Source organism: Arthrobacter sp. 10T425, from assembly GCF_056393985.1.
In genome coordinates this window covers 223,140-280,046 of record NZ_JBFTGZ010000001.1, presented here as the reverse complement: position 1 = coordinate 280,046, position 56,907 = coordinate 223,140, and the positions used below count along the sequence as shown (strand labels likewise).

The following is a 56,907-nucleotide window of genomic DNA, read 5'->3' as shown; positions in this document are numbered from 1 at the left end:
CGTGGGCATGTGGATGACCTTCACGCCGCGCAGCCAGGTCGCGGCGACAAAGCCGGCCAGGTCGGTAACAGCGCCGCCGCCGACGGCGACGATGGCATCGGAGCGGGTGAAGTCGTTCTGCCCCAGCACCTGCCAGCAGAACGAGGCGACCTCGATGTGTTTGCCCTCTTCGGCGTCAGGGATTTCTGCGGTCAGCGCGGTGAACCCGGCGGCGGCCAGCTCTTCCCGGACGGTGTCCCCGGTCAACCGCAGCGCACGGGGGTGGATGACCAGGACGCGCTTGACGCGCTCACCCAGCAGGCCCGGCAGGCTTGCCAGGAGGCCGCGGCCCACTACGACGTCGTAGTTCTCACCCGGCGTTTGTCCGGTGACTTTCATGACGGTTGATTCGGTACTCACTATTCAACTTCCTTTGTCGACGCCGGAGTGGGCACCGCCGCGGCCTTAGCCGCGGCGCGCTCCCCCAGCGCATCTTCCAGCCGGTGAGCCAGCTCCGGAACGCTGCCGCGCCGGACATCGAGGACGAGGTCGGCGAGCCGTTCGTAGACCGGCTGCCGGGTGGCGAACAAGGTCCGCCACCGGCCCATGGCGTCGCCGGCCAGGAGCGGCCGGCCCGAATTTCTGGCGATGCGTTCCGCCACAGTCTCGGCGTCGCATTCGAGGTAAACAACGGTACAGCGGCCCAGGAGCTGCTGCGTACCGGAATCAAGGACGGCCCCGCCGCCGAGCGAAATGACGGCGGTGCCGCCCTGTGCCTCTTCGATGGCCTGGGCCACGGCCCGGGCCTCCATCTCGCGGAAGGCGTGCTCGCCACGGCTGGCGAAGATCTCGGCGATCGTCCCGTGCTGGGCCACCACGAGGGCGTCGGTGTCCATGAAGGCGCACCCCAAGTGCTCGGCGAGCTGCTGTCCGATCGCCGATTTGCCCACGGCCATCGGTCCGATCAGGACCACCGGCCCAACGTTATTTGCCGCGGGCGCCGCCGCGGCGGAGGGCCCGTCGGTTTTCCCGGCCGGCACTAGTGGCCGATCGAGTCCAGGGACGCCGGAATGCTGTCCAGGTAACCCTTGATGTTGCGCGCGGTCTCCTGCACGGAGTCACCGCCGAATTTTTCCGCGACCGCTTCGGCGATCACGAGGGCCACCATAGCCTCGGCCACCACACCGGCGGCCGGCACGGCACAGACGTCGGAGCGCTGGTGGTGGGCCTTGGCGGCCTCCCCCGTGCTGACGTCGACCGTCCTGAGCGCGCGGGGTACGGTGGCGATCGGTTTCATGGCGGCACGGACGCGCAGGACATCGCCGATGCTCATGCCGCCCTCGATCCCGCCTGCGCGGTTGGAGGTACGGATGATCTTGCCGTCCGCGTCCTTGACGATCTCGTCGTGGGCGGCGGAGCCGCGGCGCGCGGCGGTAAGGAAGCCGTCGCCGACTTCAACGCCCTTGATGGCCTGGATGCCCATGAGGGCCGCCGCCAGACGCGAGTCGAGGCGCCGGTCCCAGTGCACGTAGCTGCCGAGTCCCGGCGGGAGGCCGTAGGCAAGCACTTCGACGACGCCGCCGAGGGTTTCGCCTTCCTTGTGCGCGATGTCGACCTCGGCCACCATGGCGTCCGAGGTTTCGCGGTCGAAGCAGCGCAGCGGGTCCGCGTCCAGGGCGATCACGTTCCCCGGCACCGGCAGCGGCCGGCCCTCCGGCACGGCGACGCTGGCGATGGATACGGTGTGGGAGACGAGCTCGATGCCGAGCTGCTTGAGGAAGGCCGCGGCGACCGTGCCGAGCGCCACCCTCGTGGCCGTCTCGCGGGCGCTGGCGCGCTCCAGGACCGGGCGGGCCTCGTCGAAGCCGTATTTCTGCATGCCGGTGAAGTCTGCGTGGCCGGGCCGCGGGCGCGTCAGCGGGGCGTTCCGGGCCTGGTCGGCCAGGATTTCGGGCTCCACGGGATCGGAGGACATGATCTGTTCCCACTTGGGCCATTCGGTGTTGCCGACCTGGATGGCGACGGGGCCGCCCTGGGTCAGGCCGTGGCGGACTCCGCCGAGGATCGTGACCACGTCCTGCTCGAATTTCATCCGGGCGCCGCGGCCATAGCCGAGCCGGCGGCGGGCCAGCGCCTCGCTGATGTGGGCGCTGGTGAGTTCCACACCGGCGGGCACGCCTTCAATTATTCCGACCAGTGCCGGGCCATGGGATTCTCCGGCAGTCAACCAACGCAACATACATTCCATCCTGCCATGTCGGGCGGTTAGAACACTCGTCGGGGCGCCCCGACTGCGTCACACATCACATCTGTGACTCCGGCAGGGAGGGCCTCGCCCAGCCCGGTGAAGTGCCGTACCTGCTCCACGGCCTGGTAGATCAGCATTTCCAGTCCGGGGACCACCGTGCCACCGGCTTCCTGCCAGACCGCGGCGATCCGGCTGGGCCATGGATCATAGGCGACGTCCAGGAGGACGCCCGGGCTGCCATGCGGAGGCAGTTCTCCTGGACGTTTCGCCGCCAGCTCTTCGGCTAGTTCCGCGGCCAGTGCGTCTGCCGCGCGGGGCGGCAGCGTGGAGATGACGACGTCGGCCGCGGCGACGGCGGCTGCCGCCCCGGCGAGGGGAAGCACCCGGATGGGGACGCCGACGGCGGCGGAGGCCGCGCGGGCCTCTGCCACACGGCTGACATCGCGGACGAACACTTCGGCGGACACCGACCCCAATTCCTTGAGCGCCGCGATGGCTGCTGCCGCGGTCCCGCCCCCGCCGAGGATCACGGCGGTGGGCGCCGAGGCTGCCCCCGCGTGCCGGAGCGCGTTGACGATCCCGGTGACGTCGGTGTTGTACGCGACCAATCGCGTGTGGCCAGCACTGCCGCCGTCGGATTCGAACGCAACCGTGTTGACGACCCCAAGGGCGCGCCCCACGCCACGGACCTCGTCCACTTCCGCCACCATGGCCGATTTGAGCGGCATGGTGACCGACAGGCCGCGCCAGGAACCCTCAGCGCGCACCTCGTCCCTGACCTGCCTCATAAAATCGGGCAGGGCGGCCTCGGTCACGTCAATGGCGGAGTAGGCGATATCCACGCCCAGGTGGGCGTACGCGGCCCGGTGCAGCGCGGGCGACTTCGAATGGCTGATGGGATGCCCGAGGACGGCCGCCCGCAGCGTCATACGCAGCGTCCCGGGTTGGCCTCGCACCAGGCGTTGTACTGCGCCACGTAGCCGTTGTGTTCCGCCAGCGTCTTGGAGAACTTGGTCTCCTTGGTGTCCAGGTTGATGGTGACCCAGTAGAGGAAGCTGTTGGACTTGGGCTTGGCGGCGGCGTCAATGGCCGTCTTGCCGGGGGAACCGATGGGTCCGGCGGGCAGCCCCTGGTTGGCGTAGGTGTTGTAAGGGTTCGACTTGTCAGCCTTCTGGACCTCGTCGATGTGGAAGCTGCGGATGCCCAGGCCGTAGGTGACGGTGGCATCGGACTGGATGAGCCCGTTGGTCTCGGTGTTGTTGGGCTTGAGGCGGTTGTAGATGGCGCCGGCGACGTCACCATATTCGGCCTGGCCACCTTCGGCCTGGACGATGCTGGCCACCGTCACGACGTCGTACTGTTTCGCGGGATCGGTAACGCCCTGGGCCTTGAGTTCATCCTGGGTGCTGCCGACGAGCTTCTGCAAAATATCCTTGGCGGAGGAGCCCAACGGGAAGCGGTACTCCCCCGGCGCCAGGTAGCCCTCGAGGTTCTTGGCTTTGGCCGGGACGCCGAACTGCGCGGGCGCATCGCTGAGCGCTTTCAGGTCTTGAACAGGAATCCCGGTGCCCTCGGAAATCGCCTGCAGGGATTCGCCGATCCGCAGCCCGGCGCTGAGCGCAAAGTACATGACCTTGCTCTGGCCCTTGTTGAGCAGGACATCCACGGCATCGGAGTTCTTCATTTCCTGGCGCATCGAGAACGTGCCGGGGTTCAGGGCACCGCCGGAAGCGGTGAACTCCTTGAGGAAGGTGTCCGCGTTGGCCACGACCTTTTTCGACTGAAGTTCGGTGGCCACGGACCGCGTTCCGGCGCCGGGTTCGATCGTGATGGTGACTTCACCGGTTCCGGGGCCGGGGTAGTCGGCCATGGTGTCTCCGCCGAGGAGGGGCTTGAGGAACTGTGCGCCGACGGCGATTGCGACGACGAAGACCGTCAGGGTCAGCACCAGTGCCAGGAAGCGGCGCCGCCTGCGGACCTTCTTGGACGGTCCCTTGTCGTAGCGGGCTGCTCCGGCCATCAGCTCCTCGCCCGGGTCGCCGTGGTACTCGGCCTCCGGGTGCGGCTGTGCCTGGGGGTCACCGGAGTTGCCGTAGAGATGGTGGGCCTCGTCGTGGGGGTGCGGAGCGTAGCCATCGTGGACGCCGGCGTCATGGGCAGCCGCATCGTGGCTGGAGCCGTAGCCGAGCCCGCCCGCTGACGCATAGACGACGTCCTCGTGGCCAGCGTCTTCGCGGACGGGCTCCTCGCGGGAAGGTACTTCGTGGACAGGTACATCGCGGACAGGGATCAGCTGCGTGAAGTCTTCGTGCACCGGCTCTTCGTGCACGGGCTCTTCGCGCACGGCTTCTTCGCGCACGGGCTCTTCGCGCACCGGCTCTTCACGAACGGCTTCTTCGTGCACGGTCGGTGCCGCGTCGGGAAGTTCCGGTCCGGACTGCGGCAGGCTGTCCTCTGCCGGTGCCGGCGTTGGTGCCGGTGCCGGCGTCGGAACGTCCGGTCCCGCCTCAAAAGCCTGCGGCGGGATCACGTTGTGGCCCTGGGTGGCCAGAAGCTTCTCCCGGGCCCGGATTTCTTTGCGCGTCAGCGGTCGGCCGGCGCCACCAAGGGCGTCACCGGAGGAGTCATCACTGTTGACCGGGCTCACTGTAGCCTTCCATGTTCTGAAGAGTGCGTCTGTACTGCCGGGCCGGTCTGTGCGCCGCCTCCGGTCGGCCCCGGCGCAGACTCCGCGTACACGCGGTTTCCGACCTCCGTTCCCCTGGCCTTTTGCATATCAATCGCATGTTGCAGAATACCTGCCGCCGCAACCTGATCAACAACTGTACGGTGATTCCTGCTGCTCATGCCAGCTTCGTGCAGGTTGCGGTGGGCGCTCACGGTGCTGAGCCGTTCGTCAACCAGGCGCACGGGCACCTCGGATCCGGCGTCCTGCAGGGCCAGTACCAGCAGCTGTGCGTACTCGGTCGCCATCCTGGCGGAGGCGTGCTCTTCGCCTTTCATGGTGCGCGGCAGTCCCACGAAAATCTCCACGGCGCCCAGTTCCGCGGCCAGGGCGGCCAGGATTCGCACGTCGGTGTTCTTTTTCACGTTCCGCGCCAGAGTGCGCAGCGGCGTCGCCAGGATTCCGTCGGGGTCGCAGACGGCCACGCCCACACGGACGGTGCCGACGTCCACCCCGAGCTTCACGCCCCGGGGATAGACGCCGGCCACAGCAGCTTCAGACACGTGGGATCCGCTATCGCCTGGTAATGGCGTCCACGACAGCGCCGAGGGCAGCACCGACCTTGGCGGCGTCGGTCCCGCCGCCCTGGGCGACGTCGTCCTTGCCGCCACCACCGCCGCCGAGGATGCCTGCGGCGAGGCGCACCAGGGCACCGGCCTTGACTCCGGCTGCCCGGGCGGCTTCGTTGGTGGCGATCAGGATCACGGGACGGTCGTTGCTGACACCGGCTACCGCGACGGCGGCGGGCTCGGACCCGAGACGCGTCCGCAGGTCCAGGGCCAGGCCGCGCAGGTCGTCCGCGCCGCTGACCTGGCCGGCGTCGTGCGCGATGACCTTGACGCCGGCGGCATCCTGGGCGGTGCCGACCAGCTGGGCTGCGGCGGCCGTGAGCTGCTCCTTGCGCAGCCGCTCGAGTTCCTTCTCGGCCGTCTTGAGCTTGGTCAGGGTGCTGGAAATCCGGTCCGCGAGCAGCCCGGAGGGAACCTTCAGCATTTCCGTGAGCTCGGTGACGAGCGCCCGCTCCGCGGCCAGGTGCCGGAACGCGTCCATGCCCACGAAGGCTTCGACACGGCGGTTTCCTGAGCCGACCGACTGTTCGCCGAGCAGTGACAGGCTGCCGATCAGCGAGGTGTTCTCGACGTGGGTGCCGCCGCAGAGTTCCCGGGACCAGGCGCCGTCGATTTCCACGACGCGGACCTCGTTGCCGTAGTTCTCGCCGAACAGTGCCATGGCGCCGAGCGCCTTGGCCTCGGCGAGCCCCATGATCCTGGTTTCCACCTGGAAGTTGTTGCGGATGGCGATGTTGGAGACTTCCTCGATCTCGGACCGGGTGGCGGCGCTCAGGCCCTCACCCCAGGCGAAGTCGAAGCGCAGGTAGCCGGCCTTGTTGAAGGAGCCGCGCTGCAGGGCCTCCGGGCCGAGGATCTGGTGCAGGGCAGCGTGCACAATGTGCGTGCCGGTGTGGGCCTGCTCAGCGGCGTGGCGGCGTTCCCGGTCCACGGCGGCCTGAACCAGCGAGTCGGCACCGATTTCGCCTTCGCGGACGATTGCCTTGTGGACGCTGAGGCCCTTGACGGGGCGCTGGACATCCAGGACCTCGACGACGAAGCCGTCGCCGGTGATCAGCCCGGTGTCGGCAGCCTGGCCGCCGGCTTCGGCGTAGAACGGCGTCTCGGCCAGGACCAGTTCGATTTCATCGCCGGTCGAGGCCTGGGCGACCTTCCGGCCGCCGGAGAGGATGCCGCGGACCTTGGACTCGCCCTGGAGCTCGGTGTAGCCGGTGAAGACTGTCTCGCCGGCGGACAGCAGCTCCTGGAACGCGCTGAGGTCAGCGTGCGACCCCTTCTTGCCCTTGGCGTCGGCCTGGGCGCGCTGGCGCTGCTCGAGCATGAGCTTGCGGAACTCGGGCTCGTCGACTTTCAGCCCGGCCTCTTCGGCCATTTCCAAGGTGAGGTCGATCGGGAAGCCGTAGGTGTCATGCAGGGCAAAGGCGTCGGCGCCGGAGAGCGGCTGGTTGGCGGCCTTGGATTCCTTGACGGCGTCCTCGAGGCGGGCGGTGCCGGAGGCGATGGTGCGCAGGAACGCCTTCTCTTCGGCGTAGGCAATCCGGCTGATGCGTTCGAAGTCGGTCTCGACGATCGGGTAGACACCCTTCATGGCGTCCCGCGAGGCCGGCAGCAGTTCCGGCAGGCAGGCTTTTTCGACGCCGAGCAGGCGCATGGAGCGGACGGCCCGGCGGATCAGGCGGCGCAGCACGTAGCCGCGGCCCTCGTTGGAGGGGGTCACGCCGTCGGCGATCAGCATGAGGGCCGAGCGGATGTGGTCGGCAACGACGCGCATGCGGACGTCGTCAGTGTGGTGCGGGTCCTCGGCGGACTCCGCGGAGGTGTATTCCCGGCCGGAGAGGGCCGCGGCCCGGTCGATCACGGGGCGGACCTGGTCCGTCTCGTACATGTTCTCGACGTCCTGGAGGATCATCGCGAGGCGCTCCATGCCCAGGCCCGTGTCGATGTTCTTCTTGGGCAGTTCTCCGGTGATGTCGAAATCCACCTTGGAGCGGACGTTGTCGATCTGGTACTGCATGAACACGAGGTTCCAGATCTCGACGTAGCGGTTTTCATCGGCGATGGGGCCGCCCTCGACGCCGTAGGACGGGCCGCGGTCGTAGTAGATCTCCGAGCAGGGACCGGCGGGGCCGGGCTGGCCGGTGGACCAGTAGTTGTCGGACTTGCCCATGCGCTGGATCCGCTCGGCCGGCATGCCGGTGTTCTTCAGCCACAGCTGCTCGGCCTCGTCGTCCTCTTCATAGACGGTGACCCAGAGCCGCTCCGGCGGCAGTCCGTACCCGCCGTCGTCCACGCTGGTGGTCAGGAGCTCCCACGCGAACTTGATGGCGTCTTCCTTGAAGTAGTCGCCAAAGGAGAAGTTGCCGCACATCTGGAAGAACGTGCCGTGGCGGGCGGTTTTGCCCACTTCCTCGATGTCACCGGTCCGGATGCACTTCTGCACACTGGTGGCCCGCTGGTAGGGGGCCTCCTCACGGGCGGTCAGGTACGGGATGAACGGGACCATGCCGGCGACCGTAAACAGCAGGGACGGGTCGCTGGAGACCAGGGAGGCGGAGGGGACGGCGGTGTGCCCCTTGCTGACAAAAAAGTCGATCCAGCGCTTGGTGATCTCCTGCGACTTCATGAGCTGTTTTCTTACCCTTCAATATTCACTGCGTTATGTGGCCCGCGTCTGTGCTGCGCGGGACAAGCTGAGGACCGGCACTGATCCGGGCCCGTCAATCTGGTACCCGTCACCGGGGGCGTCGGCGCGCCGTCACCCCCGGTGACGGGCACCTTACTTACTAATTCTCTCCCGGCTAGCGCCGGACCGCATCCCGGCGGGCGACAGTGCCGCCGGCGGCGAGGTCCGTTGCCGTCTCGATCCCGAGGGCCGTGCGGAGTTCTGACTCCCGCTCGCCCATGCCATCGCGGACCGCATCGGCGAAGTCGAGCAGGCCGTCCGTCAGCCGTCCGACGGCCCGGTTCAGGCCTTCGGGGCCGAGGGCGGACTGCGCTTCGGTGACTTTGCGGAAGGCGATAACGCCGATCGCGACGCCGATTCCCATCCAGATGATTCTGTTCATGTCAGGTGCTCCCGGAGGGTTTAGCGGCTGCGGCGGCCGGTGGCGGGCTTTTTGCGGGTGCTGAAGGCGGAGCGCACGCCGTAGCTGAAGGCTGCCACCTTGATCAGCGGCGAGCCCACGGTGGCGGCCATGAGCGAGGACAGCGCCGAGATGTTGGCGGAGGCGTCCGAGACGTTCGAGGAGATGCCGTCAACCTTCTTCAGCTGCTCGTTGGTGGTGGTCACCGTCGCGGTGACCTCGTCCATGAGCGGGGTGGCGCCGTCGCTGATGGAGCGGATGGTGGTCCGCATTTCGTCGAACACTCCCCCGAGCTTCAGGATCGGCACGGCGAGCAGCAGGACCAGCAGTGCAAACACTCCAGCCGCGATCAGGCCGGCAATATCGCCACCAGACATAGACACTCATCTCCTTGAACTGCAGTGGATACCTGCTTGTTGCGTCGGGTTCCGACGGTTTCGCCGACAGTTAAATCCGGCAAGCCGAACCGGCTCCCGGGGAACTCCCCCAAGTACCTTACATACAAAGAAGCCCGCGGCGCTTGCCACGGGCTTCTTTGTAGGTGATGCCTTTTGAATTAGCGTGCGTAGAATTCCACGACGAGCTGCTCTTCGCAGGTCACGGGGATCTCGGAGCGCTTGGGGCGACGCACCAGGCGGGCCTGCAGGGCGTCAAGCTTGACGTCCAGGTAAGCCGGAACGATCGGCAGGACGTCGCGGTGAGCGCCGGCTGCTGCAACCTGGAACGGAGGCATGGTCTCGCTGCGGCTGTGAACGTGGACCAGCTGGCCCTCGCCGACGCGGAAAGACGGGCGGTCAACGCGGATGCCGTCAACGAGGATGTGGCGGTGCACAACCAGCTGGCGGGCCTGGGCGATGGTGCGGGCGAAGCCAGCACGCAGCACGAGGGCGTCGAGACGCATTTCGAGCAGTTCGATCAGGTTTTCACCGGTCAGGCCCTTGGTGCGGCGTGCTTCTTCGAAGGCACGGGTCATCTGGGCTTCGCGGATGCCGTACTGGGCGCGCAGACGCTGCTTTTCGCGCAGACGTACGGCGTAGTCGGAGTCCTGCTTCTTGCGGGCACGGCCATGCTCACCGGGGCCGTACGGGCGGCGCTCCATGTACTTGGCGGCCTTGGGGGTCAGAGCGATGCCGAGTGCACGCGAAAGGCGTGCGGTACGGCGAGCACGAGTGTTGTTAGCCACTTGTGTCCTTCCAATATCTGCGGTGTGTCAGTGTTACTGGCCTCCACGATGGAGAGCATCGGCCAACCGCTGCCTTTTGCTACTGGGCACAGGGCAACCCTCATCGAACCGAAGTTTCCATGGATTGTGCGTCCGTGCCTTGCCAGACAACGGTCCAGCCTACCAGATCCGGCCGGCGGACCGAAGTCAGATTCTGGCGTGCGCTCCCCGGACACCGCTGCGCCCGAAAGACGCCGCGCCCAGGAATTCCACGGCCACGAACGGTTTCGGGCCCACCACCCATTCGTCGTGTCCCGGCGGAATCGCGTAGGTGTCGTTGGCGTGGATCGTGGAGCGCAGCCCTTCGGCCGTTTCGACTTCCATTTCACCGGAGATGCAGAAGCCGAGATGGTGGTGCAGGCAGACGTCGGTCCGCTCGTAGGGTCTGGTGTTCTCCGACCACCGCCAGCCCGGGCCCAGGATCAGCCGGGCCACCGAGTAGTCGTTCACTGTGCAGAGGTCGAATTCGGCCTTGTCCGGGCACCGTTTCTTGTCCGGCACATCGAAGGACTTCACTGCCATGGCTGTAACGAAGTTGATACTCATGGGACACCTGCCGGGGACGGGACGGGAACGCTCGCGCTGGATGAGCTGGGTTCGAGCGAAGCCAGCTGCCGTTCCGGGGTCCGGAACGAGGGAGCCAGCGATGTGACTGCGCTGTCCCCTGCGCCGCACGGACGGTCAGCAGATCCATGCCGCCGTAATTCCACGTTAGACCTCTTGGCCCCTATGTCAACGGCGGATTCCGGCGCCACGGGCCGCCGCCGACCAGCCGCAGGTCACGGGCGTTCACTTGCCGCCCACGTGCCTTTCAGGTGCCGCGGATGATCCTCCGAAGCCGCTCGAGCCGGGTGGCGATGTCGCGTTCGGCCCCGTTGCCGGTGGGTTCGTAGTAGTTGCGCCCGACGAGGTCGTCCGGCGGGTACTGCTGCGTGGCGACGGCGTGCGGGGCATCGTGGGCGTACTTGTAGCCCTTGCCGTGGCCGAGCTGTTTCGAGCCCGGGTAGTGGGCATCGCGAAGGTGGGCGGGGATGCCGTTCCCGAGCCCGGCGCGGACGTCGGCGATGGCCTGGTTAATGCCCATGTACGCGGCGTTGGACTTCGGCGCGGTGGCCAGATGCACCACGGCCTCGGCGAGGATGATGCGGCCTTCCGGCATGCCGATCAGCTGTACGGCCTGGGCCGCCGCGACGGCGGTCTGCAGCGCAGTCGGGTCAGCCATGCCGACGTCCTCGGCCGCCGAGATCACGATCCTGCGGGCCACGAACCGGGGGTCCTCACCCGCCTCCAGCATCCGGGCAAGGTAGTGCAGCGCGGCGTCGACGTCGGAACCCCGGATCGACTTGATGAACGCGCTGGCGACGTCGTAATGCTGGTCCCCGGCCCGGTCGTAGCGGACGGAGGCGACATCCAGGGCGCGCTCCGTGTGCTTGAGCTCGATCTTCACCGGGGCCGCCTCGGGCGCCCCGCTGGCTGTGCCGGCTACGACTGCGTCAGTGTCGTCCGCGTCCCCGAACGCGACGCCGGCCGCCGCCTCGAGCGCGGTCAGCGCACGCCGGGCGTCCCCGCCGGAGAGCCGGACGAGGTGTGCCAGGGCCTCGTCGCTGAGTTCCACTTTGCCGCCGAGCCCGCGGTCATCCGTTGCGGCCCGCAGGAGAAGGCCCTCGACGTCGGCGTCGGTGAGCGGTTTCAGGGTCAGCAGCAGCGAGCGGGACAGCAGTGGGGAAACGACGGAGAAGGAGGGGTTTTCGGTGGTCGCGGCGACCAGGACCACCCAGCGGTTCTCGACGCCGGGCAACAGGGCGTCCTGCTGGGCCTTGTTGAAGCGGTGGATCTCATCCAGGAACAGCACAGTGGTGGTCTTGAACAGGTCACGGGCGGTCAGGGCTTCGTCCATCACTCGGCGGACGTCCTTGACGCCGGCGGTGATGGCGGAGAGCTCGACGAACTTCCGCCCTGGGCCCTTGGCAATCACATGGGCGAGGGTGGTCTTGCCGGTACCCGGAGGACCCCAGAGGATCAGTGAACTGGGACCCGCGGGGCCGGTGGCGTCCGTGCCGGCGGCGAGCTGGCGCAGCGGCGAGCCTTGGCCGAGGAGGTGCTGCTGGCCCACGACATCATCGAGGGTGCGGGGCCGCATCCGGACGGCGAGGGGGCTCCGCGGGGAGACTCGGCGGCTCTCGCCGGTCTGGTCAGCGTCGCCGTCATCCTCGGTAGCGGCGCCGCCGTCCCGCCCTGCGCCAAAGAGATCATCCACATAGATAGGCTACTTCTAGTTCCCGCTTGCCCAGACACCCTCATAACGGAGACCCGCGCCATGACAACCCCCGACACCCGTGTGGCCTTCGTCTCCGGCGACCGGCTGCCGGGCTGGGTGGACCGCTTCGCCGCGAGCCACGGCGCACTGGTGGAGGAGGAGCTCGACGACGGTCTGCAGCTGCGCGCCGCCGACGGGGCCGTGGCTCTGCTCCGGGCGCCGTGGCCGGCGGACGGCCGTCCTGGGCGCGGCGGCGACGCCGTCGCCCGCCTCGCTTCCCTGGCGTCCCAGTCGCGGGGCATCGGGGCGGTACTGGTCCGCCGCGGCGGTTACTCGGTGGCGGTGGTCAGCGGCGGCGCCGTGCTCGCGTCGAAGACCGGTACACGGCATGTCCAGTCCCGGACGGCTGCGGGCGGCTGGTCGCAGCAGCGCTTTGCCCGGCGCCGGGCGAACCAGGCCGATGCGCTGGTGGAGGCCGTTGCGGAGCATGCCGGGCGGATTTTCGCGGGGCACCCGATCGAGTATCTGGCTCCCGGCGGCGACCGGACCCTTGCCGAGCAGGTCCTCGCCGAACCGGTGCTGAAGCAATACGCGGCACGGCCGAGGCTGGCGTTCCTCGACGTCCCGGATCCGCGCGCCGCAGTGCTGAAGAAGGCGGCCAAGGACCTGTGCGCGGTTCGGATCCTGGTGACGGATCCACCGGAGTAGGGACGACTTGAGCAACGGCCCTGCCGGCCCCTGTTACGGACTGTCCGGCAGCGCGCGCAGGAATCAGCCGTGGTGTCGGCGGGACTGCCAGGCCGAGTAGCCCAGCCACCCCAACCAGATGCCCGATGAACGATCCGTTTACGGAACCCACTACGGGACCTTTTTGGCCCGCTCTGTGACTTAGAGCCGCGGTGAAGGGAAATTGCGTCTGCAGCAAGGTCTCCAGGTGGGCCGTTCCGAACCCTCTGGGCACGGTCAGCTAGGCTCCGGACTATGCCTTCCTCCTGGACCGTTCTGATCTCACTTCACGCAATCGCCGCCAGCTACTCACTGATTTTCGGAGCCATGAACCTGCTGCGCAGGACCAAAGGCGGCCGCGTTCATCGGATCGTGGGCCGAATCTGGGCTGCTTCCATGTATGTCGTGGTGCTGACCTCGTTTGGAATCAGAACCATCGACGGCGGGTTCAATTGGCTCCACGCACTCTCAGTGCTGACGTTCTTCACACTAACAGCGGGACTGTGGGCCATCTGGAAGAGAAACATCAGGGCCCACCGCAGTTTCATGACGGGCAGCTACTTCGGTCTGATCGGCGCCTTTGTGGGCGTTCTGGCAGTGCCCTCGCGCCGCATTCCCCAGCTCGCCATCCACGAGCTCCCGCTGTTGGGTTTGTTGATCCTGGTCCTGCTGGGCACAGCCGCACTCACTCTCATCGGCATCGCCCAGCTCCGCAAAACACAGACGGTCCCCATCACCTAGTCCGGCCGGATACTCGCGGTGTGGGGACCAAGAGCCGGAACAGGAAATTGCCTTACTCGTGGAGCTGGCAGCGAGTTCCTGGCGCCTCGAAGTTTCGTAAGCAGATTGGCTCCCGTACCTAGAACACTGGCGTCCCTGAACTAAATCGTAAGGATAAGAAAACCATGCAGCGAGACCAACCAGTTGTCAGTTGGGAAAGTGCCCTGATGCGCACTGTAGAAGGTTCGTTCTACCGTGCTGTGGATCCTGCCTACCGTGACGCGGCTCTTGCGGGATCTCGGTCTGCCGGCCGGTATTCGCCGCCAGAGGTCCCAACGCTGTACCTAAGTTCGTCACCTGAAGGTGTCGCCGCTGCAATGATGGCCCACACTGACGAACGCACTCCCGGTCGTGAGGTGTTGCAGTTCAATGTAGAGGCCAACCGTATTGTTGATCTTCGTGATCACGAAGCTCTGAAGTCCGTTGGAATCAGTCCCGCGGACGCCGCGGCGGACTGGCAACGAGCTGTTGCTGCGGGTGGAACGCCTCCGTCGTGGAAAGTTCGAGAGGCTCTGCAGAGTTTGGGCGCCAATGGACTAATCGACCCTTCACGCAAACGGCCGCAGCTCTGGCACCTAACGCTCTTCAATTGGAACGCTGATGGCGCTCCAAGTGTTCGGGTAGTTTCTCTCCGGTAGCGGATCCGTTTGCTCGTGGCCTACGCGCCATTCGGAGACTGTCTGGTAACCCTCGCCTTCGTCGATCGCGTGAGCTGCATCGACGGTGCCGAGGGGCACGACGCGAACCTCGGCAACTTCTGTGATGCAAACGGGCCGCCCTAACGAGTCAACGACCACACCGCGTTCACCGACGACCGGCAACTGCTCGGTCAGACACAATCGGTCAGGCACATTGGAGCAGGAGCCATTCCGAATAGGGGTCGGCCGGGGTTGCTGCCCAGTACGGATCATCTGTGTCCGCCTCGGGCAGTGGATGCCCGGCGGTGAATTGGTGCCAGTCCGGGAAGGGGTCCGGGGGCAGGCCTGGGCCCGGATCCGCGGGCTGGCCTTGATCGGGGCCCGTGTCGGGGTCGGGTTCCGGGTTGGGTTCGTCCGTGGCCGGGATGTGGGGCAGCCAGTCTTCGGGCCAGTGGGGTGGGTCCCAGTCCTGGTGTTCGCTGGGGTAGTGCCGTCCGGACGGTGAGGTCCAGCCGGGCGGGTGGTCTTTGCTGGCCCGGTCCGGTGTCCAGGCGGAGGCGTGTTTAAGCCCGTGGTGTTTCGGGCAGGGCTGGCCGAGGTTCGAGATACCGGTGGTGCCGCCGTCGGCCCAGGCCAGGAGGTGGTCTGCCTCGTTGTCCAGGGAGTGGTTGCCGCAGCCGGGGAAGGGGCACCGGCCGTCGCGGAGCCGGAGCCAGTGGCGCTGGGCCGTCGTGAGCCGGTAGCTGGTCCGGCCGATTTCCAGCGGAGCACCGTCCCGGGGGTCGGTCAGGACCCGGTGGAAGGAACCGGCGCCCTCGGCGATGAGGCGGCGGGCCATCGAGGGCGGGATCGGCCCGTAGCCATCCAGGACGGCCGGTTCGTCGGTGGCGCCGAGCAGGGCCAGGACCGGGACGGTGACCAGGACCTGCGCCCGCGGGACCGGAACAAGCCCACCCGCCCCCGCACGAGCTTCCGCCCCCGTGCCGGTGCCGTTGCCGCCGTCGGCCGTTCCACCGTTTGTTCCGCCGCCGGGCGTGCCGGTGGTGAGGAGCCAGATGGCGGTGATGTCGGCGCGGAGCTGGGTCAGGGTCCGGGACTCGTCCGGGCCCTGAAGGGCGCGGGCCGCCGCGGTGGCCCGGTCCCAGATCCCCGCGGCGGTATCGGCCGGAAGGTGGGCGGAAAGCCAGGCCATGCCGTCCCGGTCCGGGGTGTACTCGACCCGCCGGTCCGCGGCGCTCGTGGTGTGGCGTTCCTCGATGCCGGCCGGGTGGTGGCGTTCGCGCCAGGCGCGGGCCTTGGCCCGGAACCGGGACGGAACGAGGTCCCCGGCCGGGCAGCCGCGGGCCGGGTTCGGTGCTTCGGGGTCCAGGAAGTGCGCTTCGAGCCCGGCCGCCCCGGCCGCATCCAGGCTGCTGGTTTCGTCCACGAGGATCCGGGCGTGGGCCCAGGAGATCGTGCCGGACTCAAGGGCGGCCAGGGTCAGCGGCAGCGCCGTCGTCAGGGCGTGGGCTTCGGCGAGGAGGGCCGCTGCGGTGCGTTCGCTGACGGTCAGGACACAGGCAACCTCAGCCACCAGTGCCATCTCCTGAACGGCGCGGTCCCGCGGTGACGGCGCCGGCGGCGCCAGGAACCTGGTTGCCTGCGCGTAGTCGGCGGCCAGCCGCACCCTCAACGCCGCGGTCCGGGCCTCCATCCGGGCGACCTCCGCCAGCCCGTCCAGGCAACCCTCCGCCAGTTGCCGCAACGGATCGCCGTCTCCCACCGGGTCGGCAGCAGGCGCACCGGCGTCGTCAGCGCCGGCGCCGGCGCCGGCGCCGGCCAAGGCAGCCAGCGCGGCAACAGAGGCGGCGACGGCTTCTATCGCCGCACCGCTCTCCGCGCTCAACGCTGTCCTGCTCTCCACACTCAGATCATCTCAGGAGGCACCGACAGAAATAGCGACATAGGCTGTCCTCGAGCGTGAGCATTGAGCCGAGGGACATCCCGCGACACCGGAGAGCCCTTAACGGCGGGAGCCGGAATCCTTAGCAGCCGGTCAGGTGCCGCTTGGGCCTGTCCTGACGGTAGAGGTAGCGGCCGGTTTCGCGGAACCCTGCCCGCGCGTACAGCTCACGGGCACCGGCGTTGGAGGCCATGACCAGCAGCCAGTACCCCGCCAGGCCGCGGGCCCCGCCCTCGTGCAGCAGCGCCCGGACCACCCGGCCGCCATAGCCCCGACGCCGTGCATCCGGACGCGTTGCCATGCAGTACAGCCCGCCCCACCCGGGCCCGGACGGGCCGGTGTTGGGCAAGGCGAGGCGTGCGACGGCGGCTGGCGCGCCGCCGTCGTCCCGCACCAGAGCGTACAGCGAGGGGCACCCTTCGAGAATGCCGCGGGCCACGGCGAGCTCGTCCGCTCCCCCGCGGCCGTCGACGCTCCACCACAGCTCCAGCCATTCCGCCGACGGCCCGGCCGAAATTTCCACGGGAGGTTCGGGGGCGCCGGGCCCGACGCCGGACTCCACGCCGGACTCAGCACCGGGAACATGGACCAGCACCAAGGTTTCGGACTGCCGCGTGAACCCTTCGGCGTCGAGTACCGCGTTGAGCGCCGCGTGGCGTGGGCCGTCAAAAATTTGGAGGATGAGCGGAAGCCGCCGGCTGCGGTACCAAAGCCGGGCGTCACGGACTGCGGCGAGCTGCCGGTGCGGATCCTCGCCGGGATCCATCAGCCAGACCGAGTTCGCCCGCTGGGTCACCCCTGACGCCGCCCGCAGCACCCACCCGCCGAATTCCTCGCGCTCCGCGGCAGGCCACGCTGCATCCATCAGCGTCTCCAGCCCGGGGCGCGGGTCCAGGTTCATCGGGCTACTCCGTCCGGGACGAATGCGGGCAACTAATGACAGACGGCAGGGACTCCCCGGTTGCCCGGGGAGCCCCTGCCGCTGAAGCTCGAAGGCTAGTCCCTGCCGTCCTCAGGCTTCTTGGGCTGCGGCTTGAAGTCGACGCCGGCTTCCTTGCGCTGCTGCGCCGTGATGGGAGCGGGAGCCTGGGTCAGCGGGTCGAAGCCGCCGCCGGACTTCGGGAACGCGATGACGTCGCGGATGGACTCCACACCGGCCAACAGGGCAACCACGCGGTCCCAGCCGAAGGCGATGCCGCCGTGCGGAGGGGCTCCGAACTTGAAGCCCTCCAGCAGGAAGCCGAACTTGGTCTGGGCGTCTTCCTTGTCCAGGCCCATGAGCTCGAAGACGCGTTCCTGGACGTCGCGCTCGTGGATACGGATCGAGCCGCCGCCAATTTCGTTGCCGTTGCAGACGATGTCGTAGGCGTAGGACAGCGCCGATTCGGGATCGGCGTCGAAGGAGTCCATGAACTCGGGCTTGGGCGAGGTGAACGCGTGGTGGACGGCGGTCCACTTGCCTGCGCCGACGGCGACGTCGCCGGAGGCGACCGCAGCGGCGGCCGGCTCGAACATCGGCGCGTCCACGACCCAGCAGAAGGCCCAGTCAGCAGGGTTGATGAGCCCGGTGCGGTGGCCGATCTCGACGCGGGCAGCGCCGAGGAGCGCGCGGGACGGGGTCTTCTCGCCGGCTGCGAAGAAGATGCAGTCACCGGGCTTGGCGCCGACAGCGTCGGCGAGGCCCGCCCGCTCGGTCTCTGTGAGGTTCTTGGCGACGGGACCGGCGAGTTCGCCATCCTCCTTGTATAGGACGTACGCCAGGCCCTTGGCGCCGCGCTGCTTGGCCCACTCCTGCCAGGCGTCGAGGGCCCGGCGGGCCTGGGAGGCGCCGCCGGGCATGACGACGGCGCCGACGTAGGGCGCCTTGAAGACACCAAAGTTGGTGTCCTTGAAGAATTCGGTCAGCTCGGTGAGTTCCTGGCCGAAGCGCAGGTCCGGCTTGTCCGAGCCGTAGCGGGCCATGGCGTCGTGGTAGGTGATGCGCTGGATCGGCGTCGGGATCTCAACGTCGATCAGCTTCCACAGGGCCTTGACGATGTTCTCGCCCAGACGGATGATGTCGTCCTGCTCCACGAAGCTGGCCTCGATGTCCAGCTGGGTGAATTCCGGCTGGCGGTCCGCGCGGAAGTCTTCATCGCGGTAGCAACGGGCGATCTGGTAGTACTTTTCGAAGCCGCCCACCTGAAGGAGCTGCTTGAACAGCTGCGGGGACTGCGGCAGCGCGTACCAGGAACCCGGCGCCAGGCGGGCGGGAACCACAAAGTCGCGGGCGCCTTCCGGCGTCGAACGGGTCAGCGTGGGGGTTTCGATCTCCACGTAGCCGTCCTGGTGGAGCAGTTCGCGGGCCACCCGGTTGGCTTCCGAACGCAGGCGCAGGTTACGGGCGGGGCCGGGGCGGCGCAGGTCCAGGTAGCGGTGCTTCAGGCGTGCTTCCTCGCCCACCTCAACGTGTTCGTCGATCTGGAACGGCAGCGGATCCGAGGTGTTGAGGATCGTGACCTTCTCGGCCATGACCTCGATCTCGCCGGTGGGAAGCGCCGGGTTCTCGTTGCCGTCGGGACGCTGGGAGACGGTGCCGACGATCTGCAGCACATACTCGTTGCGCAGTCCGTGGAAGACCTCTTCTTCACGGACCACAACCTGGGCGACGCCGGACGCGTCGCGCAGGTCAACGAATGCGACACCACCGTGGTCACGACGCCGGCCGACCCAGCCGGCGAGGGTTACGGTTTGTCCAATGTGCTCGGAGCGAAGTGATCCGAGGTCATGTGTGCGCAGCACAGCACGCCTTTCTGAAGAAGACAGAGGGAAAATCAAAAGCGATAACAAAACAATGACGTTCTAATATGATCGCTACGGGAACGATCCCGTTCGAGTTTACCCGTTGGAAAGGCCCCTTTTGCCATGGCAACCCGGCGCAACGGAACCCAGCCCGGTGACCAGCCCCCCGGTCAGCACCGCGATCAGCCCGGCGGCCGGCCTGGTCCGCAGCGGCCACCCCAGCGGCTGCAGCGCCGCCTCGGCGTGTTCGATTCCACGGCAATCGGCCTGGGTTCGATGCTGGGCGCCGGCGTGTTCGTCGTGTTCTCCCCCGCCGCAGCCCTGGCCGGGCCGCTGCTGACACTTGCCGTGGCCGTGGCCGGCGTCATCGCCTACTGCAATGCCGTCGCGTCGGCGCAGTTGGCGGCGAGGTACCCCGACAGCGGGGGAACTTACGTGTACGGGCGCCGGCAGCTCGGCCAGTGGCCGGGCTTCATTGCGGGCTGGGGCTTCATCACGGGTAAGACGGCGTCCTGCGCGGCGATGGCGCTGACGTTCGGGCACTACGTGGCGCCGGCCTATGCCACGCCGCTGGCGGTCGCCGGCGTCGTCGTCCTCACGGGAGTTAATCTGCTCGGCATCACGCGGACCGCGCTGCTGACCAGGATCCTGCTGGCCGTCGTGTTGGCCACGCTCGTCTTCGTCGCCGTGGCCTCCCTGCTCGGTCCGCACCCGGCGGGCGCCCCCGCCGTGTCGGCGGCGCCGGCCTATCCCGCGCCGCCCTCCGGCGGCTGGGGCGTCCTTCCCGCGGCGGGGCTGATGTTCTTCGCCTTCGCGGGTTATGCGCGGATCGCCACCCTCGGCGAGGAGGTCAAGGATCCCGCCCGTACGATCCCGCGGGCCATCCTGGCCGCACTGGCCGGGGCCTTCGTGATCTACCTTGGCCTGGCCGCGCTGCTGCAGTGGCACCTGCCCCCGCAGCAGCTGGCGGGTTCGACGGCGCCGCTGCTGGACGCGGTGGCGGTCTCCCGCCTCGGCGCCGGCGTCCCGTTCGTCCAGGCCGGAGCGGCGGCGGCCGGCCTCGGCGCGCTGCTGGCCCTGATCACCGGGGTCGGCCGGACCACGTTGGCGATGGCGCGGGAACGGGACCTGCCCGCCCCGCTGGCCAGGGTGGGCCGCGCCCGCACCGTCCCGTTCACGGCGGAACTGGCCGTCGCCGCCGCCGTCGTGGTCCTGCTGCTGAGCACCGACGTGATGACCGTGGTCGGCTTTTCCAGCTTCGGCGTGCTGGTCTATTACGCCGTGACCAACGCCGCGGCTTTCACGCTGGCCGGCCGCCCCTGGCATGCGCCGCGCTGGCTCAATGTGCTGGGCTTCCTCGGCTGCCTGGTCCTGGCCGTCACCCTGCCGCCGGCCTCCGTGCTGTTCATGGCGGCGGTGCTGGCGGCAGGGGTGGCCGGGCGGTTCCTCGTCCTGCTGGTGCGCAGGACGCGGGACACTAACGGGCCTGCCCGGAAGTCCTAGCCCGCGGCGACTACGCGCACGTGCAGGTCCTCCTCGGAGGGCGTCCACGAGTCCGGGTCGGCGTCGTACTGCTCGCCCGTGCGGATGTCTTTGACCTGGTGCTTGCCGTCGTCGTCAGTGAACCAGACAAACGGAATGCCGCGACGGTCGGCGAACTTGATCTGCTTGCCGAACTTCTCGGCCTTCGCGGCGACCTCCGTGGCGATGCCCCGGCTGCGCAGCTGCGCGGCGACATCCTGTGCGGCGGCCCAGCTGTCGTCGTTGTTGAGCGTCACCAGCACGGCGGTCGGCACGGAGCGGGTGGCTTTGGCCAGGTCCTGGCTCAGTATCCGCGACACCAGCCGGGTCACGCCGATCGAGAGGCCGACGCCGGGGAACTTGCGGTTGCCCTTGCTCGCCAGGGCGTCGTAGCGGCCGCCGGAGCAGATCGAGCCCAGCTGCTCGTGCCCCACCAAGACGGTTTCCACCACGGTGCCGGTGTAGTAATCGAGGCCGCGGGCGATGCTGAGATCGGCGACGACCCGTCCCGGCGCGTGCTGGACGGCGGCCGCAATGACCTGCTCCAGCTCGTTCAGGCCTTCCTCCAACAGCTCGCTGGTGACGCCGAGCGCCCGGACCTGCTCCACAAAGGACGTGTCCGTGGTGCGGATGCCCGCGAGCTTCAGGGCAGCCTGCGCCTGATCGTCAGTGGCGCCGAGTTCCTCCTTGAGCAACTCGGCCACCTTCGCCGGCCCGACCTTCTCGAGTTTGTCGATGCTGCGCAGGACGCCCGCGGTGTCCGTGAGGCCGATCCCGGTGTAGAAGCCCTCGGCCAGCTTGCGGTTGTTGATCCGCAGCAGGAAGTCGGGGATGGGCAGCGCGTTGAGCGCCTCGGCAATCACCAGCGCGATTTCAACGTCGTACCGGAACGGCAGTTCGCCGTCGCCGACGACGTCGATGTCCGCCTGGGTGAACTCGCGGGCCCGTCCCTCCTGGGGACGTTCGCCGCGCCAGACCTTCTGGATCTGGTAACGGCGGAACGGGAACGCCAGGTAGCCGGCGTTTTCCACGACATACCGGGCGAAGGGCACGGTGAGGTCGAAGTGCAGGGCAAGGGCATGCGGGTCAACCTTGGCCGCGGAGTCCTCATCGTCCTGGAGCCGGCTCAGGCCGTAGACCTCTTTATCGATTTCCCCCTTGCGCAGCAACTGGCCCACCGTCTCCACGGCGCGGGTCTCGATCGAGGAGAAACCATGGAGCTCGAAGGTCCGGCGCAGCGTGTCCAGCACATGGAGTTCCACCAGCCGCTCCTCGGGAAGCCACTCGGGGAATCCTGACAGGGAGGCTGTGCGTGCCATGGTGAAATTTTCTCCTCTGGTTACCACTGCGGTATCGCGTTGCTACTGCAGTATCTTCGGGCGCGGGCGTCAGGCGGCATTCTCTCTGTCGAAACGTAACGAAGATAAGCGGCAGACCGGCCAGTCGTGCATAAACTGTGTGCGGCAGTCAGTTTATGCGTTCGGCGCCCGCTTCTTCCAACGGAGCCGGACCCTGCGGGACTGCCGGCAGCTTGCTGCTGCTACCGCGACGGCGCCTACGGCCCCGTCATGGTGGCGGCCATACAACCAGGAGGACCTTTGGCGGCCAGTTCACGCAGCGCACGCGAGGCGAAGCGGCGCGTCCAGCAGATGGAGGCCAGGCGCGGCCTGCGCCGGGACCAGGACAAGCGCCGCAAGCGCGACAACGTCTTCGCCATCAGCGCCGGCACGGCCGCAATTGGCCTGGCCTTGGTGCTTCAGCTGACCGCCTTCGCCTCAAACCCGACCGAAGAGGAATTCGCGGCCGCGCAGGAGGGACTGAACAGCCCGTCGGCATCCGCCTCACCCACAGCGGCCCCGACGAACGGCGCGAACATCCCCAAGCCGGAGACTGCCGCGGGCAAGACGTTCACGGGCGAGCTCAAGCTGAACCGCGGCACGCTCGGCGTCGAACTCGACGGCACGAAGGCCCCCCAGGCCGCGGCGGTCTTCAAATCCCTTGCCGACCAAAAGTTCTACGACGGCGTCAGCTGCCACCGGCTGACCACGGCGGAGAACTTCGGCGTACTCCAGTGCGGTTCCAAGGCCGGTGACGGCAGCAGCGACCCGAGCTACACCTGGGGCCCGCTGGAAAACACCCCGGCGGACAACAAGTACCCCGCCGGAACCATCGCAGTGGCCCGGACCGGCGGGAACGCCAACGGTAACGGCACCCAATTCTTCATTGTGTACAAGGACACCGTCATTCCAGCGGATGCCGCCGGGGGCTATACGGTGGTGGGCAAGGTGACCTCTGGACTCGACGTGGTGGGCGGTATTGCCGTTGCCGGACTGAAGCCCGGCGACAACGCCACCGACGGCGCACCTGCGGAACCAGTCACGATAGACTCGTTCTCACTGAAGTAACCAGCCGCGGCCCCCAAGGCCCTGGTCCCGGTATTTCCCTCCAAGCGAAAGACTTCTAGCGGTGACAGACAGTCAGAAATCCGACGAAACATTGGCAACAGCAGCTGCCAACGAAACCGAAACCGAGGCGACCCCCGCCGAGAGTGCAGGCGCTGCCGTAGACTCCGACGGCGAGACTGCGGCACCCGAGGCCCCAGCCGCGACCAGCGAGGAACCCGCCGAGGCCACTGTGCCCACCGTTCCGGCAGAACCTGCCGAGCCCACTGTGCCGCCCGTTCCGGCAGAACCTGCCGAGCCGGCGGAGACGGCCGAGCCTGTTGACCAAGCTGAAGCCACCGCCGCCCCGGTTTCGACGCCGGGTCCCGCGCCGGCCGCGCGTCCCGCGCCGAGCCCGGCAGCGTTTGCCGGCCGGCCGAAGGCCAAGCCGTCCGCGGCCGCACCGGCCCCGGCCCCGGCGGCCGTGTCCTCCGCAGCTTCACTGGCCGAAGCGGCCCGCTGGGGCCGCGTTGAAGGCGACGGCCACGTCTTCCTGACCGTTGACGGCACGGAATACCCCGTAGGCCAGTACCCGGGTGTCAGCGAGGACGAGGCCCTGGGCTACTTCGCCCGGAAGTTCGAGGACGTCGTGGCCCAGATCGTCCTGCTGGAACAGCGGGTGAGCTCCAAGGCGCCCACCGCGGACATGCAGAAGACCGTCACGCACCTGCGCGAGCAGCTCGCCGAGCGGAACATGGTGGGCGACATCCGCTCCGCCGAGGCCCGGCTGGACGCTCTGGTGACACAGATCGGCGAGCTGGAAAAGGCTGAGAAGGCCGAGCACGACGCTGTCCGCGCCGCTGAGCTTGCCGCCCGCGAGGCCATCGTGGCCGAGGCCGAGGAAATTGCCGGCCACGATCCCGCGCAGATCCAGTGGAAGACCTCCAGCGCGCGGATGAACGAACTCTTCGAGAGCTGGAAGACCGCCCAGAAGAGCGGCGTCCGGCTCGGCCGCAGCAACGAGGACGCACTGTGGAAGCGGTTCCGCGCCGCCCGCACGGTGTTTGACCGGCACCGCCGCGCGTACTTCTCCCAGCTGGACAGCAACAACTCGGCGGCCAAGGCCGCAAAGGAGAAGCTGATCAACGAGGCCGAGGCCCTTTCCTCCTCGACCGACTGGGGTTTTGCCGCCGGCGAGTACCGCCGCCTGATGGATGAGTGGAAAGCCTCACCCCGCGCCAGCCGCAAGGACGACGACGCGCTGTGGGCCCGCTTCCGCGCCGCCCAGGACGTCTTCTTCACCAACCGCCAGGCAGCCAACGACGAGATCGACCAGGAGTACGGTGCGAACCTGGTGGTAAAGGAAGCGCTCCTGGTGGAAGCCAACGAGCTCCTGCCGATCAAGGATCTCGCGGCAGCCAAGAAGTCGCTGCAGTCCATCCGGGACCGCTGGGAAGAGGCCGGCAAGGTGCCGCGCGCCGACATGGGCCGCATCGAAGCCGGTCTGCGGAAGGTGGAGGACGCTGTCCGCCACGCCGAGGACGAAAACTGGAAGCGTTCCAACCCGGAGACGAAGGCGCGCACCAACAGCGCCCTCACCCAGCTTGAGGCCGCTATTGCCGGCCTCAAGGAAGATCTGGCCAAGGCGGAGAAGGCCGGCGACGAGCGCAAGATCAAGGCCGCCCGGGAAGCCCTTGAGGCACGCCAGGCCTGGCTGGAGCAGCTCGAACGCTCAGCGAGCGAACTCTCCTAGGCACGCGGCACCCCAGTACGAAGTACACCAGCAGGTCAGTCCAGGCCCCGTTTCGGTTATCCACATGACCGGTACGGGGCCTGTTCTATGTCCGGGGAACCGGGAACGATGGCGGAATGGTAATCATGCCCCGCGCTCCCACCGCTCCACCGGATCCGGGCCGGCACGCCCTGGTGCCGGGAGCTCCGGTGCCGGGGACTCCAAGTCCAGGTCCGGGGCCGGAACACTGCGAGCTCTACTCCCCCGGCGCGCTGTTCTCCTGGCCGGAGCTGCAGGCCATGGCCGCCGACGGCGTGCTGACGCAGCTGTATCAGCGCGGCTACCTGCCGCCCGGGTCCCATGCCAGTCCGCAGCTTCGCGCGCGGGCCGCGGCCCTGGTGGTGGCGCCGGCGATCCGGCAGCGGGTCGTGGCGGGCCGGATGACCGCGGCATGGATCTATGGGTGTGCCACGGAACCGGACCGCCTGGCGCTGCTGGTTGACGCCAACCGGCGGATTTCCAGTCTGCGGTCCGTGCGCGGCTGCACCTTCCACGAAGTTCGGCTGGGGCCGTTCGACGTCGTGAGCATGGGAGGCCTGATGGTGTCCAGCCCGCTGCGCACGGCGGTGGACGTGGCGATGCACGTGGACGCGGAGCGGGCCGTGCCGGCCCTCAGGGCGCTGTTGGCTCGTCCCGAGCTGGGCGTCCGCCTGCGGCTGCTCAGGCTCGCCGTGGAGGCGAGTCCGCGCGTTCCGCACAAGCGGGCGGCCCTGGCGAAGCTCGCCGCCCTCGAGGCAGAGCCGGCGGCGCCAGATTGATCCCGTCCAGTAAGCCTGGACCGAGGCCTGAACTGCCGGGTCAGCTGCGGCGGCGGTTTCCGGTGGTGCGGTACACGTCGAAGACGCCGTCGATCCTGCGGACCGCGCTGAGCACGTGGCTGAGGTACTTCGGGTCGCCCATCTCGAAGGCAAACTTGGAGATTGCCACCCGGTCCGTGGACGTGTGCACGCTCGCCGCCAGGATGTTGACGTGGTTTTCCGAGAGCACCCGGGTGACGTCGGAGAGCAGCGATTTGCGGTCCAGCGCCTCGACCTGGATCTCCACCAGGAACACGCTGGACTGTGTGGGGGCCCAGTCCACCTCCACGATCCTGTCCGGCTGGTCCATCAGGCCGCTCACGTTGGTGCAGTCGGTCCGGTGCACTGAGACCCCGGAGCCACGGGTGACGAAGCCCAGGATCGGATCCGGCGGGACTGGAGTGCAGCACCGGGCGAGCTTGACCCAGACGTCGTCCACGCCGCGGACAACGACGCCGGAATCGGAGAACCGGGCCTTGCTGACCTGGGTGGGGATGGAGACCTCGGTGAGTGCATCATCCGGGTGCTCATTCCCGCCCAGGCTCTCCACCAGGCGTTCCATCACGGACTGGGCGGAGGTATGGCCGTCGCCCACGCCGGCGTAGAGCCCGGAGATGTCAGCGTATTTGAAGTCCTCTGCGATCGCAGCGAGGGCGTCGTGGGTCATGAGCCGCTGCAGTGGGAGGTTTTGCTTTCGCATCGCTTTGGTCAGGAGGTCCTTGCCGCGGTCAATCGCTTCCTCGCGGCGTTCCTTGCTGAACCATTGCCTGATCTTGTTCCGGGCCCGGGCACTCTTGACGAAGTGCTGCCAGTCCTGGCTGGGGCCGGCGCCTTCGGCCTTCGAGGTGAAGATCTCGACCCAGTCGCCGTGGTTCAGTTCGCTGTTGAGCGGAACGAGCTTGCCGTTGACGCGTGCGCCGATAGTCCGGTGGCCCACCTCGGTGTGCACGGCGTACGCGAAGTCGACGGGCGTGGACCCGGCGGGGAGTGCCATGACCTCGCCCTTGGGGGTGAAGACGAACACTTCCCGGGCGTTGATTTCAAAGCGCAGGGAGTCAAGGAATTCGCCGGGGTCCGACGTTTCCTGCTGCCAGTCCACGAGGGAACGCAGCCAGCCCATGTCGCCGTCGCGCGGGCTGCCGGGGCCGGCCGCCGTCCGGTTCGGCTGGTCCTTGTACTTCCAGTGCGCGGCGACGCCGTACTCGGCCCGCCGGTGCATCTCGTGGGTGCGGATCTGGATTTCCACCGGCTTGCCGCCGGGACCGATCACCGTGGTGTGCAGCGACTGGTACATGTTGAACTTGGGCATCGCGATGTAGTCCTTGAACCGCCCGGGCAGGGGGTTCCAGCGCGAGTGCATCGCGCCCAGGGCCGCGTAACAGTCCCGGACAGAATCAACCAGGACGCGCACGCCCATGAGGTCGTTGATGTCGTCGAAGTCTTTGTCGCGGACGATCATCTTCTGATAGATCGAGTAGTAGTGCTTTGGCCGCCCGGTGATCGTGGCCTTGATCTTCGCGGCCCTGAGGTCCTCGGTGATTTGGTTGCGGATGACAGCCAGGTTCTTTTCGCGTTCCGGGGTCCGGTCCCCCACCATGCGCACGATTTCCTCGTACACCTTGGGATAGAGGGCAGCGAAGGACAGATCCTCCAGCTCCCACTTGATGGTATTCATGCCAAGCCGGTGGGCCAGCGGCGCGAAGATTTCCAGCGTTTCCCGGGCCTTGCGGGCCGAGGACTCAGCCGAGACAAAACGCCACGTGCGGGCATTGTGGAGCCGGTCGGCGAGTTTGATCATCAGGACGCGGATGTCCTTGGCCATCGCGACGACCATCTTGCGCACGGTCTCGGACTGGGCCGCCTCACCGAAGCTGACCTTGTCCAGCTTCGTGACGCCGTCCACCAGCATGGCCACTTCCGGACCGAACTCGGTCTTGAGGTCGGCGAGGGTGTAGGACGTGTCTTCGACGGTGTCGTGCAGCAGGGCCGCGGCCAGCGTGGTGCCGCTGAGGCCGAGTTCGGCGAGGATGGTGGCCACCGCGACGGGGTGGGTGATGTACGGGTCGCCGCTCTTGCGCTTCTGGCCCCGGTGGCAGCGCTCGGCGACCACGAAGGCACGCTGGATGAGATCGAAATCCTCTTTGGGGTTGTTGGCGCGCACAGTGCGCAGCAACGGCTCCAAAATCGGCGAGTAGGCCGGAGTGCCACGGCCCGTCAGCCGGGCAAGGCGGGACCTCGTGCGCTCGCGCCGGCCGGGAAAAGTGGGCCGGGCACCGGAGTTGTCCACCGGCACGGGAACATCGGGGCGTCCGGGAACCACCAGGCCAGTCTGTGAACCCTGGCCTTGGCCCTTGTCCGCAGGTGCCTCCGGCACCGGCGTCAAACGTTCTTCCAATGGAGCACCTCTCGCGACCGGTTAATTATTCAAGTGTATTCCCGCAGCAGGATACTTCGATAACCGGCGGGGATACGGCGACGGGCCGGAGGCCGTCGAAAACGACGGTCTCCGGCCCGTTTGTGGCCGCTGGGGACGGTTCAGGCCGTGGCGGGCGACGCCGGCGACTCGGCCTTGGCTGCCGCGTCAGCACGCCTCTGTTCCACCCGTTTGGCCTGCTTGACCAGGTCGGGTTCGCCCTGCCGCAGCGCGGCGTAAAGCGGAGCCGCGATGAAGATCGTGGCGGCAGTGCCCACCAGGATGCCCACGAACAGCGCCAGGGACAGGTCCCGCAGCGTTCCGGCACCGAGCAGCCCGGCCCCGATGAAGAGGATCGCACCGACCGGCAGGATGGCCACCACCATGGTGTTGATGGACCGGACCAGGGTCTGGTTGATGGCGAGGTTGACCTCTTCGGCGAAGGTCCGCCGGGTGGAGGCCTGCATGTCCGAGGTGTTCTCCCGGATCTTGTCGAACACCACCACGGTGTCGTACAGCGAGTAGCTGAGCACCGTGAGGAAGCCGATGATGGCCGACGGCGTTACTTCGAAGTCGCTGAGGCCGTAAACACCGGCGGTCACGAACATCGTGACCGCCATGCCGACAAGTGCCGAGAGCGACATCTTCCAGGTCCGGAAGTAGAGCGCCATCAGGACGGCGGCCAGGCCCACAAAGATTGCCAGGCCCATCAGCGCCTGCTTCGTGACGTCCGCACCCCAGGTGGGGCCGACGAAGGTCGAGGTGACTTCGTTATCGGTCACGCCGTAGGCCTTGGTGAGGCCTTCCTTAATCTGCAGCGTCTCGTCGTCGGAGAGCTTGTCCGTCTGGATGCGCATGGTGGTACCCGCGACGTTAGCCACGCGCGGCACGGATCCCGACACGACGTCCTTGACGGCCTTCTCGCCGAGGGAGGCCTCGGTGGTCTTGACGTTGGAGACCGTGAACTCGGAGCCGCCGCGGAACTCGATGCCGAGGTTGAACCCACCCTTGGCGACCGGGATCAGGATGGAGAGGGCGACGGCGATCCCGGCAATCAGGAACCACAGCTTCCTGTAGCCGACGAAGTCGTACGAGCGCTTGCCCGTGTACAGCTCATTGCCGAATGTTGAGAAGTTGACCATTTACTTGCCCTCCTTGGACGCGCTCTTGGAGGTACCGGCGAGCTGTGCCTGTTGTGCCTGATCCTGCTTTTCGGCGAGGCGGCGTTCTGCAATGGTCATCCGGCGTTCTGCCTCGGCGGCGGCGCCGGTGTTCTTCGCGCGCACCACTGCCACGGGCTTGTCCTCCGGGGTACGGACCCGGCCGGCACCGCGGTACAGCGGGACGGCGCCGAGGCGCTTCGGGTCCAGGCCCGAGAACCGGTGGCCTTCGCCGAAGAACTTGGTCCGCGCCAGCAGCTGCAGGGTGGGGTGGGTGAACATGAAGACGACGATGAGGTCGGCGATCGCGGTGAGGCCGAGGGTGAACGCGAAGCCGCGGACGTTGCCCACTGCCACGAAGAACAGCACGACGGCGGCGAGAAGGTTCACGGCCTTGGACGCGAGGATGGTGCGCTTGGCCCGCTTCCAGCCGTTTTCGACGGCCGAGACCAGGCCGCGGCCTTCGCGGAGCTCATCGCGGATGCGTTCGAAGTAGACGATGAACGAGTCGGCTGTCTGGCCGATGGCCACGATCAGGCCCGCGACGCCGGCGAGCGAAAGCCGGTAGTTTTCGGTCCAGCCGAGGATGGCGATGGCCAGGAACGTCAGCACCCCGGCGATCACGAGGGATGCCACGGTCACGAGGCCAAGGGCCCGGTACTGGAACAGCGAGTAGACAAACACCAACAGGAGGCCGATCACGCCGGCGAGCATACCCATGCGGAGCTGCTCACCGCCGAGGGTTGCCGAGATCTGCTGTTCGCTCTGGATTTCGAAGCTGATCGGCAGGGCACCGAAACGGAGCTGGTCGGAGAGGGCCTTGGCCGACTCCTCGGTGAATCCGCCGGTGATCTGCGGCCGGCCGTCGGTGATGACGGCGAGGGAGCGCGGGGCGGAGATGACCTGGTCGTCCAGGACGATTGCGAACTGGGATTTCGGATCCGAGCCGGTCTGGCCGCCGCCGGCGGCGTAGAACTGGTACAGGCGCTCGGTGATTTCCTTGAACTTGGTGGTGCCCGCGTCATCGAACTGGATGTTGACGGCCCATTCATTGGTCACGGCACCCTGGGCGCCGCGCTGCAGCTGGAACGAGGAGGACTTGATGTTCGAGCCCTTCACCTCCACCGGACCGAGGATGTACTTGATGGCCGGCGACTTGGCCGAGGCCGGCTCGCAGGTCACCAGCGGCTTGGTCGGGTCGGAGCGCTGCTGCTTGTCCTGGGAGGGGTTGTCGCAGTCGAGGGCCTCGAACTGCTTGTAGACCTCGGGGGTAATCCAGTTCTCGTCGCTGCTGTTGGCGGGCGCGGCTGTCGGCTTCGGCAGCTGGGCATCCGGGGTCCTGGAGGCGGCGGGGACCGCTGCGCCGGGGCCGGTCTGGATGACCGGGCGGAAGTTCATGTCGGCGGAAGCCTGGATCAGCGCACGGGTTTCCTTGGCAGGGGTTCCCGGGAGGCTGACGACGACGTTGCGGCCGGACTGCGTGCTGATTTCCGCTTCCGCAACGCCCGAGCCGTCCACGCGCTGGCGAATGATCGCCACGGCTTGGTTGAGCTGGTCTTCGGTGATACCCGAACCGCCCTCAACCTTGGGCGCCAGGATCATCTGGGTGCCACCTTCAAGGTCCAGTGCGAGCTTTGGAGCCCAGCCCGCCTGGCCGGCCATCGTGCCGCCCGCCAGGACAGCCGTCATGGCGGCGATGATTACGCCAAGCCAGACCAGCATCCTGATGGCTGAGTTTTTGGGGCCAGTTCGTGCCATTGTCGATCTTTCTATTATTTACGGCGGATCCGCCGGCGCGGGCTCTGGGCCCCGCCGACGGATGCCCGCAACCGTTGCTTCGCGGGATAGCTCAGGTAGGCAGACTAGCTGTCTTTTTTGCCTTCGTCGTTGAGGCGGCGCAGGGTTTCCTCGGGCGTTTCGGTGCGCGGCGCGTCGTGGACGGGGGCGCTGGCGTCGGTCCCCTCAGCACCCAGCTTCTCGGTGGTCAGCGAGGACGCGTCGTCGGGAACGACCGTGGGCTCCTCGGCGGCGACAACCGGCTCCACAATTTTGGTGACGGCCTGGCGGTGCACCGTGGCCGTGTTGCCCGGGGAAAGCTCAAGCGTGACCTTGTTCTCCGCTTCGTCAATGTCGACGATCCGGCCGAACAGCCCGAAACTCGTCATGACCTCGACGCCCGGGCCGAACTTCGACTGGAGCTGCGCCTGCTGCTGCTGCGTTTTCTTGTTGCGGCGGAACATCATGAAGACGAACACGCCAAGCATCACGAACAGGAGAATTGTCATTAGATCCAAGGGGAAAGTTCCGTTCTGTACTTGCATAGCTGTTTTTCAGCAACGTCCGTTTGCTCCTGACGGCGCGGGCAGGGGTCTGCGCAACAAACTGGCCGCGAGACCGTCCCCCAGACCGCCGGCGGCTACCTGCTCTCCGCCCACGGAAACAAAACCCGGACGTGCCGAGCGTCATACCAGTCTAAAGGGAAAAGCTGAAAGAACGGTGCTAGCGGCTGTTTCGGATCCACTGAGGATCGGTTTCTTCGCCGAGATCCCCAGCGGACCCGCCGATCGGGCTCTCGCCCGGCTCGTCGGCCTGGAACAGTTCCAGCGGGTCCTGGCCGAAGGCGCCGGCCGGAATGGCGAAGCCCAGGTGCGTCCATGCCGGCGCCAGGGCTATCCGGCCGCGCGGCGTCCGGCCCAGGAGTCCTTCGCGCACCAGATAGGGCTCGGCGACCGTTTCCACGGTCTCCGTTTCCTCGCCGACGGCGATCGCGAGCGTGGACAGGCCTACCGGGCCGCCGCCGAACTTGGTGATGAGGGCCTCGAGAACGGCACGGTCCAGCCGGTCCAGGCCCCGCTTGTCCACCTCATACATGTCCAGGGCCGCGGAGGCCGCCCGCGCGTCGATTTGCTCGATGCCGTGCACGAGCGCCCAGTCCCGGACCCGGCGCAGGAGCCGGTTGGCGATGCGCGGCGTGCCCCGGGACCGGCCGGCAATCTCGCTGAATCCGGCGGAGTTGACCTTCAGGTCCAGCAGGCCGGCGGAGCGGCGCAGGACCAGTTCCAGCTCCTCGACGGAGTAAAACTCGAGGTGGCCGGTGAAACCGAACCGGTCCCGCAGCGGGCCGGGAAGGAGGCCGGCCCGCGTGGTGGCGCCGACGAGCGTGAAGGGCGGCAGCTCCAGCGGAATGGCCGTGGCGCCGGCGCCCTTGCCGACGACGATATCGACGCGGAAATCTTCCATCGCCATGTACAGCATTTCCTCGGCCGGCCGGGACATGCGGTGGATTTCATCCAGGAACAGGACCTCGCCCTCAGAGAGTGAGGACAGGATGGCCGCAAGGTCGCCCGCGTGTTGGATGGCCGGGCCGCTGCTGATCCGCAGCGGAACGTTCATTTCGGCGGCGATGATCATGGACAGTGTGGTCTTGCCCAGGCCGGGAGGGCCCGAGAGCAGCACGTGGTCCGCGCTGCGCCCACGCATGCGCGAGGCCTCCAACACGAGGGAGAGCTGCTTGCGGACCCGGTGCTGGCCCACGAAGTCGTGCAGGTTCTTGGGCCGCAGGGCGGCTTCGATGACCCGCTCCTCCGGTTCCTCTCCCCCGGCGACGATCGACGGCTCAGCCACGCGCGCCTACCCGGTTCCCGGCGCGGGCGCCGTCCTGGCCCAGCCAGCGCAGCGTCGCGCGGAGAATCTCCGCCACATTGCCGTTCGCCGCGAGGTCCGGGGAATCGGCAAGGGACTTGTCGATGCTGGCCGTGGCATCCTTTTCGGACCAGCCCAGGCTGGTCATCGCGGCCACCACCTGCGGCTTCCAGACGGATTCGGCGGACACGGCCGCGACAGGCGCGCCGGCGGTGCCGTGCGGCACAAGCTTGCCGGCTAGTTCGAGCACGATCCGGCCGGCCACCTTCGGTCCGATGCCGGGGACCTTCGTGAAGGCCTTGCCGTCGCCGGAGTGGGCGGCCACCCGGATGGCTTCGGGCTCGTGGACGGCCAGCACCGCCAGTGCGAGGCGGGGACCGACTCCGCTGACGCTGAGGAGCACATCAAACACCTCGCGTTCGTCATCGCTGGCGAAGCCGAACAGGGTCAGCGAGTCTTCCCGCACGATCAGGGACGTGAATAGCTTTACCTCCTCACCCACCCGGAGGCCGCTGAGGGTCTGCGGTGTGGCGTTGACGCTCATGCCGGCGCCGTTGAGGTCGATCACGGCGGAGGACAGGCCAACATGCGCAACGGTTCCACGAAGAAAACTGATCAAGGCCGGGCTCCTGGTCTAACTGGCGTCTACAACTGGGTGATGAAAGAACGTACAGCCGGGCACGCCGGCTATCCGAACATATCTACGAATACCCTACCAAGCCCCGCGGCGTCACAGCCGGACATTCAGCGCGCACGGCGCGCTTTTGCCTCCGCGTCCGCCCACGCCCGCTGCGCCGGAGTGAGGGACTGGCTGCCCGGCCCAGTCGTGGCTACGGCGGCCCCGCTGCCGGCCCGCCAAGCGTGGGTGATGGCCAACGCAAGGGCGTCGGCGGCGTCGGCAGGGCGCGGAGGCGCGTCCAGCCGGAGGATCTTGGTCACCAGCTTGGTGACCGCATCCTTGTTCGAGGTCCCGCTTCCCGTCACGGCTGCCTTGACCTCGGACGGGGTGTGCAGAGCCACCGGGATGCCACGGCGCGCGGCGGCCGCAATGACCACACCGGAGGCCTGCGCCACCCCCATGACCGTGCTGACGTTGAGCTGGGAAAAGACCCGCTCCACGGCGAGGACCTGGGGTTCGTAGCGGTCCAGCCACTCGTCGATGGACGTGGCGATGACCAGCAGCCGCTGGTCCAGGCTCTCCTCGGGTGAGGTGCCCACAACGCCGAAGGCCACCAAAGTGGCCCGCCGGTTCCGCTCGACGTCGACAACGCCGATCCCGCAACGGGTGAGGCCCGGGTCGACCCCCAACACGCGCAGCGTCACGGTTGGGCCGTCAAGACCGGGCCCCAAAAGTCACGTTTGGGTGAGCGGGTCACTCGGCTTCCAGTGCGGCCTGCACTTCGTCGCTGAGGTCGGCGTTGCTGTACACGTTCTGGACGTCGTCGAGCTCTTCCAGGGCGTCCACCAGCTTCATGAACTTCTTGGCGGCATCAAGGTCCAGCGGCACCTGCATGGACGGCACAAACTCGGCCTCGTCGGTGTCGTACTCAATGCCGGCTTCCGTGAGGGCATCGCGGATGGCCTGGAGGTCGGTCGGCTCGGAGTGGATCTCGAAGCTGTCGCCGTTGTCCTTGACTTCCTCGGCCCCGGCATCCAGCACGGCCATCAGGACGTCGTCCTCGGCCAGGCCGTTCTTCGGCAGCGAGACGACGCCCTTGCGGGAGAAGAGGTAGCTGACGGAGCCGGGATCGGCGATCGTGCCGCCGTTGCGGGAGATGGCGAGCCGGACCTCGGAGGCGGCACGGTTCTTGTTGTCCGTGAGGCACTCGATCAGCAGCGCGGAACCCTGCGGGCCGCGGCACTCGTACATGATTTCGGTGTAATCGACGACCTCGCCGGTGAGCCCGGCGCCGCGCTTGATGGCGCGGTCGATATTGTCAGCGGGCACCGACGTCTTTTTCGCCTTGGTGACGGCCAGTTCCAAGCTGGGGTTGCCGGAGAGGTCGGGGCCGCCCATGCGCGCGGCGACTTCGATGTTCTTGATCAGCTTGGCGAACGACTTGGCCCGGCGGCTGTCAAGGATGGCCTTCTTATGCTTGGTCGTCGCCCATTTGGAGTGGCCTGACATGCTTTACGCTTCTCCTCTGATCATTCGAATAAACAGTTCATGCACGCGCTTCTCCCCCGTCACTTCCGGGTGGAAGGAGGTGGCCAGCAGCTTGCCGGAACGCACTGCAACAATTCTAGCCGTCCCGTCCAGGGATTCGGGGTGGCCGGCTTTGGACGGTTCCACCTGGGCAAGGACTTCGACGCCGTCGCCGACGCGCTCCACCCAGGGCCCGCGGATAAAGACGGCGTGGACCGGGGCCACTGCCCCGCCCGCGGCGCTGAACCCTAACCCCATGAAGTCCAGGTCCGTCTCGAAGGACTCGCGCTGCCGGCCGAAGGCGTTGCGGCGCACGGTGATGTCGAGTCCGCCGAACGTCTGCTGCGGGTTTCCGGCCAGGTCCTTCGCCGGGTCCGCGATCTCGTCCGCCAGCAGGATCATCCCGGCGCACGAGCCGTAAACGGGCAGGCCGGCCTGGATGCGTTCGCGCAGCGGATCCCGGAGCCCGAAGATCCGGGAGAGCTTGTCGATCGTGGTCGATTCGCCGCCGGGGACGATGAGCCCGTCCAGGCCGTCGAGTTCGGCGGGACGCCGGATCCCGACGCCGGCGGCGCCGGCGGCTTCCACGGCATGCAGATGCTCCCGGAAATCGCCCTGCAGCGCCAGGACGCCGATCCGGAGCCCCGTTCCCACGCGGGATTCAGGGGAAAAAGAGGGGGTGGTCATCCCCACAGCATAATGCTCTGCGCCTGCACGGCACGCATGGAAGACGCATGCAGCGGCACCGGGCGTCCGGGTTCCATGCCGCTGCTGGGATATATTACAGAGCATGCTTTACTTCAGCGTTCCGCTCGGCAAGTTCGTCCGCCGGGTCTCCCGGCTCAGGGGCGGAGGCTCGGCCCTCCCCGGGCTTGTGGTCGAAAAAATCGACCCCGATTTCATGCGGCGGACGCTGTCCACGCTGCCGCTGGGGGTCGCCGTCGTCAGTGGCACGAACGGGAAGACCACCACCACCAAGATGGTCGTGGAACTGCTCGAGAGCCAGGGACTGAAAGTCTTCACCAACCGCACCGGCAGCAACTTCACCCGCGGCGTGGCCGCGGCGCTCCTGGGCGAAGTCGACTGGCGGGGCCGGCTCGATGCCGACGTCGCGGTCCTGGAACTGGATGAGGCGCATGCCGTCCACTTCGTCAACAAGGTCCCGCCGCGGTACAGCCTCCTGCTCAATGTCCTCCGCGACCAGCTGGACCGGTTCGGCGAGATCGACAAGACCGCCGAACTGCTCCAGCACATCGCGTCCAAGACCACCGGGACCGTGGTCCTGAACCGGGAAGACCCGCGCGTCGCCCGGATCGCCCAGACCCTGGACGGGCCGGAGGTGCTCTACTTCGGGCTCGACGATTCGCTGCTGAGCACCTTCCCCAACGACGACGACATGCGCGCGGCCCCGGGCAGCCCGGTGCCGGCCGCCCCCGCCCGGCCCGCCGCCGACGTCGTGTTGCGCCGCGTGGGCGCCGACGACGCCGATTTCGAGTACGACGGCGCGACGGTCACCACGGGGATGAAACTGCGCGGCGTCTACAACATCTTCAATGCCGCCGCCGCGCTGACCCTGGCCCGCGGCGTCTCCGGCGCCCGCGGCACCGGGACCGACCAGGCCGGCCTGCTCACGGCGCTGTCCAAGGTGGCGCCGGCGTTCGGCCGCGGCGAAAGCCTCGTGGTCGATGGCCTGCCGCTGGAACTGGTCCTGGTCAAGAACCCCAGCGGTTTCCGGCTCGGCCTCAAATCGTTCCCCGCCGCCGGGTACGCCACGATGATCGCGATCAACGACAACTACGCCGACGGCCGGGACATGTCCTGGCTGTGGGACGTCGAATTCGACACGCTCCGCGACGGCGGCGTGGACCAGCTCACGGGCTCCCGCGCGTATGACATGGCGCTGCGGCTGCAGTACGACGACGTCGCGATCGGCGCCGTCGACACGGACATTGCGCCGGCACTGGCAGCGTTCATCCGCGGCGGCGAGGGCAAGCCGAAGAGGATCTTCTGCACCTACACGGCCATGCTGGCCATCCGCCGCGAGCTGTCCAAAATCACCACAGTGGAGGTGGTCTCATGACCCCCGCGTCCCCCGCATCCCCCGAAACCCCGCACGAGCTGTCCTTCGGGCACGAACTTCCGCCCGAAGATTCCGCGGCCCCCAGCAAGGGAACCATCCGGGTCCTGCAGCTCTACCCGCGGGACATGAACATTTACGGCGACTGGGGCAACGCCCTGGTCCTCGCGCAGCGCCTGCGCTGGCACGGCTACACGCCGGAACTGCTCGAGTACAACGTTGGTGACCCGTTCCCGGCAGATGTGGACCTGATTGTCGGTGGCGGCGGACAGGACAGCGGACAGCTCGTCATCCAGGACGACCTCCTCTCGCGCGAGTCCACCCTGAAGCAGATGGCCGACGAGGGCACCCCGATGCTCGTGATCTGCGGGCTGTACCAGCTCTTCGGGAAATTCTTCAAGACCCGGCTCGGGTCGGTCCTTCCGGGCATCGGCATCCTGGACGTGGAAACCCACGGCACCGACGAGCGCCTGATCGGCAACGTCACGGTCTCCTCCCCCGAATTCGGCAACATCCTCGGCTACGAAAACCACAGCGGCCAGACCACACTGGGACCGGGCGTCGAACCGCTCGGGACGACGGCCAAAGGTACCGGCAACAACAGCACGGACGGCCAGGAGGGAGCCCGCTACCGCAACATCGTTGCGAGCTACCTGCACGGCTCGCTGCTGCCCAAGAACCCGGCTCTCGCGGATTTCCTGATCCGGACCGCCGTCGAACGCAAATACGGCAGCTTCACCCCGGGCACGCCGGATGACTCCTACGCGGTGCTGGCGCGGGAACACGCCGCCCGCCGGCCCCGCTGACCCAGGTGGCAGGCGCCGAGGGCGGCACGGTCCGGATTGGGCGCGACACCCCGGAGCGCGAGGACGTCCTGCGGCTCCTGGGCGAACACCTCGCCGACATGTACGCGACCTCCCCGCCGGAAAGCGTCCACGCCCTTGATCCTGCCGCCCTGGCCGGACCCGGCATCAGCTTCTGGACCGCCCGGCAGGACTCCCGGCTCCTGGGCTGCGCGGCGCTGAAACACCTGGCTCCCGGCGACGCCGAGATCAAGTCAATGCGCACCGCGAATGCAGCCCGCGGGCGCGGCGTTGCGTCGGCGCTGCTCCGCCACCTCCTGGCCGAGGCCCGGCACAGCGGCTACGAACGCTTGTTCCTGGAGACGGGGAGCCAGGAGTTCTTCGCCCCCGCGCGGCGGCTGTACGAGCGGCACGGCTTCACGGACTGCCCGCCGTTTGCCGGCTACGAAGCCGACCCCAACAGCGTCTTCATGTCCCTGCTCCTGGACGCCGGGTAGCTGCCCGGCAGCCTTCCATGGGCCCCGCCTGCCGTCATCGGCTCCGGACGAAAGCCAGGACATCGCGCGGCACCCGCCGGCTCGATCCTGCCCGGATATGCCCCCATCGCTCGTAGACGATCAGGGTGCAGTCTGGAATCAATTGCGCGGTCTCCTCCGCAACCGTCCTCGGGAAGAACGCGTCCCGGCCGCCGCAGAGCAGCAGGACGGGCGGACGAATGAGCGGCAGTACCGCCCGCGCATCAAACGCGAACTCGGCCCGCGCCTCCGTCAGGACGTCCGCGGCGGGGCATCCGGAGGGGTCCAGCACGCGCCGGCCGACGACAGGTCCCAGCAGTTCCCGCAGCCAGCGGGTCCGCGGCCCCGGTAAGAGGTACTCGGCCAGGACCGTCCCGGCGCGGCCTGGGTCTCCGGCAGCGACGGCGGCGGCCATCCGCTCGTCCACGTCCTTGCCCCACGCGCTCAGTTCGGCCGCCGTGACCACCATCGCGATGTGCCCGAAGGACTCGGGATGGCGGGCGGCCAGGTACTGCCCGATCATCCCGCCGAATGACTCGGCCACCACCAGGCCGACCCGGCCGCCGAACTCCTCGGCGATCAGCTGGGCGTAGTCGTCGGCCATGTCGGCGCTGGTGTGCGACGCCGGCATGTTCCGCCGGCGGGTGACAACCCAGATGGCGTACCCGGCCTCCTGATAGGCGGCAAACTCCCGCCGGAACAGTCCGCGCAGCACCCCCTGGGGCACGAAGCTCCCCGGTCCGCCCTGGACGAACAAGAGCGTCTTCGGGCCCCGGCCCCACGTCAGGTATTCCATCCCGTTGCTGAACGTACCGCTCCGGGATTCCCGATCCCGCCGGTTTACCCGGGCCATGGCGCCGGCCTACGGTGTTATCTGCGGCGTCGGCTGTGGCTGCCGCAGCAGCTCCGCGAACTCCGCCGGCCGGGATGCCGGCCACCAGTGGCCGCTGTCCACCCGGATCACCGTGAGGTCATCCACCCAAGAATCCAGTCCGTCCACGAGGCCCGGCGACAGGAAGGAATCCTTCAGCGGCACCACCACCTGGACGGGCAGCGTCACGCGGCCGCCGGCCGGCCAGTTCACCGCCGAGAAGAAATTTGCGCGGTAAAGGGCCAGGCCGCGGATGGGATCATCGCCGACGTCGCGCTTGGCCATCTGCCCGTAGCGTTTCGTGAGGAAGAGGCGCCAGGCGGCCTCCGGCAGCTTCGGCACAAGGAACGCGGCGATGTACCAGCTGCGGGCCAATTGTCCGGCCAGCTGCGGCCACGCCCGGGGACGTGCATACCGGCTCCGCACCCAGCGGGCGAAGTGCCGCAGGTCCGGGCCCGAGATGGACGTGTACCGGCCGATCAGGCCCACGGCCCTGGGGTCCTGGACGGCGGCCCAGCCCTGGATCGAGCCCCAGTCATGGCCCACAAGATGGACGTCCGCGGCGCCGACGGCGGCCAGCACGGCGGACATGTCATCCACGAGCGTCTTCAGGGTGAAGTCCCCGGGGAGGCCGACGACGGCGGACGCGCCCGCGTTCCGGGTGTCGTAGGCGACCACGTGGTGGCTTCGGGCCAGATCACGGATGGCCGGCAGGAAGACCTGATGATCGTCCGGATAGCCGTGTACCAGCAGCAGCGTCGGCACTTCCGGTCCCGGCTCCCTGCCATACTCGAACACTGCAAGCTCAGCCCCGCTGGACGCGACGGTGCTCCGCCGTTCGTTGATAATCTCCATGCTGCCCAAGCTTAGGACCCCGGGGTGAGAATAAGCTCATGGGCGCCCGCCGCCGCGGCGCCCATCGACTCCAGCACGGCCGCGGTGCGCCGGCGCGTGGCTGCGTCCGCCGCCGTTCCGGCGCAACGGCCCTGCGGCGCGTCGGCCGCCACCGAACACCAGCGGTAGGGTCCGCGGACCATCACCGACGGCGCCCAGGCCAGGTCCGAGGCGGCCCAGGACCCGGACGCGTCCTGGCTGAACTGCACCCGGACCAACAGGCCCTCGTTGTTGACCACGAACGACGGCGAGAGCTCGGTGATGCCGTTGCCGAGCCCGTACACAATCCAGGTTCCCTTGTACTTTTCGATCGGCAGCACCGAATGGCTGTGGTGGCCGTAGATCAGGCTGAACAGGCCGCTGTCCACGAGCGCATGGGCGACGTCGCGCTGCTGGGTGTTGGGCTCGGCTGAGTACTCCTCCCCGGCGTGCATGACCCCCAGCACAATGTCCGCGCCCAAAGCCCTGGCCTTGCGTGCTTTGGAAATCATGGCGTCGGGATCGAGCAGGTCGACCTGCCAGGGCTGCTCGGCGCGCAGCCCGTTGAGGCCATATGCGGCATCAATGACGGCGATTTTGGCCGCGGCGGTCTGCAGGATCAGGATGCCCTGGGACTCTGCCTCGGTCCGGTACGAGCCCGTGTGCCGGAGTCCGGCGGCGTCGAGGGCGTCCAGGGTACGGACGAGTCCCGCGGTGCCGCGGTCAACGGTGTGATTGCTGGCGGTCGTGCAGGCCTGATAGCCCACGCCGCGCACGGCGGTGATGATCTGCGGCGGAACGTTGAAGGAGGGATACCCGGAGAATGGTCCGTCCGGGCCGGCCACCGGGGTCTCCAGATGGCAAATCGCCACGTCGCTCTGCTCGATGTAGCGCCGCTGGCCCTCCAGCAGCGGCCCGAAGTCCAGCCCCGTCGCGCCGGCGGCGCGGGCGTCCTCGCGGGCCTGCTGCCAGAGCTGGGGGTGGACCAGCATGTCCCCGGTGACGAGGACGGAGGCGCACCGGGCGGCCGCACAGCCTGGCCCCTTCCCGGGCGTCGGCGTCGGCGTCGGCGTCGGCGTCGGCGTCGGCGGCGGGGTCGGAGTCGGGGTGCCCGACGGCGGCTGGGTAACGTCGGACGTTCCCCCGGTGCCGCCGGCCGTGGGACCCGGGGGGTTATCCGGCCCGGCGAGGAGTCCGCAGGATGCCAGCATCGACCCGAGAACAACGGCCGTTGCTGCGGTCAGGATCCGGCCCCGCGGCCTCGCGGTCGTGTTCTCCATGCCGCTCATCCTATGGTGGGCGGCATCACAACACACGGAGCCGATCGTTGAGAAGCGGCCGCCTGCATGAAAGAGTCATTTCATGACCAATCCCCTCCTGAGCCCCAGCACCCTGCCCTATGGACTGCCACCGTTTGCGGATATCGACGACGCGCACTACGCCGAGGCCGTCGAGGCCGGCCTGGCCGAGCACCTTGCCGAAATCCAGGCCATCGTGGACACCCCGGCGGCCCCGACCTTCGAAAACACGGCCCTCGCCATGGAACGCTCCGGCCGGCTCCTGGACCGGGCCGCCGCGTCCTTCTTCACGCTGGTGTCCGCAGACGCCTCAGACACCATCCGCGACCTCGAGACCCGCCTGTCCCCGCTCTTCGCCGCCCACCAGGACGCCGTCTACCTCAACCGCGGGCTCTACGAACGCTTCGCGGCGCTGGACGCAACGGTCCTGGACGCGGAGTCCGCCCGGCTCGTGGAGGAATACCTCAAGGAGTTCCGGGCCTCCGGCATCCAGCTCGACGACGCCGGCCAGGAGCGCCTCAGGGACGTCAACGCCGAGCTTTCCCGGCTCGGCACCGAGTTCGGCCAGCGCGTCAAGGAGGGCATGAAGTCCGCTGCCCTGCTGCTGGATGACGCCGCCGACCTCGCGGGCCTGCCCGCCGACGACGTCGCCAGCGCCGCCGAGGCCGCCCGGACCGCCGGGCACGAGGGAAAGTTCCTGCTGACCCTGATCCAGCCGAGCAACCAGCCTGCCATGGCCGCGCTGGCGAACCGGGAAATCCGCCGTCGCCTCTACGAGGCCTCCATCGGCCGCGGCAGCGACGGCGGAAGCTTCGATGTGCTCGACCTGGTCAAGGACATGGTCCGGCTCCGCGCCGAGAAGGCCAGCCTTCTCGGGTTCGCGAACTTCGCCGAACTCAGCGTGGACCGGCAGACTGCACCGGACTTCCAGGCCGTCCAGGCAATGATGAGCCGGCTGGCCCCCGCAGCCGTCCGCAATGCCGACGCAGAGGCCGAGGCGCTGGCCGGGGCCGCCGGCCACCCCCTCGAGGCCTGGGACTGGGCGTATTACTCGGCCAAGGTCAAGCGGGAGCGGTATGCCGTGGACGAACAGGCCCTGCGCCCCTACTTCGAGCTGGACCGGGTTTTGAATGATGGCGTGTTCTTCGCGGCAAACGCCCTGTACGGCGTCACCTTCCACGAACGCGCCGACCTCGCCGGCTACCACCCGGACGTGCGCATCTGGGAGGTTAAGAATTCCGACGGCACGGACCTGGGCCTTTTCCTGGGCGACTACTACACACGGGAGACGAAGCGCGGGGGCGCGTGGATGAATTCCCTCGTGGAGCAGTCAGGGCTCTTGAACACCCGACCTGTGGTGATCAACAACCTCAACATCTCCAAGCCGCCGGCCGGCGAGCCCACCCTGCTGACGCTGGACGAGCTCCGCACCACCTTCCACGAGTTCGGCCACGCCCTGCACGGCCTGTTTTCCGCCGTCACCTATCCTCGGTTCTCCGGCACGAACGTGCCGCGGGACTTCGTGGAATACCCTTCGCAGGTCAACGAAATGTGGATCATGTGGCCCGAAGTCCTGGCCAACTATGCCCGGCACCACGCCACCGGCGAACCCCTGCCGCAGGAGACCGTGGACAAGCTCAACGCCGCCCAGCTCTGGGGCGAAGGCTTCGGCACCACGGAATACCTCGGCGCTGCCCTGCTGGACCTGGCGTGGCATGTCCTGGATGGGTCCGACATCCCGGATGACGCCGTCGAGTTTGAAGCGAAGGCGCTGGCCGCGGCCGGCGTGGCGCACAACCTGATCCCGCCGCGCTACCGGACCGGCTACTTCCAGCACATCTTCGCGGGAGGCTGGTATGCCGCCGGCTACTACTCCTACATCTGGAGCGAGGTCCTGGACGCTGACACCGTGGAATGGTTCAAGGAAAACGGCGGCCTCAGCCGCGCGAACGGCAATTTCTTCCGCGCCGAACTGCTTTCCCGCGGCAACAGCCGGGACCCGCTGGAGTCCTTCCGCGCCTTCCGCGGCCGGGACTCGGATCTCGGGCCGCTGCTGAAGCGCCGCGGCCTCGACTAACCCCCGCAGAACGCAAACGACGCCGGGCGGTCACCTAGGAAGGTGACCGCCCGGCGTCGTCGTTCAATCAGAAGCGCAAGGCGAAGGGCGGCGTGATCCGGCAGCGTGCGTAAAAGGGGCCCCGCGCCCCGGGCAGCCGCTCAGCTGCCAACAGGGCGCGGGGAATAGCACGCAGAGGATCAGCGCCGTCCGGCGCCGCCAAAGGCGCGAACGTTACCAGCCGCGCTCGGCGAGGCGGTGCGGCTGCGGGATCTCGTCGACGTTGATGCCGACCATGGCCTCGCCCAGGCCGCGGGAGGCCTTTGCGATCTCGTCCGGGTCGTCGTAGAACGTGGTGGCCTTCACGACGGCGGCGGCACGCTGGGCCGGGTTGCCGGACTTGAAGATGCCGGAGCCGACAAACACGCCGTCGGCGCCGAGCTGCATCATCATCGCGGCGTCGGCCGGGGTGGCGATGCCGCCGGCGGTGAACAGCACCACCGGGAGCTTGCCGGTCGCGGCAACTTCCTTGACCAGTTCGTACGGGGCCTGCAGCTCCTTGGCCGCGACGTAGAGCTCGTCCTCGGCCATGCCGGCGAGCTTCTTGATCTCGGCACGGATCTGGCGCATGTGCGTGGTGGCGTTGGAGACGTCCCCGGTGCCGGCCTCGCCCTTGGACCGGATCATCGCCGCGCCCTCGTTGATCCGGCGCAGGGCCTCGCCCAGGTTGGTCGCACCGCAGACGAACGGAACGGTGAAGTTCCACTTGTCGATGTGGTTGGTGTAGTCCGCCGGGGTCAGGACCTCGGACTCGTCAATGTAGTCCACGCCGAGGGACTGCAGCACCTGCGCCTCGACGAAGTGCCCGATCCGGGCCTTGGCCATAACGGGCACGGACACGGCCGCAATGATCTTGTCGATCATGTCGGGATCGGACATGCGGGACACGCCGCCCTGGGCGCGGATATCGGCCGGAACACGTTCCAGCGCCATCACGGCCACGGCACCGGCGTCTTCGGCGATGCGGGCCTGCTCGGCGTTGACGACGTCCATGATGACGCCGCCCTTGAGCATCTCAGCCATGCCGCGCTTGACGCGGCTGCTGCCCGTGACGTTCTTCGCGGACGCGCCGGCTTCGCTGCTTACATCAGGTGTAGACACAAAAACCCCTATGGGTAGATAGATGACCTCGCCGGGGCGCGGACGGCACGTTCATGCCGTGTCTCGCACACACCGGATTACCGGATCCATTGGCCGGTAAAGCTAATACTATCCCCCGGCCGGGGCGCGGCAGAATTCGGGTTACAGCAGTCGAATCTCGCGCGGGGACAGGGATTCGGCGCGGCCGCCGGGGTGCCGCCTGGCGCTGTCAGGCGGGACGTTCCGTGGCGGTACCTTCGGGTTCCGCCAGCGACTGGCGGTGCACTGTCACGATGCGCTGGATCACCGTCACCAGGCTCGCTGTCGCGAGAAGGCACAGCGTCACGAAGAGCACCACAGGGGTCAGGCCCAGTCCGGTGAGCCCCGTGACCACCAGCACGGACACGAGGCGCTCGGCGCGCTCGGCGATGCCCACGTTGGCGTGGAAGCCCAGGGCCTCGGCCTTGGCCCGCGCATAGGAGACCACCATGCCGAGCACCAGGCAGAGAATCGCGGCGACGGCGACGGCCGGGTTGGCGCCGCCGGTGAAAAACCAGACGGCGACGCCGGCGAACAGGGCGCCGTCGGCCACGCGGTCAAGGGTGGAGTCCAGGAAATTGCCCCACCGGCCGCCGCGGTGCTGCATCCGGGCCATGATGCCGTCAATAACGTCGGAGAAAATGAACGCCGTGATGAACACGGTCCCCCAGAAGAGCTGCCCGAGCGGGTAGAACACGAGAGCGCCGATCACGACGCCGAGCGTGCCGACCACGGTCACGGCGTCGGGAGAGACCCCGATCCTCAGCAGCCAGCGGGCAACCGGGGAAAACAGGGCGGTGAAGAAGCCCCGGGCGTGCCTGTTAAGCATCCTTCTCCCCCGCTGTGTCCTGCGGCGCGGGCATTTCCTGCGGCCATGCGTCGGCGACCTGCTGACGGACCTCTCCGAGGGTCTGCGTGACCGCCTTGGTCTGGGCAATGATGGGGAAGAAATTTCCGTCACCGCCCCAGCGCGGCACCACGTGCTGGTGCAGGTGGCCGGCGATGCCCGCCCCGCCGGTGACGCCCTGGTTCATGCCCAGGTTGAAACCGGAAGGGTTGGCGACTTTGCGCAGCACCCGCATGGCCGTCTGGGTCAGTTCGGCAAATTCTGCCGTTTCCTCGACCGTGAGGTCCGTGTAGTCCGGGATGTGCCGGTAGGGGCAGACCAGCAGGTGGCCCGGGTTGTACGGAAAGAGGTTCAGCACCACGTAGCTCGTCCTTCCCCGGTAGACGATCAGGGAGTCCTCATCGCCCCGCTCGGGCGCGGCGCAGAACGGGCAGTCGTCCGGGTTCTTGAACTGGTGCTGGCCGCCCTTGATGTACGCCATCCGGTGCGGGGTCCACAGGCGCTGGAAAGCGTCCGGGACCCCGGCCAGGCTGAAGTCGTCCGTCACGGCGTGGTCGCCCGGATACTCCGGCCCGGCCCCTGTGGTTTCCTGCACGCGCTGCCCTTCCGTCTGCCTAGCTGGTCCGGTTTCGGACAGCGTCGACGATCCGCTGTACGGCCTCGGACACGGGCACGCCGTTGTCCTGACTGCCGTCGCGGAAGCGGAAGGACACGGCACCCGCCTCGGCATCGTCCCCGCCGGCGATCAGCACGAACGGGATCTTGTCCTTGCTGGCCGTGCGGATCTTCTTCGGGAAACGGTCCGAGGAGATGTCCACCTCGGCGCGGATACCGGCCGCCTTGAGCTGGTCCACGACGTCGAACATGTAGTCGTTGAAGGCTTCCGCCACCGGGATGCCCACCACCTGCACCGGTGCCAGCCAGGCGGGGAAGGCACCGGCGTAGTGCTCGGTAAGCACGCCCATGAAGCGCTCCACCGAGCCGAACAAGGCACGGTGGATCATCACGGGCCGCTGCCGGGTGCCGTCGGCGGCCTGGAACTCAAGCTCGAAGCGTTCGGGCAGGTTGAAGTCCAGCTGGATGGTGGACATCTGCCAGGTGCGGCCGAGCGCGTCCTTGGTCTGGACGGAAATCTTGGGGCCGTAGAACGCGGCTCCGCCCGGATCCGGGATGAGCTCGAGCCCGGAGGCTTCGGCTACTTCGGCGAGGGTGCGGGTGGCTTCGTCCCAGGTAGCGTCGTCGCCCACGAACTTGTCTTCGTTTTTGGTGGAGAGCTCGAGGTAGAAGTCGTCCAGGCCGTAGTCCTTGAGCAGGCCGAGGACGAAGTTCAGCGTGGTGGTGAGCTCGTCCTTCATCTGCTCGCGGGTGCAGTAGATGTGGGCGTCGTCCTGGGTCATGCCCCGGACGCGGGTCAGGCCGTGCACCACGCCGGACTTCTCGTAGCGGTAAACCGAGCCGAACTCGAAGAGCCGCAGCGGCAGTTCGCGGTAGGAGCGGCCGCGGGACCGGAAGATCAGGTTGTGCATGGGGCAGTTCATCGGCTTGAGGTAGTAGTCCTGGCCGGGCTTGCGGACCGTGCCGTCCTCGTTCAGCTCCGCGTCGATGTGCATCGCCGGGAACATGCCCTCCTTGTACCAGTCCAGGTGGCCTGAGACTTCGTAGAGGTGGCCCTTGGTGATGTGCGGGGTGTAGACGAAATCGTAGCCGGCATCGACGTGACGCTGGCGGGAGTAGTCCTCCATGGCCTTGCGGATAATGCCGCCCTTGGGGTGGAAGACCGGCAGGCCTGAGCCGAGCTCATCCGGGAAGGAGAACAGGTCCAGCTCCGCGCCGAGTTTGCGGTGGTCGCGGCGCTCTGCCTCGGCAATGCGCTCCTGGTAGGCCTTGAGCGCGTCCTTGGTGGGCCAGGCGGTGCCGTAGATGCGCTGCAGCTGCTGGTTGTTCTGGTTGCCCAGCCAGTAGGCGGCCGAGGAGCGGGTCAGGGCAAAGGCGTTGGAGATCAGCTTGGTGTTCGGCAGGTGCGGGCCGCGGCACAGATCGCACCAGATGCTGTCGCCGCTCTTGCGGTCCACGTTGTCGTAAATGGTGATGTCGCCGGCGCCGACCTCGACGTTGACGCCCTCGCCGGCCTCGGCGGCGTCATTCTTCCTGCCCAGCAGTTCGAGCTTGTAGGGCTCGTCCTTCATCGCTTCGCGGGCCTCGTCCTCGGACACCACGCGGCGAACGAACTTCTGGTTCTGGTTGATGATCTTCTGCATCATCTTTTCGAGCTGGCGGAGGTCTTCCGGGGTGAACGGTTCCGCGACGTCGAAGTCGAAGTAGAAGCCGTCCGTGATGTAGGGGCCGATGCCGAGCTTGGCGTCGGGGCGCAGCTGCTGCACGGCCTGGGCCATGACGTGGGCCGTGGAGTGGCGCAGGACGTTGAGCCCGTCCGGGGAATCAATGGTGACGGCCTCGACATTGGCGTCCTCGGGAAGGGGCTGGTCCAGGTCCTTCAACTCGCCGTTAACGCGGGCCACAACGACGTCGCGGCGCTCAAAGAAGAGTTCCGCGCCGGTGGTCCCGGTAGTCACCTTGGTCTCTTCGCCGTCGACGAGAAGGGTGATCTGCTGGGCATCTGACACGGGTGTCTCCTATTCAAAGTTAAGGCTTCGTAGCTTGTGGCGTACGGGGACCACAGCCAGCCTCGTCCATGCTATCGGTTTCTCCAGAGGCCAACCAACGCGCCACGAGCGAGCCGCACCGCCGGCCGGTCAGCCGCCCAGCCCGGTGATGGCGAGGTTCCTGCTGATCCCGTCCAGGGGGCTGGACAGGGGGCCGGACAGGTAAGGCTCCTGCCGGCCGGCGGCGCCGGGAGCCGATGCCGGGAACGGGAGGGTCTCCGGGCGGCTGAGGTCCCAGGCCATGGAGGCGCTGATGCTGATCCCCCGCGGCCCGGTCCGGCGGGTGGTGCCGCGGATCAGGAGCAGGCGGGTGCCGAACAGCAAGGGTCCGGACTGCTCCTGCGCCTCGTGGAAGAACACCGAATCCACACAGCCCGTACCGTCGTCGACGCTGATGAACACCACACGCCGGCCGCCCCTCATGGGCGGGGTCTGGGTGGCCACCCGGACCCCGGCCACCAGCACCTCCGTGCCGTTGCGCAGTCCCAGCAGCTTGTCCGCGGTGGTGACGCCCAGCCGGTCCAGCAGCGGGCGGTGGCTGGTCATGAGGTGCTCGCTGACGTCCACAGCCATCAGGTCCAGTTCCGCGCGGACGTTATCCACCATGCTGGGTGCGGGCAGTGCCGCCTTGAGGTTCGTCAACTCCACGTCCCCCAACGGCAACGCAAGCTGGCCCTCAATGACTTCCACGCCCTTCCGGAGGGGGCGGGCCTGGAGTTTTTGCAGGTGCTGGACCAGATCCGCCCGGTTGGCTTCTCCCCCGGACGCCCGGTGCAGCGAATCGAAGGCGCCCAGCTGGGCCAGTCGCTGGATGCTGGGCCGGCTGAGCCGCGACCTGGCCCGCAGGTCCGCCAGGGAGTCGTAGGGCTGGCCGGCCACAATCCGTTTCAGCTCGGCGCCGGAGAGCCCGAAGATACCGTTCAGGCTCAGCCGGATGCCCAGCCTGCCCCGGTCCGGCCCGGATTGCACCCGCTCCACCCGGTACTCGGCCTGGCTCCGGTTGATGTCGAGGGGAAGGATGGGGATCCCCAGCCGGCGGGCCTCGGCCACGAGCAGGCGTTTGGGGTACATTCCGGGGTCGTGTTCCCACAGCCCGGCGAGGAACGCCTCCGGGTGGTGTGCCTTCAGCCAGGCCGACTGGTAGGTGGGCACGGCGAAGGCGGCTCCGTGGGCCTTGCAGAACCCGAAGCTGCCAAAGGCCTTCAGCGTGCCCCAGACCTTGTCCACCACCTCGGGACTGTAATTCCGGGCCCGCGCCTCCTTCCGGAAGAACTCCTCCACCCTGGCTTCCAACACGTCGTTGCCCAGCGCACGGCGGAACTCGTCGGCCCTCGCCAGCCCGCACCCGGTCATGACGTCGAAGGTCTTGAGGATTTGTTCGTGGAAGACCGTGACCCCGTGGGTTTCCTGAAGGACAGGTTTGAGGTCCGGGTGCGGGTAGACCTCGGGAGCGAATCCGTGCCGGTGCTCCAGGAAGGGCCGGACCATGTCGGATTTCATCGGACCCGGGCGGAACAGGGAAATGTCGATAATGAGGTCGTTGAACTCCCGGGGGGCCAACTTGCCGATCAGTTCGCGCTGGCCAGGGGACTCGATCTGGAAGCAGCCCAGGGTGTGGGTGCTGCGGATCAGCTCAAAGGTGGGTTCGTCGTCGAGCGGGACCGCATTGAGGTCGATGTGACCGTCCTCGGCGATGTAGTCCGGGCCCGTCCCGTCCGGCCCGGCCGGATGCGCGCCGGCGGCCACCACCTCGGCCTTGGACGGGTGGAGCCGGATCACTTCCCGGACGGCGAAGGCCATGGCGCTCTGCATCCGGACGCCAAGGACATCGAGTTTCAGCATGCCCATGGGGTCCATGTCGTGCTTGTCGAACTGGCTCATGGGCAGGCCCAGGCCGCTGGGCTGCACGGGGGTGCGGTCCAGCAGGGTGGCGTCGCCGAGGATGACGCCGCACGGGTGCATGGAGATGTGGCGGGGCAGCCGGTCCAGCCGCTCCGTGAGGTCCACCAGCAGGTCCAGCTGCTGGTTCTCGGAGAAGCCTCGCTGCTCCACCCGGTCCGCGAATTCCTTCAGCTCGGGTTTCTCCACGAGGGCTTCGCGGAAGTGCCGGGCCGAGAACCGCCACAGCTGCTTGGCGATTTCCCCGACCTCGCCGTCGTCCATGCCCAGGGCCAGGCCGGCATCGCGCACGGCACCGCGAGCGCGGTACCCGTTCTGCATGCTCATCAGCGTGACGCGTTCGGCGCCGAAGCGCTCAAAGATCTTCCGGTAGACGTTGTGCCGTTCGGCGCTTTCGACGTCGATGTCTATATCCGGCAGCGTGGCACGGTCGCGGGAGAGGAAGCGTTCAAAGATGAGGTCGTGCTGAAGCGGGTTCACCTGGCTGATGTCGATCAGGTAGTTGACCAGGCTGGAGGCGCCCGAACCGCGCGCGGCCGCCCGGACGCCCAGGGCCAGGATCATCCGGGAGACCTCTGCGACGGTCAGGAAGTACGAGGCGAAGCCCAGCGAGTCGATGATCCGGAGCTCGTGCCCCAGCCGGGCCCTCATCTGCTGTTCCTGCTGCCCGGAGATTCCCGGGAAGCGGCGGCCGATGCCCGCCTCACACCGCAGGGTCAGTTCGGCGAGCGCGTCGCCGTCGATCCCGATCACGGATGCCTCCGGGACAACGGGCCGTTTCCAGCCCATGTCGGCTTCCGGATCCATGCGGCAGCGGTCCGCGAGCGCCTCGGTCTGGGCCAGGAGCCGTTTGAGGTCCGCCGTGCCGTAGCCGGCGGCGTGGATGATCTCCTTGCCCAGCTGCAGCATCCGGGCCGCCGATTTGAGCCAGCCCTGCCCGTTGGGCTGCAGCAGCGGGGCGGCGGAGAGCTCGGGGAGGGATTTCAGTGTCCGGGCCGAGTCCAGCACATCGGCGGTGGCCGCGCCGTCCTCAGCCACGTACCGCACAGCGTTGCTCAGCACGGCGGGCACCCCGTGTTCTGCAGCGAGTTTGAGCATGCGCACCGCGTGGGCGGTGCTCAGCGGTTCCCCGGGCGGGCTGAGCTGGGACACAACCTCTGCCGCCAACGTTCCGGGGGGCATGGCGTCCAGCCATCGTTTGAACAGGGTGCGGGGCCGCAGGTAGCGCCGGCCGCCCATGGCCCGGCCGACGTCGGAGTCCGGGCCGATCAGCACTGTCAGGACCGGCTTCAGGGTTTCCGGGTGCAGGGTGCGGGAGGCCAGTTCCGCCCGGGTGACGGCCACCGGCACTATTCCCCCGGCCTTGCCCGTGGTGCGGGCGTGGGCGTCGGAGATCAGCCGGCACAGCGCCCGGTAGCCGGCACCGTTGTTGTGTCCGTGCGCCAGCACGACGACGCGTCCCCCGAGCTGGGTGCGGTGGTCGCCGTCGTCGTCAAAGACTGCAAGGTCCACCCCGACGATTGCATCCAGCCCGGCTGCCATGCACGCCTTCAGGTGCTTGACGGTTCCGTACAGGCCGTCGCGGTCCGTGCAGGCCAGCGCGGTGGCGCCGTCAGCGGCGGCCGCGGCGGCAAGTTCCTCCGGCCAGGAGACGCCATAGTGGGCGCTGAACGCGGTGGAGACGTGCAGATGGGTGAAACTCATGCTGATTCGGGCTTCCGAAGGGGCTGCAGGGCGTCGTGGATCTTCAGGAGCCGCCACCGGCCGCTGCCGACATGCCGGGTCAGGTCAAGGGTGAGGGTGGAATCCGCGGCGTGATCCCCGGCCGCACGCACCTGGACCCGCCAGATCTCATGGTCCACCAGGCCCGGCCCGCTTCCGAGTGGCGCCCGGCGTTCCTCGGCCCACCATTGGCGGCGTTCGTACCAGCGGACGGGGTCCGCGCAGACCGTGTAGCGCCGGCCGGCCCAGTCGAGGCGCAGGGGCTGGCCCGAGGGCGTGCAGACGACATCCACGGACTCGCTGAAAATACCCACGTTGCCTCCCGACCCAGTCCGGGCTGGAGCCGGCCCAGTCCCCGCTTCTACTTCCTACGTCCATTCCGCATCCGGCGCCCGGAGTTCCAGGCCGCATGAATTTATTCGAACATATCTTCGAATAAAATCAGTCTACGTCGGAGAGGCGACAAAACCCAGATCGGGGGTGGACTCACGCAGGTACAGGTAGCAGGATTGAGCCATGAGCTCCCATAACGCACTCCTGAAGCACGTAAGCATCGCCGCCAAGGATCCAACCTTGGTGGCGACTTTTGATATAGACGGAAACATCCCCGGCCAGGGCGCCTACGTGGTGGGGCTCTTGGCAGCCACCCCGGACTATTCCCACCAGCGCAGGATGGGGATCGAGTTCATGAACGGCGAAGCCGTGTCCTTCTACTGCTTCAGCCACGACGGCACCGAGGAAAATTTCGACCTCAAGGGGGTCGAACACTCGGGCAACACCATTACCGGCCATTTCCCGCTTACGACTGTGCTTGGCCTGCCCAAGGGCCATCTCATGACGGCCTTCAGCGATTGTGACGGCCGGGACTATCAGGCCAACGTGCCTGTCGAAGAAGCCCTCTAGGCATCTTCTAGGAGCTGGACTTGTACACTTCCAGCTCGAGCGTGATGAAGGCATCGATCATCGCCCGGTAGGTCTTCTCGACAAGTTCGACGTCGATGTCCTTCTTTTCCGCCGTGGCGCGGACGTGTTCGATGACCCGTTCCACGCGCCCCGGCGCACGGACCTCGGCGCTGTCCGCCTTGAGGGTTCCGGCGATGCGGATCAGCCGTTCCCGGCGCCCAATCAGGGACACGATCTGCTCGTCCACCTCGTCAACAGCCACCCGCACGGCGGCGAGCTGTTCGCGGTCGGCCTTGGCGGCTTTGTCGTCTGCGTGATTTGTGGGCATGTGCATGACAGTATCGAAAGATGCAGCCACGAGTCGACTTCATATCACTAGGTGTCCGCAGTGTTGACGCCTCGCACCGCTTCTACGTCGATGGCCTCGGATGGCCGGTCTACCGGGAAGTGCCCGGGGAGGTGCTCTTCATCCAGGTCAACCACGGCCTCATCCTCTCCCTCTGGGACGTGGGACAAATGCAGTCCGAGGCGGCCACCGATCCTCCTGCCGGCATTCCGTGCATCACGCTGAGCCACAACCTGGCCAGCACGGCGGAAGTCGACTGGGTGATGGCCGAGGCCGAAACCGCGGGCGCCCGCATCGTCGCGGCACCGAAGACCCAGCCCTGGGGAGGCTACACCGGCTACTTCGCCGATCCCGACGGCTACCGCTGGGAAGTCGCCTTCAACCCCGACTGGTCGGTCGACGGCGGCGGCAAAGTAACGCTCTGACTCAGGTGACCAATACCGCCCCGTGCCTTGGCAGCCGCCAGACAGGCCGGCGTACCGCTAGAACAGGCTCCCCACCGGCTGGATGAGTTCCGGTGAGTCATTCCTGACGTTCCCGACGGCGGTGCCGACGGCGTCGATCGTCCAGCCTTCCGCGACGTCGTGCGCCCCGGCCCGGACCAGATCCACGAGCCCGGCCGCATCATCGGCCTGCGGGTCCAGCCACGTCTGCATGGTCTCGCGGTTCATGGGCAGCGGAACCCTGTCATGCAGCGCGGTCAGCTCGGCCAGCATTCCCCCGGCGTAGCCCTCCGGCGGCGAGTCGGTGGTCATGATCGAGGTCGAGAGCATCCAGCGCTCCGGGTCGCCCTCTGCCTTGGACGGGTCCCGCCACCATTCATAGAGTCCTGCGAAGACAATGGGGCGTCCGTCCTTGGGATGGACGTAGTAGGGCTGCTTGGTGCGGCCCTCGCCCTTCCACTCGTAGTAGCCATCCGCCGGGACGGCGCAGCGGCGGGCGCGGGTCGCTTTCCGGAAGGCGGGCTTCTCCAGCACGGTCTCGCTGCGGGCATTGATCATCTTGGACCCGATGCCCGGGTCCTTGGCCCAGGACGGCACCAGGCCCCAGCGCGCAATGTGCAGTTGGCGGACCGGTTCTCCCTCCACAAGCCGTTCGAGCAGGATCGGCACATCAGCCGTCGGGGCCACGTTCCACGACGGCGGAATTGCGATCTCATCCTCCAGCCCGGCATCGAATTCGGCCAGCAGGTCTCCGACGGCCCGGGCCATCACGTAGCGTCCACACATGGCATCAGCATGCCACCGCACCCATCCCATGTCATCCGCCGAGCCGCCTGAGCCCGCCGAGGTCGCCGGAAACGTGCGAAGTCGCCGGAACTTTCCGGCGATTTCGCATCTTTACCGCGAAGTCGCGTCGGACGGCGTAGGGGGCAGCGCTCTCTGCGGGAATAGCGGGCTGCAGGGTACGGTTGTTGGCAGTGACGTACGACTTCAGTGGGCGCCCGGCCTGATACGCCGGCCCCATCCACTTACTTGAGGAGAACTTCGTGGACTTCACCCCCGGATCCGGCACCATCACTATGTTTTCGACCACGTGGTGCGGCTACTGCAACCGGCTGAAGAAGCAGCTGGACGCACAGGGCATCGGGTACACCGAGATCAACATCGAGGAAGTCGAAGGCACGGCCGATCTCGTCGAGCAGCTCAACGGAGGCAACCGCACCGTCCCCACCGTGCTGTTCCCCGACGGCACCGCCGCCACCAACCCCTCCGCAGCTGAGGTCAAGAGCCGGCTCGCCGCCTAGGCCCTTCCTGCATCCCAGGACACCACCAAACCACGACGGCGCGGCCTCCCAAGGGCCGCGCCGCCGCCCGTTGTGCCAGTAACCAGTAAGTTGTGCCAGCAATCCGCGTTCCAGAACAGAGGAGCTTGTTTCATGGTCCATAAAGTCAAAGCCGCAGTTGTCCGTTCCAAGAATGCCGACGTCACCCTGGAGACGATCCTGGTGCCGGACCCGGGCCCCGGCGAGGCCCTCGTGGACATCCTCACCTGCGGTGTCTGCCACACCGATCTGCACTACAAGCAGGGCGCCATCAACGACGATTTCCCCTTCCTGCTCGGCCACGAGGCCACCGGCGTTGTCAGTGCCGTGGGACCGGACGTCACCGAGGTCGCCCCCGGGGACCGCGTGGTGCTGAACTGGCGGGCCGTCTGCGGCGAGTGCCGGGCCTGCCGCCGGGGCCAGCCGCAGTACTGCTTCAATACCCACAACGCCACCCAGAAAATGACGCTGGAGGACGGCACCGAGCTGACGGCCGCGCTGGGCATCGGTGCCTTCGCCGAAAAGACCCTCGTAGCGGCCGGCCAGTGCACCAAGGTGGACGACGACGCCGATCCCGCCGCCGTCGGCCTGCTCGGCTGCGGCGTCATGGCAGGCATCGGCGCGGCGATCAACACCGGAAACGTCCAGCGCGGCGATTCGGTCGCCGTGATCGGCTGCGGCGGAGTCGGCACGGCGGCCGTCGCCGGCGCGGCGCTCGCCGGCGCCACCACCGTGATCGCCGTCGACATCGACGCCAAAAAGCTCCAGCGCGCCAAGGACCTCGGCGCCACCCACACGGTGGACTCCTCCGCCGTCGACCCCGTCGAAGCGATCCGCGAACTGACCGGCGGTTTCGGCGCCGATGTGGTGATCGACGCCGTCGGCCGCCCGGAAACATACAAGCAGGCCTTCTACGCCCGGGACCTCGCCGGCACGGTGGTCCTGGTGGGTGTGCCGAGCCCCGAGATGACCCTGGAACTGCCGCTGCTGGATGTGTTCGGGCGCGGCGGCTCCCTGAAGTCCTCCTGGTACGGCGACTGCCTGCCTTCGCGCGACTTCCCCACGCTCATCAGCCTCTACCGTCAGGGCAAGCTGGACCTGGACGCCTTCGTGACGGAGCGGATCACGATCGACCAGATCGAGGAGGCCTTCACGAAGATGCATGCCGGCGCTGTGCTGCGCTCGGTGGTGGAGCTGTGAACGCCGGCCCTGTGAGCATCCGGATCGACCGGCTGGTCACCTCCGGGACGTTTTCCCTCGACGGCGGCACCTGGGATGTTGAGAACAACGTCTGGATCCTCGGGGACGACGCCGAATGCGTCATCATCGACCCGGCCCACGATCCCGCTGCCGTGGCCGCGGCCGTCTCGGGCCGGAAGGTCACCGCAATCCTGCTCACGCACGGCCACGATGACCACATCAGCGCCGTGGGCGAGGTCCGGACGCTCGTGAACGCGCCCGTGTACCTGCACCGGGACGACTGGATGCTGTGGGAGCGGGTGTTCCCCGGCACCGAGCCGGACCACGCCATTGCCGACGGCGACACGTTCGACGTCGCAGGGGCAAGACTCGTGGCACGGCACACCCCCGGCCACTCGCCCGGGTCAGTGTGCTTCCTTCTCGAAAGCGAAGGCACCGTGCTTGGCGAAAATACAGTGTTCAGCGGGGACACGCTGTTCCAGGGTGGCCCCGGGGCGACGGGCCGATCCTTCAGCGATTTCCCGACCATCATCGAGTCCATCCGGACCCGGCTCCTGCCGCTCCCGGCCGACACGACGGTCCGGACCGGCCACGGGGAACCCACAACGATCGGCGCCGAAGCGCCGCACCTTGAGGAATGGATCGCCCGCGGCCACTGACCGCGGGTGCGGAAAGGCCCGGTCCACTGCTTCCGGACCGGGCTTTTCCGCCATAGGATGTGGGGCCATGAGCTCTCACCCCAGCATGGATCCGGCAACACTGGCCGCGGACCTGCGTACCCAGTTCGATGCATTCCTCGATGAGCATCGTGCGGGCCTGCACGCCTGCCTGGACGGGCTCACCGAAGAGGAGGCCCGGGCCTCGCTGGTGCCGTCGCGGACCACCCTTCTGGGGCTGGTCAAGCACGCCGCCTTCGTGGAGAAGGTCTGGTTTGACGAGGCCATCACGTGCCGGCCCCGGGCGGTGATCGGCATTCCGGCCACCCCCGACGAATCGTTCATCCTGGCGGACGACGACACCATCGCGGGCCTCCAGGCCGCCTACCTCCAGGCCTGCGGGGACTCACGGCGTCGGGCCGCTTCGCTCGG

General features: G+C 67.7%; 54 protein-coding genes (2 of these 54 running past the window's edge). 17 read left to right on the top strand and 37 right to left on the bottom strand.

From position 1 onward, the window contains the following. The 12 genes from aroB to AC1DDH_RS01300 all read right to left on the bottom strand — a co-directional run. A protein-coding gene (aroB, locus tag AC1DDH_RS01355; protein ID WP_476954696.1) for a 3-dehydroquinate synthase crosses the window boundary here: on the bottom strand, nt 1-399 show its start. Its footprint begins 693 nt before the window's first position; the window shows 399 of its 1,092 coding nt (coding positions 1-399); the start codon lies at nt 397-399; its stop codon lies off the left edge, out of view. After that, a complete protein-coding gene (locus AC1DDH_RS01350) occupies nt 399-953 on the bottom strand; it encodes a shikimate kinase (protein ID WP_476949410.1) in 555 nt (184 codons plus the stop codon). Before AC1DDH_RS01350 ends, aroB begins: the two co-directional genes overlap by 1 nt. A 65-nt stretch (nt 954-1,018) precedes the next feature. Further along, a complete protein-coding gene (gene aroC, locus AC1DDH_RS01345; protein WP_476872422.1) occupies nt 1,019-2,218 on the bottom strand; it encodes a chorismate synthase in 1,200 nt (399 codons plus the stop codon). 26 nt (nt 2,219-2,244) lie between these two features. Further along, nucleotides 2,245-3,156 (bottom strand): shikimate dehydrogenase, encoded by a 912-nt coding sequence (locus AC1DDH_RS01340; protein ID WP_476954695.1) that lies wholly within the window; start codon nt 3,154-3,156, stop codon nt 2,245-2,247. Then, the gene (gene mltG / locus AC1DDH_RS01335) at nt 3,153-4,874 is read right to left on the bottom strand and encodes an endolytic transglycosylase MltG (RefSeq protein ID WP_476954694.1); all 1,722 of its coding nucleotides are present in this window, start codon (nt 4,872-4,874) and stop codon (nt 3,153-3,155) included. Before mltG ends, AC1DDH_RS01340 begins: the two co-directional genes overlap by 4 nt. Continuing rightward, nucleotides 4,871-5,455 (bottom strand): Holliday junction resolvase RuvX, encoded by a 585-nt coding sequence (gene ruvX / locus AC1DDH_RS01330; RefSeq protein ID WP_223916695.1) that lies wholly within the window; start codon nt 5,453-5,455, stop codon nt 4,871-4,873. The genes mltG and ruvX overlap by 4 nt, the downstream gene beginning before the upstream one ends. A gap of 10 nt (nt 5,456-5,465) precedes the next feature. Next, nucleotides 5,466-8,144, bottom strand: a complete 2,679-nt coding sequence (gene alaS, locus AC1DDH_RS01325) for an alanine--tRNA ligase (RefSeq protein WP_476857084.1) — start codon at nt 8,142-8,144, stop codon at nt 5,466-5,468. A 175-nt stretch (nt 8,145-8,319) separates the two neighbouring features. Next, the gene (locus tag AC1DDH_RS01320) at nt 8,320-8,586 is read right to left on the bottom strand and encodes a DUF6167 family protein (RefSeq protein ID WP_253906754.1); all 267 of its coding nucleotides are present in this window, start codon (nt 8,584-8,586) and stop codon (nt 8,320-8,322) included. A gap of 20 nt (nt 8,587-8,606) precedes the next feature. Beyond that, on the bottom strand, nt 8,607-8,981 hold the full coding sequence (locus AC1DDH_RS01315; RefSeq protein ID WP_018773156.1) for a DUF948 domain-containing protein: 375 nt from the start codon (nt 8,979-8,981) through the stop codon (nt 8,607-8,609). A 179-nt stretch (nt 8,982-9,160) separates the two neighbouring features. Further along, nucleotides 9,161-9,787, bottom strand: coding sequence for a 30S ribosomal protein S4 (rpsD, locus tag AC1DDH_RS01310; protein WP_018773157.1), 627 nt, complete (start codon nt 9,785-9,787; stop codon nt 9,161-9,163). Between the two features lie 186 nt (nt 9,788-9,973). Continuing rightward, nucleotides 9,974-10,372 (bottom strand): cupin domain-containing protein, encoded by a 399-nt coding sequence (locus tag AC1DDH_RS01305; protein WP_028276474.1) that lies wholly within the window; start codon nt 10,370-10,372, stop codon nt 9,974-9,976. A 265-nt stretch (nt 10,373-10,637) separates the two neighbouring features. Next, the gene (locus AC1DDH_RS01300; protein ID WP_476857085.1) at nt 10,638-12,083 is read right to left on the bottom strand and encodes a replication-associated recombination protein A; all 1,446 of its coding nucleotides are present in this window, start codon (nt 12,081-12,083) and stop codon (nt 10,638-10,640) included. 60 nt (nt 12,084-12,143) lie between these two features. On the opposite strand from AC1DDH_RS01300, the gene AC1DDH_RS01295 reads away from it, so the two are divergent. The 3 genes from AC1DDH_RS01295 to AC1DDH_RS01285 all read left to right on the top strand — a co-directional run bounded on the left by AC1DDH_RS01295 (nt 12,144) and on the right by AC1DDH_RS01285 (nt 14,227). Further along, the gene (locus AC1DDH_RS01295) at nt 12,144-12,791 is read left to right on the top strand and encodes an acVLRF1 family peptidyl-tRNA hydrolase (RefSeq protein WP_476954693.1); all 648 of its coding nucleotides are present in this window, start codon (nt 12,144-12,146) and stop codon (nt 12,789-12,791) included. 273 nt (nt 12,792-13,064) lie between these two features. Continuing rightward, entirely contained in the window at nt 13,065-13,550 is a 486-nt protein-coding gene (locus tag AC1DDH_RS01290) for a DUF2306 domain-containing protein (protein ID WP_476872418.1), read from the top strand. A 164-nt stretch (nt 13,551-13,714) separates the two neighbouring features. Further along, nucleotides 13,715-14,227: an RES family NAD+ phosphorylase gene (locus tag AC1DDH_RS01285; protein WP_476954692.1), complete on the top strand. Its 513-nt coding sequence runs from the start codon at nt 13,715-13,717 to the stop codon at nt 14,225-14,227. On the opposite strand, the gene AC1DDH_RS01280 is transcribed toward AC1DDH_RS01285, so the two are convergent. From AC1DDH_RS01280 to aspS, 4 genes are all read right to left on the bottom strand, one after another. Beyond that, nucleotides 14,165-14,500, bottom strand: a complete 336-nt coding sequence (locus tag AC1DDH_RS01280) for an ASCH domain-containing protein (RefSeq protein WP_476872416.1) — start codon at nt 14,498-14,500, stop codon at nt 14,165-14,167. The two genes, AC1DDH_RS01285 and AC1DDH_RS01280, sit on opposite strands and share 63 nt — an antisense overlap. Further along, a complete protein-coding gene (locus AC1DDH_RS01275) occupies nt 14,433-16,130 on the bottom strand; it encodes an HNH endonuclease signature motif containing protein (protein ID WP_476954691.1) in 1,698 nt (565 codons plus the stop codon). The genes AC1DDH_RS01280 and AC1DDH_RS01275 overlap by 68 nt, the downstream gene beginning before the upstream one ends. A 121-nt stretch (nt 16,131-16,251) precedes the next feature. Next, nucleotides 16,252-17,070 carry a GNAT family N-acetyltransferase gene (locus AC1DDH_RS01270; protein ID WP_476954690.1) on the bottom strand — a complete coding sequence of 273 codons (819 nt, stop codon included), beginning with the start codon at nt 17,068-17,070 and terminating at the stop codon, nt 16,252-16,254. A 95-nt stretch (nt 17,071-17,165) separates the two neighbouring features. After that, nucleotides 17,166-18,950, bottom strand: coding sequence for an aspartate--tRNA ligase (gene aspS / locus AC1DDH_RS01265; RefSeq protein WP_476849310.1), 1,785 nt, complete (start codon nt 18,948-18,950; stop codon nt 17,166-17,168). Between the two features lie 123 nt (nt 18,951-19,073). On the opposite strand from aspS, the gene AC1DDH_RS01260 reads away from it, so the two are divergent. Then, nucleotides 19,074-20,453, top strand: coding sequence for an APC family permease (locus AC1DDH_RS01260; protein WP_476849311.1), 1,380 nt, complete (start codon nt 19,074-19,076; stop codon nt 20,451-20,453). Here AC1DDH_RS01260 and hisS read toward each other — a convergent pair. After that, nucleotides 20,450-21,790 (bottom strand): histidine--tRNA ligase, encoded by a 1,341-nt coding sequence (hisS, locus tag AC1DDH_RS01255; protein ID WP_476954689.1) that lies wholly within the window; start codon nt 21,788-21,790, stop codon nt 20,450-20,452. The genes AC1DDH_RS01260 and hisS overlap by 4 nt on opposite strands. 279 nt (nt 21,791-22,069) lie before the next feature. Between hisS and AC1DDH_RS01250 the strand changes: the two genes are divergently transcribed. The 3 genes from AC1DDH_RS01250 (at nt 22,070) to AC1DDH_RS01240 (ending at nt 25,402) form a co-directional block, all read left to right on the top strand. Continuing rightward, the gene (locus AC1DDH_RS01250; RefSeq protein ID WP_476954688.1) at nt 22,070-22,876 is read left to right on the top strand and encodes a peptidylprolyl isomerase; all 807 of its coding nucleotides are present in this window, start codon (nt 22,070-22,072) and stop codon (nt 22,874-22,876) included. A 61-nt stretch (nt 22,877-22,937) separates the two neighbouring features. Then, entirely contained in the window at nt 22,938-24,605 is a 1,668-nt protein-coding gene (locus tag AC1DDH_RS01245) for a DUF349 domain-containing protein (protein WP_476954687.1), read from the top strand. Between the two features lie 116 nt (nt 24,606-24,721). Further along, complete coding sequence (locus AC1DDH_RS01240; RefSeq protein ID WP_476954686.1) at nt 24,722-25,402, top strand: hypothetical protein; 681 nt, start codon at nt 24,722-24,724, stop codon at nt 25,400-25,402. Between the two features lie 40 nt (nt 25,403-25,442). Here AC1DDH_RS01240 and AC1DDH_RS01235 read toward each other — a convergent pair whose 3' ends face one another. From AC1DDH_RS01235 to pdxT, 9 genes are all read right to left on the bottom strand, one after another. Continuing rightward, nucleotides 25,443-27,761: a RelA/SpoT family protein gene (locus AC1DDH_RS01235; RefSeq protein WP_476849343.1), complete on the bottom strand. Its 2,319-nt coding sequence runs from the start codon at nt 27,759-27,761 to the stop codon at nt 25,443-25,445. A 215-nt stretch (nt 27,762-27,976) separates the two neighbouring features. Further along, nucleotides 27,977-28,996 (bottom strand): protein translocase subunit SecF, encoded by a 1,020-nt coding sequence (gene secF, locus AC1DDH_RS01230; protein WP_230008622.1) that lies wholly within the window; start codon nt 28,994-28,996, stop codon nt 27,977-27,979. Beyond that, nucleotides 28,997-30,772: a protein translocase subunit SecD gene (secD, locus tag AC1DDH_RS01225; RefSeq protein ID WP_476849316.1), complete on the bottom strand. Its 1,776-nt coding sequence runs from the start codon at nt 30,770-30,772 to the stop codon at nt 28,997-28,999. 104 nt (nt 30,773-30,876) lie between these two features. After that, a complete protein-coding gene (gene yajC, locus AC1DDH_RS01220) occupies nt 30,877-31,299 on the bottom strand; it encodes a preprotein translocase subunit YajC (protein ID WP_476849317.1) in 423 nt (140 codons plus the stop codon). Nucleotides 31,300-31,513: 214 nt separating this feature from the next. Next, nucleotides 31,514-32,638, bottom strand: a complete 1,125-nt coding sequence (gene ruvB, locus AC1DDH_RS01215) for a Holliday junction branch migration DNA helicase RuvB (RefSeq protein ID WP_476871604.1) — start codon at nt 32,636-32,638, stop codon at nt 31,514-31,516. Beyond that, nucleotides 32,631-33,275, bottom strand: coding sequence for a Holliday junction branch migration protein RuvA (gene ruvA / locus AC1DDH_RS01210; RefSeq protein WP_476954685.1), 645 nt, complete (start codon nt 33,273-33,275; stop codon nt 32,631-32,633). Before ruvA ends, ruvB begins: the two co-directional genes overlap by 8 nt. Nucleotides 33,276-33,400: 125 nt before the next feature. Further along, a complete protein-coding gene (gene ruvC, locus AC1DDH_RS01205; protein WP_079554348.1) occupies nt 33,401-33,979 on the bottom strand; it encodes a crossover junction endodeoxyribonuclease RuvC in 579 nt (192 codons plus the stop codon). Between the two features lie 49 nt (nt 33,980-34,028). Then, entirely contained in the window at nt 34,029-34,784 is a 756-nt protein-coding gene (locus AC1DDH_RS01200) for a YebC/PmpR family DNA-binding transcriptional regulator (RefSeq protein WP_223916716.1), read from the bottom strand. A 3-nt stretch (nt 34,785-34,787) separates the two neighbouring features. Continuing rightward, on the bottom strand, nt 34,788-35,489 hold the full coding sequence (gene pdxT, locus AC1DDH_RS01195) for a pyridoxal 5'-phosphate synthase glutaminase subunit PdxT (RefSeq protein ID WP_476954684.1): 702 nt from the start codon (nt 35,487-35,489) through the stop codon (nt 34,788-34,790). Nucleotides 35,490-35,592: 103 nt separating this feature from the next. On the opposite strand from pdxT, the gene AC1DDH_RS01190 reads away from it, so the two are divergent. The 3 genes from AC1DDH_RS01190 to AC1DDH_RS01180 are packed head-to-tail and all read left to right on the top strand — an operon-like array spanning nt 35,593 to nt 38,179. Beyond that, complete coding sequence (locus AC1DDH_RS01190) at nt 35,593-36,882, top strand: MurT ligase domain-containing protein (RefSeq protein WP_476954683.1); 1,290 nt, start codon at nt 35,593-35,595, stop codon at nt 36,880-36,882. Further along, complete coding sequence (locus tag AC1DDH_RS01185; RefSeq protein WP_476954682.1) at nt 36,879-37,685, top strand: type 1 glutamine amidotransferase; 807 nt, start codon at nt 36,879-36,881, stop codon at nt 37,683-37,685. The genes AC1DDH_RS01190 and AC1DDH_RS01185 overlap by 4 nt, the downstream gene beginning before the upstream one ends. Nucleotides 37,686-37,690: 5 nt before the next feature. Then, on the top strand, nt 37,691-38,179 hold the full coding sequence (locus tag AC1DDH_RS01180; RefSeq protein WP_476871607.1) for a GNAT family N-acetyltransferase: 489 nt from the start codon (nt 37,691-37,693) through the stop codon (nt 38,177-38,179). A 34-nt stretch (nt 38,180-38,213) separates the two neighbouring features. Here AC1DDH_RS01180 and AC1DDH_RS01175 read toward each other — a convergent pair whose 3' ends face one another. The 3 genes from AC1DDH_RS01175 to AC1DDH_RS01165 form a co-directional block, all read right to left on the bottom strand. Next, the gene (locus AC1DDH_RS01175; protein ID WP_476954681.1) at nt 38,214-38,993 is read right to left on the bottom strand and encodes an alpha/beta fold hydrolase; all 780 of its coding nucleotides are present in this window, start codon (nt 38,991-38,993) and stop codon (nt 38,214-38,216) included. 66 nt (nt 38,994-39,059) lie between these two features. Continuing rightward, complete coding sequence (locus AC1DDH_RS01170) at nt 39,060-39,923, bottom strand: alpha/beta fold hydrolase (protein ID WP_476954680.1); 864 nt, start codon at nt 39,921-39,923, stop codon at nt 39,060-39,062. 11 nt (nt 39,924-39,934) lie between these two features. Next, nucleotides 39,935-41,221, bottom strand: a complete 1,287-nt coding sequence (locus AC1DDH_RS01165; protein WP_476954679.1) for a CapA family protein — start codon at nt 41,219-41,221, stop codon at nt 39,935-39,937. Between the two features lie 82 nt (nt 41,222-41,303). On the opposite strand from AC1DDH_RS01165, the gene AC1DDH_RS01160 reads away from it, so the two are divergent. Further along, a complete protein-coding gene (locus AC1DDH_RS01160) occupies nt 41,304-43,316 on the top strand; it encodes a M3 family metallopeptidase (protein ID WP_476954678.1) in 2,013 nt (670 codons plus the stop codon). A 213-nt stretch (nt 43,317-43,529) separates the two neighbouring features. On the opposite strand, the gene pdxS is transcribed toward AC1DDH_RS01160, so the two are convergent. From pdxS to AC1DDH_RS01130, 6 genes are all read right to left on the bottom strand, one after another. Beyond that, a complete protein-coding gene (pdxS, locus tag AC1DDH_RS01155) occupies nt 43,530-44,456 on the bottom strand; it encodes a pyridoxal 5'-phosphate synthase lyase subunit PdxS (RefSeq protein WP_026266390.1) in 927 nt (308 codons plus the stop codon). A 208-nt stretch (nt 44,457-44,664) separates the two neighbouring features. Then, complete coding sequence (gene pgsA, locus AC1DDH_RS01150) at nt 44,665-45,303, bottom strand: phosphatidylinositol phosphate synthase (RefSeq protein WP_223916731.1); 639 nt, start codon at nt 45,301-45,303, stop codon at nt 44,665-44,667. Further along, a complete protein-coding gene (locus AC1DDH_RS01145; RefSeq protein WP_476849327.1) occupies nt 45,296-45,916 on the bottom strand; it encodes an HIT family protein in 621 nt (206 codons plus the stop codon). The genes pgsA and AC1DDH_RS01145 overlap by 8 nt, the downstream gene beginning before the upstream one ends. Nucleotides 45,917-45,935: 19 nt before the next feature. Then, complete coding sequence (gene thrS / locus AC1DDH_RS01140; protein ID WP_476954677.1) at nt 45,936-47,945, bottom strand: threonine--tRNA ligase; 2,010 nt, start codon at nt 47,943-47,945, stop codon at nt 45,936-45,938. 129 nt (nt 47,946-48,074) lie between these two features. Next, entirely contained in the window at nt 48,075-51,587 is a 3,513-nt protein-coding gene (locus tag AC1DDH_RS01135) for a DNA polymerase III subunit alpha (protein WP_476954676.1), read from the bottom strand. After that, nucleotides 51,584-51,919 carry a DUF6504 family protein gene (locus tag AC1DDH_RS01130; protein ID WP_476856813.1) on the bottom strand — a complete coding sequence of 112 codons (336 nt, stop codon included), beginning with the start codon at nt 51,917-51,919 and terminating at the stop codon, nt 51,584-51,586. Before AC1DDH_RS01130 ends, AC1DDH_RS01135 begins: the two co-directional genes overlap by 4 nt. Nucleotides 51,920-52,121: 202 nt before the next feature. Here AC1DDH_RS01130 and AC1DDH_RS01125 point away from each other — a divergent pair, with 202 nt between their 5' ends. After that, entirely contained in the window at nt 52,122-52,508 is a 387-nt protein-coding gene (locus AC1DDH_RS01125) for a hypothetical protein (protein ID WP_476849331.1), read from the top strand. 7 nt (nt 52,509-52,515) lie between these two features. Here AC1DDH_RS01125 and AC1DDH_RS01120 read toward each other — a convergent pair whose 3' ends face one another. After that, on the bottom strand, nt 52,516-52,842 hold the full coding sequence (locus AC1DDH_RS01120; RefSeq protein ID WP_476954675.1) for a chorismate mutase: 327 nt from the start codon (nt 52,840-52,842) through the stop codon (nt 52,516-52,518). Between the two features lie 14 nt (nt 52,843-52,856). On the opposite strand from AC1DDH_RS01120, the gene AC1DDH_RS01115 reads away from it, so the two are divergent. Then, nucleotides 52,857-53,279, top strand: coding sequence for a VOC family protein (locus AC1DDH_RS01115; RefSeq protein ID WP_476954674.1), 423 nt, complete (start codon nt 52,857-52,859; stop codon nt 53,277-53,279). Between the two features lie 57 nt (nt 53,280-53,336). Here AC1DDH_RS01115 and AC1DDH_RS01110 read toward each other — a convergent pair whose 3' ends face one another. Further along, a complete protein-coding gene (locus AC1DDH_RS01110; protein ID WP_476849333.1) occupies nt 53,337-54,083 on the bottom strand; it encodes an SOS response-associated peptidase in 747 nt (248 codons plus the stop codon). 260 nt (nt 54,084-54,343) lie between these two features. On the opposite strand from AC1DDH_RS01110, the gene AC1DDH_RS01105 reads away from it, so the two are divergent. The 4 genes from AC1DDH_RS01105 to AC1DDH_RS01090 all read left to right on the top strand — a co-directional run. Further along, on the top strand, nt 54,344-54,601 hold the full coding sequence (locus AC1DDH_RS01105) for a mycoredoxin (RefSeq protein WP_476954673.1): 258 nt from the start codon (nt 54,344-54,346) through the stop codon (nt 54,599-54,601). Between the two features lie 132 nt (nt 54,602-54,733). Then, a complete protein-coding gene (locus AC1DDH_RS01100) occupies nt 54,734-55,819 on the top strand; it encodes an S-(hydroxymethyl)mycothiol dehydrogenase (RefSeq protein ID WP_476849334.1) in 1,086 nt (361 codons plus the stop codon). Next, nucleotides 55,816-56,478 (top strand): MBL fold metallo-hydrolase, encoded by a 663-nt coding sequence (locus AC1DDH_RS01095; protein ID WP_476954672.1) that lies wholly within the window; start codon nt 55,816-55,818, stop codon nt 56,476-56,478. The genes AC1DDH_RS01100 and AC1DDH_RS01095 overlap by 4 nt, the downstream gene beginning before the upstream one ends. A 67-nt stretch (nt 56,479-56,545) precedes the next feature. Next, a protein-coding gene (locus tag AC1DDH_RS01090; RefSeq protein WP_476954671.1) for a DinB family protein crosses the window boundary here: on the top strand, nt 56,546-56,907 show its 5' portion. Its footprint extends 139 nt past the window's final position; the window shows 362 of its 501 coding nt (coding positions 1-362); it begins with the start codon at nt 56,546-56,548; its stop codon lies beyond the right edge, outside the window.

Bases quoted from the DNA above. Each gene is read 5' to 3' on its own strand.
- AC1DDH_RS01100 (WP_476849334.1), top strand. From the start codon at position 54,734: ATGGTCCATAAAGTCAAAGCCGCAGTTGTCCGTTCCAAGAATGCCGAC.
- pgsA (WP_223916731.1), bottom strand. From the start codon at position 45,303: ATGCTTAACAGGCACGCCCGGGGCTTCTTCACCGCCCTGTTTTCCCCG.
- AC1DDH_RS01185 (WP_476954682.1), top strand. From the start codon at position 36,879: ATGACCCCCGCGTCCCCCGCATCCCCCGAAACCCCGCACGAGCTGTCC.
- AC1DDH_RS01135 (WP_476954676.1), bottom strand. From the start codon at position 51,587: ATGAGTTTCACCCATCTGCACGTCTCCACCGCGTTCAGCGCCCACTAT.
- AC1DDH_RS01200 (WP_223916716.1), bottom strand. From the start codon at position 34,784: ATGTCAGGCCACTCCAAATGGGCGACGACCAAGCATAAGAAGGCCATC.
- AC1DDH_RS01315 (WP_018773156.1), bottom strand. From the start codon at position 8,981: ATGTCTGGTGGCGATATTGCCGGCCTGATCGCGGCTGGAGTGTTTGCA.
- pdxT (WP_476954684.1), bottom strand. From the start codon at position 35,489: ATGACCACCCCCTCTTTTTCCCCTGAATCCCGCGTGGGAACGGGGCTC.
- yajC (WP_476849317.1), bottom strand. From the start codon at position 31,299: ATGACAATTCTCCTGTTCGTGATGCTTGGCGTGTTCGTCTTCATGATG.
- AC1DDH_RS01290 (WP_476872418.1), top strand. From the start codon at position 13,065: ATGCCTTCCTCCTGGACCGTTCTGATCTCACTTCACGCAATCGCCGCC.
- AC1DDH_RS01170 (WP_476954680.1), bottom strand. From the start codon at position 39,923: ATGGAGATTATCAACGAACGGCGGAGCACCGTCGCGTCCAGCGGGGCT.
- AC1DDH_RS01110 (WP_476849333.1), bottom strand. From the start codon at position 54,083: ATGTGTGGACGCTACGTGATGGCCCGGGCCGTCGGAGACCTGCTGGCC.
- AC1DDH_RS01120 (WP_476954675.1), bottom strand. From the start codon at position 52,842: ATGCACATGCCCACAAATCACGCAGACGACAAAGCCGCCAAGGCCGAC.
- AC1DDH_RS01165 (WP_476954679.1), bottom strand. From the start codon at position 41,221: ATGGAGAACACGACCGCGAGGCCGCGGGGCCGGATCCTGACCGCAGCA.
- AC1DDH_RS01115 (WP_476954674.1), top strand. From the start codon at position 52,857: ATGCAGCCACGAGTCGACTTCATATCACTAGGTGTCCGCAGTGTTGAC.
- hisS (WP_476954689.1), bottom strand. From the start codon at position 21,790: ATGGCACGCACAGCCTCCCTGTCAGGATTCCCCGAGTGGCTTCCCGAG.
- secF (WP_230008622.1), bottom strand. From the start codon at position 28,996: ATGGTCAACTTCTCAACATTCGGCAATGAGCTGTACACGGGCAAGCGC.
- AC1DDH_RS01305 (WP_028276474.1), bottom strand. From the start codon at position 10,372: ATGAGTATCAACTTCGTTACAGCCATGGCAGTGAAGTCCTTCGATGTG.
- AC1DDH_RS01240 (WP_476954686.1), top strand. From the start codon at position 24,722: ATGGTAATCATGCCCCGCGCTCCCACCGCTCCACCGGATCCGGGCCGG.
- AC1DDH_RS01190 (WP_476954683.1), top strand. From the start codon at position 35,593: ATGCTTTACTTCAGCGTTCCGCTCGGCAAGTTCGTCCGCCGGGTCTCC.
- aroC (WP_476872422.1), bottom strand. From the start codon at position 2,218: ATGTTGCGTTGGTTGACTGCCGGAGAATCCCATGGCCCGGCACTGGTC.
- alaS (WP_476857084.1), bottom strand. From the start codon at position 8,144: ATGAAGTCGCAGGAGATCACCAAGCGCTGGATCGACTTTTTTGTCAGC.
- AC1DDH_RS01125 (WP_476849331.1), top strand. From the start codon at position 52,122: ATGAGCTCCCATAACGCACTCCTGAAGCACGTAAGCATCGCCGCCAAG.
- AC1DDH_RS01295 (WP_476954693.1), top strand. From the start codon at position 12,144: ATGACAACCCCCGACACCCGTGTGGCCTTCGTCTCCGGCGACCGGCTG.
- secD (WP_476849316.1), bottom strand. From the start codon at position 30,772: ATGGCACGAACTGGCCCCAAAAACTCAGCCATCAGGATGCTGGTCTGG.
- AC1DDH_RS01260 (WP_476849311.1), top strand. From the start codon at position 19,074: ATGGCAACCCGGCGCAACGGAACCCAGCCCGGTGACCAGCCCCCCGGT.
- AC1DDH_RS01320 (WP_253906754.1), bottom strand. From the start codon at position 8,586: ATGAACAGAATCATCTGGATGGGAATCGGCGTCGCGATCGGCGTTATC.
- AC1DDH_RS01285 (WP_476954692.1), top strand. From the start codon at position 13,715: ATGCAGCGAGACCAACCAGTTGTCAGTTGGGAAAGTGCCCTGATGCGC.
- AC1DDH_RS01270 (WP_476954690.1), bottom strand. From the start codon at position 17,070: ATGAACCTGGACCCGCGCCCCGGGCTGGAGACGCTGATGGATGCAGCG.
- AC1DDH_RS01175 (WP_476954681.1), bottom strand. From the start codon at position 38,993: ATGGAATACCTGACGTGGGGCCGGGGCCCGAAGACGCTCTTGTTCGTC.
- AC1DDH_RS01340 (WP_476954695.1), bottom strand. From the start codon at position 3,156: ATGACGCTGCGGGCGGCCGTCCTCGGGCATCCCATCAGCCATTCGAAG.
- AC1DDH_RS01160 (WP_476954678.1), top strand. From the start codon at position 41,304: ATGACCAATCCCCTCCTGAGCCCCAGCACCCTGCCCTATGGACTGCCA.
- AC1DDH_RS01280 (WP_476872416.1), bottom strand. From the start codon at position 14,500: ATGATCCGTACTGGGCAGCAACCCCGGCCGACCCCTATTCGGAATGGC.